Annotated in this window: 46 protein-coding genes (1 of these 46 cut by a window edge); 16 read left to right on the top strand and 30 right to left on the bottom strand. The window is 57.8% G+C overall.

Going from position 1 to position 57,671, the window contains the following annotated elements; genetic code table 11:
* Positions 1–174: 174 nt before the first annotated feature.
* Complete coding sequence (locus BLR44_RS23750; protein ID WP_089686875.1) at positions 175–1,275, top strand: zinc-binding metallopeptidase family protein; 1,101 nt, start codon at positions 175–177, stop codon at positions 1,273–1,275.
* Positions 1,276–1,366: 91 nt separating this feature from the next.
* Here the strand turns inward: BLR44_RS23750 and BLR44_RS23745 are convergent, their stop codons facing one another.
* The gene (locus tag BLR44_RS23745; protein WP_089686873.1) at positions 1,367–3,592 is read right to left on the bottom strand and encodes an FUSC family protein; all 2,226 of its coding nucleotides are present in this window, start codon (positions 3,590–3,592) and stop codon (positions 1,367–1,369) included.
* Positions 3,593–3,945: 353 nt separating this feature from the next.
* Here BLR44_RS23745 and BLR44_RS23740 point away from each other — a divergent pair, with 353 nt between their 5' ends.
* On the top strand, positions 3,946–4,650 hold the full coding sequence (locus tag BLR44_RS23740; protein WP_089686871.1) for a sulfotransferase family 2 domain-containing protein: 705 nt from the start codon (positions 3,946–3,948) through the stop codon (positions 4,648–4,650).
* Positions 4,651–4,710: 60 nt separating this feature from the next.
* Here BLR44_RS23740 and BLR44_RS23735 read toward each other — a convergent pair whose 3' ends face one another.
* Positions 4,711–7,023, bottom strand: a complete 2,313-nt coding sequence (locus BLR44_RS23735; protein ID WP_089686869.1) for a Tex family protein — start codon at positions 7,021–7,023, stop codon at positions 4,711–4,713.
* Positions 7,024–7,163: 140 nt separating this feature from the next.
* Between BLR44_RS23735 and BLR44_RS23730 the strand changes: the two genes are divergently transcribed.
* Positions 7,164–7,541 carry a group III truncated hemoglobin gene (locus tag BLR44_RS23730; RefSeq protein WP_089686867.1) on the top strand — a complete coding sequence of 126 codons (378 nt, stop codon included), beginning with the start codon at positions 7,164–7,166 and terminating at the stop codon, positions 7,539–7,541.
* A gap of 31 nt (positions 7,542–7,572) precedes the next feature.
* Here the strand turns inward: BLR44_RS23730 and BLR44_RS23725 are convergent, their stop codons facing one another.
* Positions 7,573–8,082, bottom strand: a complete 510-nt coding sequence (locus BLR44_RS23725) for a GNAT family N-acetyltransferase (protein ID WP_089686865.1) — start codon at positions 8,080–8,082, stop codon at positions 7,573–7,575.
* A gap of 190 nt (positions 8,083–8,272) precedes the next feature.
* Here BLR44_RS23725 and BLR44_RS23720 point away from each other — a divergent pair, with 190 nt between their 5' ends.
* Positions 8,273–8,695 carry a DoxX family protein gene (locus BLR44_RS23720; RefSeq protein WP_089686863.1) on the top strand — a complete coding sequence of 141 codons (423 nt, stop codon included), beginning with the start codon at positions 8,273–8,275 and terminating at the stop codon, positions 8,693–8,695.
* A gap of 68 nt (positions 8,696–8,763) precedes the next feature.
* On the opposite strand, the gene BLR44_RS23715 is transcribed toward BLR44_RS23720, so the two are convergent.
* The 4 genes from BLR44_RS23715 to pta all read right to left on the bottom strand — a co-directional run bounded on the left by BLR44_RS23715 (position 8,764) and on the right by pta (position 16,004).
* Positions 8,764–10,410: an alpha-L-rhamnosidase-related protein gene (locus tag BLR44_RS23715; RefSeq protein WP_089686861.1), complete on the bottom strand. Its 1,647-nt coding sequence runs from the start codon at positions 10,408–10,410 to the stop codon at positions 8,764–8,766.
* A 454-nt stretch (positions 10,411–10,864) separates the two neighbouring features.
* On the bottom strand, positions 10,865–12,367 hold the full coding sequence (locus tag BLR44_RS23710; RefSeq protein ID WP_089686859.1) for a DUF1593 domain-containing protein: 1,503 nt from the start codon (positions 12,365–12,367) through the stop codon (positions 10,865–10,867).
* A 129-nt stretch (positions 12,368–12,496) separates the two neighbouring features.
* Positions 12,497–13,696 carry an acetate/propionate family kinase gene (locus BLR44_RS23705; RefSeq protein ID WP_089686858.1) on the bottom strand — a complete coding sequence of 400 codons (1,200 nt, stop codon included), beginning with the start codon at positions 13,694–13,696 and terminating at the stop codon, positions 12,497–12,499.
* A gap of 217 nt (positions 13,697–13,913) precedes the next feature.
* Entirely contained in the window at positions 13,914–16,004 is a 2,091-nt protein-coding gene (gene pta / locus BLR44_RS23700; protein WP_089686856.1) for a phosphate acetyltransferase, read from the bottom strand.
* Positions 16,005–16,432: 428 nt separating this feature from the next.
* Between pta and BLR44_RS23695 the strand changes: the two genes are divergently transcribed.
* Positions 16,433–19,915: an esterase-like activity of phytase family protein gene (locus BLR44_RS23695; protein ID WP_089686854.1), complete on the top strand. Its 3,483-nt coding sequence runs from the start codon at positions 16,433–16,435 to the stop codon at positions 19,913–19,915.
* Between the two features lie 133 nt (positions 19,916–20,048).
* Here BLR44_RS23695 and BLR44_RS23690 read toward each other — a convergent pair whose 3' ends face one another.
* Both BLR44_RS23690 and BLR44_RS23685 read right to left on the bottom strand, forming a co-directional pair.
* Positions 20,049–21,092: an aldo/keto reductase gene (locus BLR44_RS23690; protein WP_089686852.1), complete on the bottom strand. Its 1,044-nt coding sequence runs from the start codon at positions 21,090–21,092 to the stop codon at positions 20,049–20,051.
* Positions 21,093–21,269: 177 nt separating this feature from the next.
* Positions 21,270–23,459 (bottom strand): rhamnogalacturonan lyase family protein, encoded by a 2,190-nt coding sequence (locus tag BLR44_RS23685; RefSeq protein ID WP_176956184.1) that lies wholly within the window; start codon positions 23,457–23,459, stop codon positions 21,270–21,272.
* Positions 23,460–23,927: 468 nt separating this feature from the next.
* Between BLR44_RS23685 and BLR44_RS23680 the strand changes: the two genes are divergently transcribed.
* Both BLR44_RS23680 and BLR44_RS23675 read left to right on the top strand, forming a co-directional pair.
* The gene (locus tag BLR44_RS23680; RefSeq protein ID WP_218127165.1) at positions 23,928–24,371 is read left to right on the top strand and encodes an HPP family protein; all 444 of its coding nucleotides are present in this window, start codon (positions 23,928–23,930) and stop codon (positions 24,369–24,371) included.
* Positions 24,372–24,452: 81 nt separating this feature from the next.
* The gene (locus BLR44_RS23675) at positions 24,453–24,857 is read left to right on the top strand and encodes a DUF1622 domain-containing protein (RefSeq protein WP_089686850.1); all 405 of its coding nucleotides are present in this window, start codon (positions 24,453–24,455) and stop codon (positions 24,855–24,857) included.
* 83 nt (positions 24,858–24,940) lie between these two features.
* On the opposite strand, the gene BLR44_RS23670 is transcribed toward BLR44_RS23675, so the two are convergent.
* The 4 genes from BLR44_RS23670 to BLR44_RS23660 all read right to left on the bottom strand — a co-directional run bounded on the left by BLR44_RS23670 (position 24,941) and on the right by BLR44_RS23660 (position 28,157).
* Positions 24,941–25,258, bottom strand: coding sequence for a hypothetical protein (locus BLR44_RS23670; RefSeq protein WP_143017434.1), 318 nt, complete (start codon positions 25,256–25,258; stop codon positions 24,941–24,943).
* A 307-nt stretch (positions 25,259–25,565) separates the two neighbouring features.
* Positions 25,566–26,402, bottom strand: coding sequence for an MBL fold metallo-hydrolase (locus tag BLR44_RS23665; RefSeq protein WP_089686846.1), 837 nt, complete (start codon positions 26,400–26,402; stop codon positions 25,566–25,568).
* A 74-nt stretch (positions 26,403–26,476) separates the two neighbouring features.
* Positions 26,477–26,620, bottom strand: coding sequence for a hypothetical protein (locus BLR44_RS28955; RefSeq protein ID WP_176956183.1), 144 nt, complete (start codon positions 26,618–26,620; stop codon positions 26,477–26,479).
* 778 nt (positions 26,621–27,398) lie between these two features.
* Entirely contained in the window at positions 27,399–28,157 is a 759-nt protein-coding gene (locus BLR44_RS23660; RefSeq protein ID WP_089686844.1) for an outer membrane beta-barrel protein, read from the bottom strand.
* A 187-nt stretch (positions 28,158–28,344) separates the two neighbouring features.
* Between BLR44_RS23660 and BLR44_RS23655 the strand changes: the two genes are divergently transcribed.
* The gene (locus BLR44_RS23655) at positions 28,345–31,806 is read left to right on the top strand and encodes a methylmalonyl-CoA mutase family protein (protein ID WP_089686842.1); all 3,462 of its coding nucleotides are present in this window, start codon (positions 28,345–28,347) and stop codon (positions 31,804–31,806) included.
* A gap of 17 nt (positions 31,807–31,823) precedes the next feature.
* Here BLR44_RS23655 and BLR44_RS23650 read toward each other — a convergent pair whose 3' ends face one another.
* From BLR44_RS23650 to BLR44_RS23620, 7 genes are all read right to left on the bottom strand, one after another.
* Positions 31,824–32,168: a DUF5615 family PIN-like protein gene (locus BLR44_RS23650; RefSeq protein ID WP_089686839.1), complete on the bottom strand. Its 345-nt coding sequence runs from the start codon at positions 32,166–32,168 to the stop codon at positions 31,824–31,826.
* Positions 32,165–32,386 (bottom strand): DUF433 domain-containing protein, encoded by a 222-nt coding sequence (locus tag BLR44_RS23645; RefSeq protein ID WP_089686837.1) that lies wholly within the window; start codon positions 32,384–32,386, stop codon positions 32,165–32,167. Before BLR44_RS23645 ends, BLR44_RS23650 begins: the two co-directional genes overlap by 4 nt.
* 108 nt (positions 32,387–32,494) lie before the next feature.
* On the bottom strand, positions 32,495–32,869 hold the full coding sequence (locus BLR44_RS23640) for a hypothetical protein (RefSeq protein ID WP_089686835.1): 375 nt from the start codon (positions 32,867–32,869) through the stop codon (positions 32,495–32,497).
* Entirely contained in the window at positions 32,863–33,276 is a 414-nt protein-coding gene (locus BLR44_RS23635; protein WP_089686833.1) for a HEPN domain-containing protein, read from the bottom strand. The genes BLR44_RS23640 and BLR44_RS23635 overlap by 7 nt, the downstream gene beginning before the upstream one ends.
* Before the next feature lie 56 nt (positions 33,277–33,332).
* Positions 33,333–34,049: a carbon-nitrogen hydrolase family protein gene (locus BLR44_RS23630; protein ID WP_089686830.1), complete on the bottom strand. Its 717-nt coding sequence runs from the start codon at positions 34,047–34,049 to the stop codon at positions 33,333–33,335.
* A 17-nt stretch (positions 34,050–34,066) separates the two neighbouring features.
* Entirely contained in the window at positions 34,067–34,591 is a 525-nt protein-coding gene (locus tag BLR44_RS23625; RefSeq protein WP_089686828.1) for a hypothetical protein, read from the bottom strand.
* Positions 34,592–34,904: 313 nt separating this feature from the next.
* A complete protein-coding gene (locus tag BLR44_RS23620; protein ID WP_089686826.1) occupies positions 34,905–35,939 on the bottom strand; it encodes an LLM class flavin-dependent oxidoreductase in 1,035 nt (344 codons plus the stop codon).
* A gap of 200 nt (positions 35,940–36,139) precedes the next feature.
* Between BLR44_RS23620 and BLR44_RS23615 the strand changes: the two genes are divergently transcribed.
* Both BLR44_RS23615 and BLR44_RS23610 read left to right on the top strand, forming a co-directional pair.
* Positions 36,140–36,601, top strand: a complete 462-nt coding sequence (locus BLR44_RS23615; protein WP_089686824.1) for a (2Fe-2S)-binding protein — start codon at positions 36,140–36,142, stop codon at positions 36,599–36,601.
* A 76-nt stretch (positions 36,602–36,677) separates the two neighbouring features.
* A complete protein-coding gene (locus BLR44_RS23610) occupies positions 36,678–38,864 on the top strand; it encodes a xanthine dehydrogenase family protein molybdopterin-binding subunit (protein ID WP_089686822.1) in 2,187 nt (728 codons plus the stop codon).
* A 76-nt stretch (positions 38,865–38,940) separates the two neighbouring features.
* On the opposite strand, the gene BLR44_RS23605 is transcribed toward BLR44_RS23610, so the two are convergent.
* Positions 38,941–39,327, bottom strand: coding sequence for an iron chaperone (locus tag BLR44_RS23605; protein WP_089686820.1), 387 nt, complete (start codon positions 39,325–39,327; stop codon positions 38,941–38,943).
* Between the two features lie 240 nt (positions 39,328–39,567).
* On the opposite strand from BLR44_RS23605, the gene BLR44_RS29290 reads away from it, so the two are divergent.
* The 5 genes from BLR44_RS29290 (at position 39,568) to BLR44_RS23585 (ending at position 45,509) form a co-directional block, all read left to right on the top strand.
* Positions 39,568–39,699, top strand: coding sequence for a hypothetical protein (locus BLR44_RS29290; RefSeq protein WP_262482307.1), 132 nt, complete (start codon positions 39,568–39,570; stop codon positions 39,697–39,699).
* A gap of 191 nt (positions 39,700–39,890) precedes the next feature.
* Positions 39,891–41,057: an alkaline phosphatase gene (locus BLR44_RS23600; protein ID WP_089686818.1), complete on the top strand. Its 1,167-nt coding sequence runs from the start codon at positions 39,891–39,893 to the stop codon at positions 41,055–41,057.
* 142 nt (positions 41,058–41,199) lie between these two features.
* The gene (locus BLR44_RS23595; RefSeq protein WP_089686816.1) at positions 41,200–42,552 is read left to right on the top strand and encodes a Gfo/Idh/MocA family protein; all 1,353 of its coding nucleotides are present in this window, start codon (positions 41,200–41,202) and stop codon (positions 42,550–42,552) included.
* 108 nt (positions 42,553–42,660) lie between these two features.
* Positions 42,661–44,142, top strand: coding sequence for a M28 family peptidase (locus tag BLR44_RS23590; RefSeq protein ID WP_089686814.1), 1,482 nt, complete (start codon positions 42,661–42,663; stop codon positions 44,140–44,142).
* Between the two features lie 74 nt (positions 44,143–44,216).
* Complete coding sequence (locus BLR44_RS23585) at positions 44,217–45,509, top strand: Gfo/Idh/MocA family protein (protein WP_089686812.1); 1,293 nt, start codon at positions 44,217–44,219, stop codon at positions 45,507–45,509.
* Here the strand turns inward: BLR44_RS23585 and BLR44_RS23580 are convergent.
* The 8 genes from BLR44_RS23580 to BLR44_RS23545 form a co-directional block, all read right to left on the bottom strand.
* The gene (locus BLR44_RS23580) at positions 45,506–46,135 is read right to left on the bottom strand and encodes a hypothetical protein (RefSeq protein ID WP_089686810.1); all 630 of its coding nucleotides are present in this window, start codon (positions 46,133–46,135) and stop codon (positions 45,506–45,508) included. The two genes, BLR44_RS23585 and BLR44_RS23580, sit on opposite strands and share 4 nt — an antisense overlap.
* Positions 46,136–46,214: 79 nt before the next feature.
* Positions 46,215–47,831 (bottom strand): sensor histidine kinase, encoded by a 1,617-nt coding sequence (locus BLR44_RS23575; RefSeq protein ID WP_089686808.1) that lies wholly within the window; start codon positions 47,829–47,831, stop codon positions 46,215–46,217.
* A 38-nt stretch (positions 47,832–47,869) separates the two neighbouring features.
* The gene (locus BLR44_RS23570) at positions 47,870–48,262 is read right to left on the bottom strand and encodes a response regulator (protein ID WP_089686806.1); all 393 of its coding nucleotides are present in this window, start codon (positions 48,260–48,262) and stop codon (positions 47,870–47,872) included.
* A 23-nt stretch (positions 48,263–48,285) separates the two neighbouring features.
* Positions 48,286–51,609, bottom strand: a complete 3,324-nt coding sequence (locus tag BLR44_RS23565) for a chemotaxis protein CheB (RefSeq protein WP_089686804.1) — start codon at positions 51,607–51,609, stop codon at positions 48,286–48,288.
* Positions 51,572–52,183: a response regulator gene (locus BLR44_RS23560; protein WP_089686802.1), complete on the bottom strand. Its 612-nt coding sequence runs from the start codon at positions 52,181–52,183 to the stop codon at positions 51,572–51,574. The genes BLR44_RS23565 and BLR44_RS23560 overlap by 38 nt, the downstream gene beginning before the upstream one ends.
* Positions 52,180–52,632, bottom strand: a complete 453-nt coding sequence (locus BLR44_RS23555; protein ID WP_089686800.1) for a response regulator — start codon at positions 52,630–52,632, stop codon at positions 52,180–52,182. The genes BLR44_RS23560 and BLR44_RS23555 overlap by 4 nt, the downstream gene beginning before the upstream one ends.
* Positions 52,629–53,654: a sensor histidine kinase gene (locus BLR44_RS23550; RefSeq protein ID WP_218127164.1), complete on the bottom strand. Its 1,026-nt coding sequence runs from the start codon at positions 53,652–53,654 to the stop codon at positions 52,629–52,631. Before BLR44_RS23550 ends, BLR44_RS23555 begins: the two co-directional genes overlap by 4 nt.
* A gap of 361 nt (positions 53,655–54,015) precedes the next feature.
* Positions 54,016–54,426 carry a response regulator gene (locus tag BLR44_RS23545; protein WP_089686796.1) on the bottom strand — a complete coding sequence of 137 codons (411 nt, stop codon included), beginning with the start codon at positions 54,424–54,426 and terminating at the stop codon, positions 54,016–54,018.
* Positions 54,427–55,222: 796 nt separating this feature from the next.
* On the opposite strand from BLR44_RS23545, the gene BLR44_RS23540 reads away from it, so the two are divergent.
* Positions 55,223–56,881 carry a DEAD/DEAH box helicase gene (locus BLR44_RS23540; protein WP_089686794.1) on the top strand — a complete coding sequence of 553 codons (1,659 nt, stop codon included), beginning with the start codon at positions 55,223–55,225 and terminating at the stop codon, positions 56,879–56,881.
* A gap of 124 nt (positions 56,882–57,005) precedes the next feature.
* Here the strand turns inward: BLR44_RS23540 and BLR44_RS23535 are convergent, their stop codons facing one another.
* Positions 57,006–57,671: the final stretch of a DNA topoisomerase IV subunit B gene (locus BLR44_RS23535; protein WP_089686792.1), read on the bottom strand. 1,224 nt of this gene lie beyond the right edge of the window; 666 of the gene's 1,890 nt are visible here — the last part of the coding sequence; its start codon lies beyond the right edge, outside the window; it ends in the stop codon at positions 57,006–57,008.

The following is a 57,671-nucleotide window of genomic DNA, read 5'->3' as shown; positions in this document are numbered from 1 at the left end:
CGTCCCTGCTTTTAGCTCCTGACACTCTGAACTTCATCGTTACCCACACCGGACAGGTCTGGAAAAGAAGGCAGGTAAAAATTTGAGAATCAAGCGATAACCTCGTGTACCGCCCTGCGTATGAATGCTTGATTCGGAGGAACGCACACAACTTTCCTCCTCCGAAGCAAGCGTATGCAACTCTTCAAATGCACCCACTGCGGGCAGCTTTTATATTTCGAGAATCACCACTGCGAGAAGTGTGGTTATCCCCTGGGCTTCGAACCCGAAAAACTCAAACTCGTACCGCTGGTGCCGGTTCACGATGCCGTATTCGAGATTTACGAAAACGGCCCGGAAACGTACCGCTACTGCGACAACCATCAGCATGGCGTCTGCAACTGGCTGGTGCCGACCGACAGCCCCTCGGCCTACTGCAAAGCCTGTGAACTGAACCGCACGGTTCCCGACCTGAGCAATCCGGATTACGTGGCCCGGTGGCAGACGCTGGAATTTGCCAAACACCGGCTCGTCTACGCCCTCCTTCGGATGAAACTGCCGCTGATCAGCAAATTTCAGGACCCGGACAAGGGACTGGCGTTCGATTTTCTGGCCAATCCAACCGAAGAGGGCGCGCCCCGCGTACTGACCGGACACGCCGACGGTCTGATTACCATCAACATCGAAGAGGCGGATGACCTTGAACGCGAGATGGCACGCAAGAACATGGACGAGGCCTACCGCACCGTGCTGGGGCACTTCCGCCACGAGGTGGGGCACTACTACTGGGACCGGCTGATTGCGGACGACGGACGGCAGGAAGCGTTCCGTGCGCTGTTCGGCGATGAACAAGCGGACTACGGCGAGGCGCTGGAGAAACACTACGAAACCGGCCCGCCCGACCACTGGCAGGAGGAGTACATCAGCGCGTATGCCACGACGCATCCCTGGGAAGACTGGGCCGAAACCTGGGCGCATTACCTCCACATTGTGGATACCCTCGAAACCGCCTACTCCTTTGGGATGTCGGTCAGTCCCATTGTGGCCGACGAAGCCGACGACAGTCTGGAAGCCGACATGGACCGCGATCCGTACCGCCTGAAGAAATTCGACGGGCTGATCAACCGCTGGTTGCCGCTCACGTTCGCCATGAACAGCCTCAACCGCAGCATGGGACACCACGACCTCTATCCGTTCGTGATTCCGCCCAAAGTCGTCGAGAAACTCGCCTTTGTCCACGATGTGTGCAAGGAAGTGAAACGTGAGGCTCGGGAAACCAGCAAAGTCGCCCCGTAAGTACGGTGGAGGCCCCGCTCATTTACTCTATTATTACAAGAATTACAGCATTGTAACGCCCTGCGCTCCGCGTCTTCAATCACTCATGCACTCAGGGTACGAGCACTTCGCTGCGGCGGGCCAGGCGCACGCCCCGGGTGCGGTTGATCTGCTCCTGCAAACGCACGATCAGCCCGTTCAGGTGTGCGATTTCTTCAAACAGAAAGGCTTCGTCGCTTGTATCGGCGCCCTGAGGTGACGGTGCGGGCAATGCGTGTTCGGGTTCTGCCGGGGTGAGGGGCACAGGCTGATCCAGCCGTTTGTAAACCAGCCCCAGTGTCTGTTCCAGCTGCCGCTGGGCCTCGCGCAATTGGCCATACAGGCCGGGCACCTGGAGCAACTGGGGATGGCGACTCAGGTAGACGCCGATGGAGGCAATGACCGACATCACGGCCGAATGCAGAAGAATCAGGCTGCCGTACGGCGCGAGGTCTTCCTGCTTGCGCCGAGGTTCGTTCTTCAACCGCTGGAAGGAGGAGACCACGTTGGCCAGATCGAGGTAAGCCCGCTTGCGCGACAGCCGGTACGAAGTCTGCTGCCAGGCCCCTTCCCCCACCAGGCGGGTGATTTTCCGGAGCAGACTCAGGTTCGATTCGAGCGAAACGCGCAGGTAATACGGAAAACTCTGGTATTCCCACGAGGGCCAGAGGTAGTGCATGGCGACCCAGCACAGCGCGGCACCGACCGACGTGTCGACCACCCGGAACAGCACCGCACCCGGAATTTCGCGGTGCAGAAAGCTGTACAGAAAGACGACGTAGATCGTCACGAACACCGACGCTACGGCATAGTACTCCGTCACGAAGCAGAACGCAATGAAAAAGGCCGTGCCGAAAATGGCGATGGACGCCGTCTGCGACGGATGCAGCAGGTACAGTCCGTAGGCAATCAGTGCGCCCAGGATCGTGCCGATCAGGCGGTGGGTGAACCGCTGCCGCGACACGGCGTAGCCCGGCTTCAAGATCACCAGGACCGTCAGCAGCACCCAGTAGGGATTCTGGAAGCCCAGCGCCATGCCGAACAGGTAGCCCGCCACCGCTGTAATGGAGGTCCGCAGTGCATAGCGGAAGTAACTGGAGCGGATGGTGAAGTTGTTGCGGATGGCTTCCCACGTCATTTCGGGCGTGTTGGCAAACCGGTAGTGCATCCGGTCGTCCATCTTCGTTTCGGTCTGCTGGGCGCGGTTTTCCAGGATACGACGCAACGATTGCAGTTTCTTGAACTGGATCTCCTGGTAGGTCAAAATGCGCCGCGCCCGCAGGTACGCCATTCGCCGCTCCGGGTCGTTGCCGATGGTCCGTTGAAACTGATCGAGCACCTGCCGGGCCTCTTCGGCCTGACGCTCCAGACGCGCTTCCTCAGAGGGAACGGTTTTCTTGCGGCTGTTGAAAAAACGGTAGTAGCCTTCCAGTTCAGCCACCATCATCCGGCTGAACCGCGGCACCACGTCCAGCTCCGGAAAGGTGGTGAGCCACCCGCGCCACCGCTCGTAGTCGATGGGCGTACCCAGCGCCGTTTCCTGAATTTCCAGCAACTCCACAAAAATCATCAGCATCTTCCGCTCCCAGGAGCCCTCCTGTTGCAACGGTCGGATCCACTGGAACAGAAAATCGCGCACGTCGGTGTGGGCGTAGGTCACGTCCGTCTGCCGGTCCGACAGCGCCAGCAGCCCTTCGCCCAGGTCCTCGCGTTCGTCGAACAGGCGCACCCGCTGCTCCAGGTAAGCCGTGGTGCGCTCCATGCAGGTCGCGATGGTTTTCCGCAACTGACGGCGCGCCGAGAGGGCGCTGAGGGTCAGCGCATAGGCAGCATACCAGATGCCGCCGGCCAGCAACAGCAACAGGTGGTGTATAATGGCTGCCGGGGTGGTGTAGGAACGATAGGTGCTGAGCGCGATGATGATCGCCAGGTTGCCCATAAAGGCCATTGAGGCGTAGCGAGTGCCGAACGGCGCTACGTAACCCAACAGAAAGATGAAGAGGAAGATCAGGGGAAACAGCAGCACATACTGGTGCGCGGCCAGCATCACCACCGCACTCAGCGTGGAAGACAGCAGGATGGTCAGCGCCAGGGTTTTGACCTTACGCCGAACGGGCTCGCGCTTGTCGGCACCCGATACCAGCAACGTACCGAGCATCAGCGTCAGTCCGGTGGCCTGATCGCCCTGCGCCAGAAAGAACAAAAGCGGAATGAACGCTCCCGAGATGTACCGGAAGGCCATGCTCACGCTCTCCCCTTTCAGGAAATCGACAACCGTCTGCCAGGTCAGTGCTTTCATACGAAGCCTATACTACGCACCATCGTCCGTCTCCGTTGCTTGTCACACCAATCTAGAAGGCGAAGCGATGCGAACCCAATCACGTATGTAAATAATCCAAAAAAAACCCATCTTACTTTCTGTCATCGAAAGCGAACAAAGTAGGACATTTTGAGCACCCGTTCCATTTGTTGCGCGTGATGATTGCATTTTGCACGCCGCTTAGTACTTTTCCGTTGCCAAGTACCCGGCACGCTGTACCTGCTTGCATACCTGCATCCGAATAATCCAAAAAATCACCTCGATCGAGTCGCATCACCGGCTCCGGCTGCCGTGCAGCATGCCCGCCTCCGTTCCTTGCTTAACCCAATCCGATGGCTCCTCAACTCCTCCGCAATTTATACCATACCGTCACCGACAAAGCGGCGTACCTGAAAGGCGTGTACGACATCCGCAAACACAAATTCTGGTTCATCGACATTCCGCGGACGTCTTCCAGTAGCATCAAGGTAGAACTGAGCCATCAATTTGGCCCTTCCTACGGAAAAACCAATCTGCTGGAAAAGAAATTTGCACAAAAAAGTGCGTTCAAAGACCACCGGACCGCCCAGGAAATGCAACAGGTGCTGGGACGCGCGTTGTGGGACGAGATTTTTAAATTCACCCTCGTGCGCAATCCGTGGGACCGGATGGTTTCGCTTTACGCGTACCGACGTAAAAAGGGCACGATTCCGCCGGACCTGAGTTTCCGAGATCTGGTGCTGCAATTCAATTCGCCCCGGTACATGCTGGCGCACGCACTACACGCCCGCCACTCGTATTACTACCCGCAGGTAGATTTTCTGCAAGATGCTCAGGGTAAGATGATGGTCGACTTCGTGGGGCGGTACGAAAACCGGGAGGAAGACCTGAAGGTGATTGCCGAGCGGCTGGGTTGCCCTGGCCTCGGCCGCCTGTTGCTGCAAAGTGCCAAGCCCACCAAGCACTACGCCACGTTTTACGACGAAGAGACGCGCGAGATTATCCGGCGGGTGTACGCGCAAGACATTGCCCTGTTCGGTTACGAGTTCGAAGCCTAAAAAAGCCCATTTCCGCCTGGGCAGAAATGGGCTGTGCGTTAGACGTCAGGAAGGCAACGACTACTCCTTGCCAAATTTAGAGCGGAGCATCGCCAGTTTTTCTTCCATCGACAAGTCGGACTTCTGCGAACGCTCCGGCCGGTTGCGGCCGCCGCCCTGTCCTTTTTTCTCGTTTTGCGGCTTCCCCGTAGGGCGGCCGCCTTTGTCGCGCTTTTCTTTGGGCGCCGCGTCTTTGGCTGCGGGCGCTTCTTCTTTCTTCATGGACAGGGAAATGCGCTTGCGAGCGACATCGACTTCGATCACCGTCACTTCTACCTGCTGCTGTACCTTCACCACTTCGTTCGGATCGCCCACGTAGCGGTCGGCCAGCTGGCTGATGTGCACGAGGCCGTCCTGGTGCACCCCGACGTCGACAAACGCACCGAAGGCGGTTACGTTGGTGACGATGCCCGGCAGGCGCATCCCGACGCGCAGGTCCTGGATGCTGTTGACACCTTCGGTAAACTGGAAGGCCTGGAACTGCTCGCGCGGATCGCGGCCCGGCTTGGCAAGTTCGTCCAGGATATCGCGGAGCGTAGGCAGCCCCACCGTCGCGGTCACGTACCGGTTCAGGTCGATTTTTTGCCGGAGCGAGGCATCGCGCATCAGTTGCGAAATGTCACAGCCCAGGTCGTTGGCCATCCATTCGACCAGCGGGTAGCTTTCGGGGTGGACGGCGCTGGCGTCGAGCGGCGATTCACCGCCCCGGATGCGCAGGAAGCCTGCGGCCTGTTCAAACGCCTTTTCGCCCAGCCGGGGGACTTTTTTCAGCGACTGCCGGTCCGGGAACGGGCCGTGTTCGTTGCGATAGGTAACGATGTTGTTCGCCAGCGAAGGCCCCAGCCCCGCCACGTAGGTCAGCAGTTGCTTGCTGGCCGTATTTACCTCAACCCCCACGCGGCTCACGCAACTTACCACCGTTTCGTCGAGGCTGTTTTTCAGCGCAGTCTGGTCCACGTCGTGCTGATACTGCCCCACCCCGATCGACTTGGCATCGATCTTTACGAGTTCGGCAAGGGGGTCCATCAACCGGCGACCGATCGACACCGCACCGCGGACGGTCACATCCTGGTCGGGAAATTCTTCACGCGCCACGGCCGACGCCGAGTAGATCGACGCGCCACTTTCGTTCACCACCACCACGAGCGGACGCCCCGGCAGGTCGAGGCCGCGCACAAACGTTTCGGTCTCGCGGCTGGCGGTACCGTTCCCGATGGCAATGGCTTCGATGTTGTACTCCGCCACTAATTGCTTGAGCGTGGCTTCCGAGCGGGCGGTCTGACGCTGCGGCTCGTGCGGGTAGATGACCGTATGGTGCAGCAGTTTGCCTTGTGCATCGAGGCAGACGACCTTACAGCCCGTCCGAAAACCAGGGTCGAGCGCCAGCACACGTTTTTGTCCCAGCGGCGCGGTCAGCAGCAGTTCGCGCAGGTTGTCGGCAAACACCCGAATGGCCGTTTCGTCGGCCTTCAGTTTGCTTTGCAGGCGCACTTCCGTTTCGAGCGAAGGCTTCATCAGGCGCTTGTACCCGTCTTTGATCGCCATCCGCATTTGGTCGGCGGCGGGCGTCGTGGCGTGAATGAAGTGCCGTTCGAGGCGGTTCAGGGCCTCCTCTTCTTCCGGCTCGATGTCGAGCAGCAGAATGCTTTCTTTCTCCCCCCGGCGCAGGGCCAGTACCCGGTGCGACGGCGCCTCGGCAAGGCGCTCTTCCCACTCGAAGTAATCTTTGTACTTCTGACCTTCTTCTTCTTTTCCCGGCACCACGCGGCTGCGAATCGTGCCCTCCTTCAGGAACAATTCCCGAATGGCGGCACGTGCGTCGGCCTCTTCGGCAATCTGTTCCGCCAGAATGTCGCGCGCCCCGGCCAACGCTTCGTCGACGTTGGTGACGCCTTTTTCCGGATCGATAAAGACCTGGGCAGCTTCGGTCAGGTCGAACTGATCCTGCAAATACAGCCGATATGCCAGCGGCTCCAATCCTTTTTCCTTGGCGATGGTGGCGCGGGTGCGGCGCTTCGGGCGGTACGGCAGGTACAAGTCTTCGAGCGACGACAGCGTTTCGGCCTGTTCTACCTTCTCGCGCAATTCGTCGGTTAGGTGGCCGTTGGTCTCCAGCGATTTCAAGATCGAGTCCCGCCGCTGGTCCAACTCACGCAGCTGCTGCACGCGGTCGCGCACGTTCGCGATGGCGACTTCGTCGAGACTACCGGTCGCTTCTTTGCGGTAGCGGGCCAGGAAAGGGACCGTGGCTCCTTCGTCCAGCAACCGAACGGTGGTTTCCACCTGGGAAGGAGTCAGCTGCAACTCGGCAGCAATTTTTTCAAAATGGTTCATCAGTGATTCTAACTCAGCACCTAATCAGCCTGCAAAGCTAAAAAAGCCCGTCCGAACCTCATTCGTTCGTACGCGACTTCTTCAGAAGTTTTTCTGCACTATTGGGTTCTGGTTTACTTTTGTGTTCACGCTTTCTGATTATGCCCGAACCTCGCCCCGACATTCAGACCCGCGCCGACATCGAACGGATGGTGCAGACGTTTTACGGAAAGGTAAACGAAGACGGCGTGCTGGCCCCGATTTTCAACGGTGTGGCGGCCGTCGACTGGGAGCATCATTTGCCCGTTATGTACCAGTTCTGGGCCTCGATGCTGCTGGGCGAGCGCAGCTATCAGGGCAATCCGTTTCGTAAACACGTGCCGCTGCCCATCAACGCGCTGCACTTTGCCCGCTGGTTGAACCTGTTCCACGCCACCATCGACGAGCTTTTTGCCGGCCCGGTCGCCGACGAAGCCAAGCAACGCGCCACGCACATCGGGCGGGTGTTTCAGTTCAAACTGGCGCAACTGCACCGGTAATGGCCAGGGCGCTCGCAGCGGCGCGCCGGCACTACCACGTCTGCCCCAGCAACAGCACTTCTTTGTCTTCGCCGGGTACGCGCATGTGTCGTTCGTAGCGGAAGCCCAGCTTTTGCAGCAGCCGTACGGAGGGTTGGTTTTGCTCGGACACGATGCCGACCAGCCGCCGGAAACCGAGGGTCTGCGTGGCGTACGTCAGTGTGGCCTGCGCGGCCTCAAAGCCATAGCCCTGCCCGACGTACGCCGGCAGAAACGCAAACCCGATGTCAACGTCGTCCAGGAAATCGCGTTTGACCAGGCCGCAGATGCCGATGGGCGTGTCGTCCGTTTTCAGGGCCGTGCGGTAGAAACCAAAGCCGCTGGTTTCGTAGCTGCGGAGCGCGCCTTTGAGGAGATACGTTTCGGCCTGATCGACCGTGCGCACGCCCCGGTCGCCGATGTATTGCAACCAGGCAGGCGTGTTGAGCAGGTGGAGCATGAAGGGCGCATCGGCCAGGGTGAGTTCGGTCAGCACCAGGCGGTCGGTCTCAAGTCGGGTCATGAAGTAACGGGGAAAACGTAGTAGCGGATAAAGGTAGGTTCCGGCACGGGGGGCGACAATACCCCTCTCCTTTTCCGGGCCATCACTTCGGCCGCCTGTGGTGGGACGAACTAAAAAGAGGCCTAGCCAAGCCCTTGAAAATGAGGAAATTAAACGCTACCTTTTCTCAACAACCAACGCACCACACCTCATGGATACCATCGTCAGACTCAACAAGTGGGCCAATGCCCACACCAACGTCGGCTTCGATTTTCTCCGCATCGCCCTGGGGGGCTTCCTTTTCTACAAGGGCATCGATTTCATGACGCAAACCGAACAGATTATCCGCGTGCTCGATCCGATCGACACGTTCGGCTGGACCATGATCATCGTCCACTACATCGCGATGGTACACCTGTTCGGTGGGCTGCTGATTGCCATCGGGCTGCTGACCCGCCTCAGCATTCTGATTCAACTGCCGATCCTGATCGCGGCCGTGCTGCTCAACTTCATCGGCGACATGAACGTGAGCAACCTGGTGCAGGCCTCAGCTGCCTTGTTGCTGTCCTGCTTCTTTCTGGTGTACGGCTCGGGCAAACACTCCGCCGACTACATGCTGAAGATGCGTCAGTAACCCTTCCGTCTTACCGCCCGAGTGGTCAACGCATTCCGGTGCGGCGGGGTAGCGTATGCCGTTCCCGACTACCGCTGAAAAATCTCCGGGTACTTGCGGATGAAGTAGACGGGTGTGCAGCTCCAGGCGTGGCAGTAGCTGTTGACCGGAAAGAAATTGTAAGGAGACAGGCGCTCGTTCGTCGGGTCGTAGACTTCCCAGAACGTATCCGCGCCCTTCTTCACCATGCCGCCCCAGTACTCGACAACGGCGGTGCGGGCTTCGTCCGTCAACCCGCAGGCAATCAGCGCTTCCACGTAATAGTGGTACAAATAGGGTGCGCCGGGCCGCACGGCGTTCGGCTGGGTCTGCAACGCACGCAGGGCGCGTTTCCCTTGTGCTTTGGTGGCTACCCCGCTCAAGATCATCCACGCCTGCGAGGCATACGATACCTGCCGGTCGGGTCCACTGACGAACAAACCCGTCCCTTTCTGGTACAGATGCTTCCGGGCGGCGTTGGTCATGGTTTTGATGAGCCCGGGCAGTTGCGTTACCTCCCCTTCCCGGCCGAGTTGCTGCGCCAGCGCGTACGTCCGTTTCATCGCCAAAATCATGATGCCCTGCAGGGACGCCTGCCGGTCGAGTTGGTCGTTCCAATCCACAAACAACCACCAGCGGTTGGCCGTCGCCGTCTGATGATCGAACAAACCCTCATCGTTCAGGTACGTGGTGATGTGGTCCATCTGCCGTTTGGCCACGGGCCAGAGGTCTTCGGCGGTGGCGCGGTCGCCGGTGGCTTGCAGGTAGTCGTAGAGCGATACGTTGTAGAGCAACGAATAGTCGAACAGGAAGGGCGCGCCGCGTTGCGCATGAGGCTCGGGCGTCTCGAAGGCGTTGGAATAGAGGAACCCATCTTCCCGGCACAGCCCCGCCAGCAGGTAAAAGCACCGTTTGGTGAGGTCGTGGTTCTGAAACGAATAGACGTTGGCGAGCGATTCCAGGTACAGATCGCCGATCCAGAGACGGCGGTCGCGCTTCGGTCCGTCTTCGTAGACCGTCTGCATGCACTCTTTCAGGGTCAGCAACCCGATGCTGTCGATCTGCGTGACGAGCGGATCGGTCCCCGCAGCCAGCGCCGGCGGCATCTCCCCGACCGACGTCACCGCCCGGAACTGCAGGTCGGCGATGCGGAAATCGAAGTAGGGCGAACTGCCCAGCAGCTCAATCTTCAGGTAGCGAAACGACATGCGCCGCTCCAGCGTGATCGTATCGGGAATGTGCATCACGGTGATGACTTCGTCCTGCAACCACGCCCGGCTCAGCGAACCGGGATAGGGATCGAACGGTGTCGCCAGTTCCGACGGCACCTCGCCGAACGTGAGGCGGAAGCGGGACGGCGCGTCGGACGTGCCGCGCAGGGCCGCCAGCGAAAAAGAGAAGTAACCCGTCAGGTGCTCACCGAAGTCCAGCACCACACCCGACTGCCCCTTAAATGAACGCTCGTAGACGCTGTCCATCGGCAGTGCCTCTACTGCCTTCCAGCCCTGAAATGCCGCCGCATCTTCCACCAGCCGGACGGTATGCAGCGGGCGGTGGATCGTCTCCTGCAAGTTCGGTTTGTACTGTTCGGCCTTTTGCAGCCAGCCGGGGCGCTCGGCCTCAAACATCACCTCCTGCGCCCGAAGCGCCAGCGGAAGCAAGACAAGCAGTAGCAATACGCGTAAAGGTTGTTTCATGGTGGGATGATCAGGTTGTAGGTTTGGAAGTTAAAAGTGTAGAGTTAGGAGTTTTGAGTTCAGAGTTCAGAGTTCAAAGAATCTTGAAAGAGATGGAGCACACTTGGTTGGGAACATCGCCTCTCACTGCGTTTTGGTTATCGGTTAAGTAAGTGATTGGTGTATCAGGACAACGTGTTCGCCCTGCCATATAGAAACGCCTACTCGTGTTTATTGCCCACTTCCGAGGGCTGTCTGTTTTCTTCTCCAGCCGACCGACGGCCGCTTGCGTTCGCCTTCAAGCCGTCGGACGTCACTCTGCCCTCCACTCCAAGCGCCTCGTACTCACTCATTCACCACCTCACACCTTACCCATTACCCGCTATGCCCTCTGCGCCCCGCGCTATTCACTCATGCTGTAATTCACTGATTCATTCATTTCCTCGCCCTCTGCGCTATGCCCTCTGCATCTAGGCTACTTCACCGTGACGATGACGCGTTGGTAGCGGGTGAGGGCCGGCGAGCCGCCGTCGGTGCCTTCCAGGATGAGGTGAATCGTCTGGCCGGGTTTCGCATCGGCGGGAACGGTAACGGCCGCCTGGGTCTGCTCAGGTTTTAGAAGGGTGACGTTTCCCGGATACGTGCCCGCCTCCTGGTACTGCCACCAGCGAAACTGGACCGGATCGCCGTCGGGGTCCTGGGCAGCGCCTTTCAAGGTGAGTTTCTGGCCGGGTTTGGCGGTGAGGTCCAGCGCATGCTTTACCGAGACGGTCGGCGCGTGATTGGCCTCCTCGTAGGACTGAACGCACCAGTCGGCACGAGCGGCGAAGTCATTCTGAATCACATCGATCCAGCGCGTCTGCGGATAGGTCGTCTCGGCCGAGTCGACGTAGGGGTTGTAATCTTTCACCTGGGGACCATCTTCCCAGCGGCGGGGGTTGGTCGGCGAGGGCACCATGCGTCCGCCCCATCCGCCGTACGACGGGTCTTCGCGACTCCGCAAGCCGACGTCCAGCAGAAAGAAATAGGCCGGTGAATCGCCTTCGGAGATGAAGTCATACTGCTGCAGTCCATACTGCTTTCCGGCGTCGGGCTGCCCGTGCGTATGCTCCGGGTCGCCTTTGATCTGCTGCCCGTCGCCCCAGAGGAAATACGACGCCAGCAGCGGACCGTGATCGAACTTGATGTGCTCGGCAAACCACGTTCCACGCAGGTAGGTCTTCAGCTCGGCGGGCACCACGCGCGGCCACAGGTACGCGAAGCTCCAGAACTGATCGGAATTGTAAAACACGCGGATTTCGGGCCAGTGCGGCGCGACGTATTTCTGGTAGGTGGCATCCTGGTCGAGCACCGTATAGAGCACCGCCTTGTCCGACACTTTCCGGTAAATTTGGCCCCACTGCGGCGTACCCTGGTATTCCTCCTCGATCGACTTCAGCGCCCGCGCCACCGTGTTCGTGCCGCCCCAAATCTGCAGGTAGAGCGGCCCCGGTTCATCGTCCAGCAGCAACTGCTTGATAAATTCCGAGCCAGGCGTCACCTTTTCCATCTCCCCTTCGAACTCGATGTTCCCCACCCGAACGATGCTTTTCAGGTAGTCGGGCGTGGGGTAGCCGTCGGCGTGTTGCTTCAGCGTGGGGTACACTTCGGCATACTGATCGATGTAGCGTTCCATCCAGTCGGTACCGGGCCAACGCAGTTCCGTCCGCTCGCCGTATCGCTTCGCCGTATTGGGCATCTCGGAGGTAAAGCGGGTGCCCTGACCGTCGCCGGCGTAGTGCCACTGCGAGCTGCTGTAGACCAGCGCTTCCAGGTCGAACTCGTTGGCGTAGAGCAACATGCGAATGAAGGTATCGACGTCGTCGACTTCGCCGTCGGTGGTGACCACTGTGCGGGGTTTGGGTGCGGCCGTCGCGGCAACAGCGGTCCAGCTGCACAACAGAAGCAGCCAGACCAGGCGGGGCAAGGAAGGGAGCATGCGTAGGTGTTTACTTAACGTGTCCGGTCGACACAATAAAAGCAAGATACGGATTTTTGGAAGAAAGCAAACGATCCCTACCCAAATGCCGCTTTTCCAGTCCACCGAGGTCAGCGGCGTACATTTCTCCTAGTCCTTTAACAACCCGAAGCATTGCCGGGCGATTTCCAGTTCTTCGTTGGTAGGAACGACCAGAATTTTGATGGGCGCGTCTGGCACGTTGATTTCGCGGAGGTGTCGGGCGCGGGCTTCGTTTTTGGCGGCATCCAGGCGAATGCCCAGAAAATCGAGGTCGGCGCAGGCCATTGCGCGGGTGCGGGCATCGTTCTCGCCCACCCCGGCCGTGAAAACGAGCGCATCCAGTCCGTTGAGCACCGCCCCATACGCCCCGATGTACTTGCGAATGCGGTAGGTGTACATCGCGTAGGCCAGTGCGGCCTCCGGGTTCCCGTCGTCCATCGCCCGGGCAATGTCGCGCATGTCGCTGTGTCCGGTCAGACCCAGCATGCCGCTCTGCTTGTTCAGAAGCGTGTTGAGTTGCTCAGGGTCGTAGCCCCGGTCGTTGATCAGGTAGAAAAGCACCGACGGATCGATGTCGCCACAGCGGGTGCCCATGACGAGGCCGTTCATCGGCGTGAAGCCCATGCTCGTCTCCAGCGACTTCCCTCCGCGCACCGCCGCCATGCTACAGCCGTTCCCCAGGTGCAGGGTGATGAGCCGGGCATCGGCCTTGCCCAGGTAGTCTGTCGCCCGTTCGGCGACGTACTTGTGGCTGGTGCCGTGGAAACCGTACACGCGGATGTGCTGCTGGCGGTAAAATTCGTTCGGAATGGCGTAACGAAACGCCCGCTCGGGCATGGTCTGGTGAAAGGCCGTGTCGAAGACGACTACCTGTTGCGCCCGCGGAAAGATTTGCTCGGCCACCCGAATGCCCAGCAGATTCGGTGGATTGTGCAACGGCGCGAGCGAAGCCAGGCGCTCAATCTCTTGTTTTACCTCTTCCGTCACCACCGTCGCTTCCGAAAAGCGCTCCCCCCCGTGGACCACCCGATGCCCCACCGCCTCAATCTCGCCGGGATCGTGAAGGACGCCATGCTGAGCGTCGGTCAGGAGTTGCATCACCGCTTCCAGGGCCGCCCCGTGGTCGGCAAACGCCGCCGTCGTTTTCGTCTCGTCTTCCGTTCCGTTTCGGTACACCTTGTGGGTGATCTCGCCCCGCTCCTGCCCGATTCGCTCGACGATCCCATTGCAGAGGGGCGACTCGCCCGGCATCTGAAACAGTTGGTACTTGATGGAGCTACTGCCGGAATTGATCACGAAAATGTTCATGTGGAGGTTAGAAGGTTACAGGTTCGAAGGTTGAAAGGTTATAGGGTCAAAGTCTCAGGTCATAGGTTCGAAAGTCCATCGGGGTTGTCAGCGTGCCCAGGACCTAACTCCGTAAAGAGGATCGATGTAGCGCGGGAAAGATTTTTGACAGAAAGACCTCTTCTTCCCACTTCAGACTTCACACGTTCCTCTGCCCCAAGCGCCCCGCGCCATTCACTCATTCTTGACTCTGGATGGCGGTGATGACCACCGTGTTGAAAATGTCGGCGACGGTGCAGCCTCGGCTCAGGTCGTTGACGGGTTTGTTGAGGCCCTGCAACACCGGGCCGATGGCAAGCGCCCCGGTTTCGCGCTGAACGGCCTTGTAGGTATTGTTGCCCGTGTTGAGGTCGGGGAAGATCAGGACGGACGCCTGCCCCGCCACAATGGAATTAGGCATTTTCTGCTGCCCCACGACCGGATCGACCGCCGCGTCGTACTGAATGGGGCCTTCCACTTTCAGGTCGGGACGGCGGGCTTTGACCAGTTCCGTCGCCTTGCGCACCTTCTCCACTTCTTCGCCCTGCCCGGAACTGCCCGACGAATAGGAAAGCATGGCGATGCGCGGCTCAATGCCGAAGTTGAGGCTGGTATCGGCCGAGGCGATGGCGATTTCGGCCAGTTGCTCGGCGTTGGGATTGGGGTTGACGGCGCAGTCGCCGAACACGGCCACGCGCTCGGGCAGGCACATGAAAAAGACGGACGAGACCACCGAAAAGCCCGGCTTGGTTTTGACAAACTGCAGCGCGGGGCGGATCGTGTGCTGCGTGGTGTGCACCGCACCCGACACCATGCCGTCGGCGTGGCCTTTGTAAACCATCATCGTCCCGAAATACGACACGTCGGTCATCATGTCGCGGGCCATGTCGTGGTTCACATTTTTCGTCTTCCGCAGCTCGTAGAACGTCTCGACGTAGTCCTCGAAGTAAGGCGATTCGGTCGGGTTGACGATGCGCAGCCGCTCCAGATCGACCTGAATACCCAGGCGGTTGTAGGCCGCGGCAACTTGCGTGGGATCGCCCAGAATGGTCAGGTCCACGATTTCCTGTTGGATGAGGCGCGCGGCGGCGGTCAGAATCCGGTCGTCGTTGCCTTCCGGCAGCACGATGTGGCGCTTCTGCTGCTTGGCCCGCTCCACCAGCTGATACTGGAACATGCGGGGCGTAAGCCCTTCGGAGTGGAACGTGATGATCCGCTCGTCGAGGGCGGGCAGGTCCATGTATTTTTCGAACGTGCTGATGGCCAGCTCGATTTTCTTCGTGTTGCCGGGCGTGATCCGCGACTGAATGTCGCCCACTTCGTTGGCCGTCTGGAAGGTGCCCTTGTCGACCGAAATGATCGGCACCACGGTCTGCAACCCTTCGATCAGCTTCAGAATGGATTCGTCGGGCGTAAAGCCGCCCGTCAGCACAATGCCCGACACTTTAGGATAATTGAGCGAAATGTTGGCCTGCAGTGCGCCAATGATGATGTCGGCGCGGTCGCCGGGCGTCACGATCAGCGTGTTGTCCCGGAGGCGCGGCAGAAAGTTGGGAATTTGCATGGCCCCGACCACTGAAAGATCAACCTGTTGCGACAGCAGATCTTCCCCGAACAATAGCTGCCCACCCACTGCCTGAAACACCTCCTGCATGGTCGGGTTTTTCAACTCCCGTACCTCAGGAATCACCGCAAAAATCGTCTGGCTTTTTTCGGGCGACGGCAGCATGGCCCGCACGTCGTCGACCAGCGCGGGATCGACCTTGTTGGCAACCGCGGCCAGCACCTGCACGTCTTCTTCCTGAAAGCTGTTGAGCGTCGTGATGACCGCGTTCACCACCTGCGAAGCCGATTTCCCGGCCCCCGACACCACCACAATGGCGGGGGCGTTCAGGTTTTTGGCGAAGGCCACGTTGGTCCCGAACTCGAACGCCACGCCGCTCCCCACAAAGTCGCTCCCCTCCACAATGATGAATTCGTACTCTTCTTCCAGGCGCTTGTACTTCCGGATGATCGTGTCGATCAGCTCGTCGGTATTTTTCTCTTCGGCCAGTTTCAGCGCTTCGTCGCGCGTGTAGGCATACGTCGCTTCGTACGAAATGGGCAGGTCGAAGTACCGCAACACGGTTTCGATGTGCACGTCCCGCTGAAGCGCCGGCGCGTGGTTGATGATGGGTTTGAAATAGCCGATTCGCTCGGCATTGCCCAACAGGCGATTGAGGACGCCCAGCACCACCATCGATTTACCGCTGAACGGCTCCGCAGTGGCAATGAATACAGATCTCGTCATAAGTGTCGGAACGAAAGACCGCCCTTCGGGTTTGAGGCACCCAAACGGCCAGCAGGGTTAGCATCTGCGAACAAAGCTAAGGACTGAACCCTAACCCCACGCTTTTTTCCGGAAGAATACGACGTTTTTCAGAAGATCGCCTCACCCTTACGCTACTAAAGGCCCCAACCCGAGGCGTATGCCATTCGGATACAGCGTGTTACAACACTACTAAAACTAAAAAGCTAAAACCGGGACAAGATCTCGCTAAAAATCAACTCGATCGAATTTAGGGCATTATGCTTCCTTTAAATCGCACGTCTCCACAGTAAAATTCGCGTAACTAAAAGGCCTCAAATCCATAACCTGTTTGGATTGCCCCGCGGGGGGTGATTTTAGAATTTTGGATCGCTTTTTTAGCGCAATCCCTTCACACAACGTACGCATCTATGCCTTCTTTTTCACTCGTTCCGCCACGCGCGCGGTCCCAATCCGCACGCTGGCTTACCCAAACGCTCCTGTGGGGCGGTACGGCCGCGGTGCTCCTCTCTACCGCCGCCCATGCCCAGGACGACCAGCTTCTCAAACGGGCGGTGCTCGATGCCGCCACCTTTTCGCCCGGCCCTACGTCGGGTACGCGCATCGGCGAAGGGTCGGTCAACGGACAGCCCGTTCCGTTCGTCGACCAGCAGCCGGTCCAGGGCATCTCGGCCATTCTGGCCAACGACAACGGCACGTTTTGGGTGATGTCGGACAACGGCTTCGGCAGCTTCGAAAACTCGGCCGACTACCTGTTACGCGTCTACCTCATCAAGCCCCGCTTCGAAAAAAAGGGCGGCGGCAAGGGCGACATCAAGGTACTGAAGTACATCACGCTGCACGATCCGGACCAACACATTCCTTTTGCCATCACGAATGCGTTTTCTGACGAGCGCCTCCTGACGGGCGCTGACTTCGACATCGAATCGATTCAGCGCGACCGGGACGGCACGCTCTGGTTTGGCGACGAATTCGGGCCGTTCCTGCTCCACACCGACGCGCAGGGGAAGGTGCTGGAAGCACCGATTGCCCTGCCCGACTTCGCAAACGAAGGCCAGGACGTACGCGCACCGCAAAACCCTTACCTGGAAGAGGCCAGCGCCGGACGCATTATGAACGCCATGTACGCCCACGCCAAACGCTTCGGTAACGAACGCGTTCCCGTCATGTCGCCCTGGTACGTGATGATCGACGACCAGGACCCTACGACGTTCGATCCCAGCCGCGAAACTCCGCCCGCCGGCTTGCCCGCGGCGTCCAGCGATATTTTTAACGTTTCGTCACTGCAAAGTGCAGGCTATCCGGTGGTGGCCTGGACCGTGAACGACTCCGCCAGCATGCAGAAGCTGATGCAACAGGGCGTAAACGGCATCATTTCCGATAACCCCGCCCTGCTGTGGGAGATGGTGAGCCAGTACGACGGCAACGGCGATGGGCAACCCGACTTTCTGGACGAAGAGGGTCTGCTGGATGTCCACCTGTTCGACGCCCAGGGCCACCGGGGCGGACGCAACCTGCGGCCGGAAAATACGCTACCCGCCATGGAAGCGGCGCTCGACTACCTGATGACGACCCTGGAAACCGACTGTGGCATTACGGCCGACGGCGTGCCCATACTCGACCACGATCCGCACATCGAATCGGCCAAAGCGCGCAAAGCCGACGGCACCCCCTACACCTACGAAGACGAGGTGCTGGTGAAAGACCTGACGCTGGCCGAAATTCAGACGACGTTCATCGCCGACCAGCTGCTGGCCGGTCGACCGGATCAGACGAACGACCTGACCCTCTCGCCGGTTTCGGTAGCGTTCGCCAGCGCCAAAGGCCTCATGAGTCCGTACGTGATGCCCTCGCTCGCGCAACTGTTCGAGTTTGTGGACTATTACGTCTACTATTACCACTACGGCCCCGGCAGCAGCAGCCCGAACGCCGCGTTGCGCTGGAAAAATGCCGCCCGGGTGCGATTCAACATCGAAACGAAAACCAACCCGCGCACCGACACCGACAACCGGGGGGATGTGTTTGCCGAACGGACCATCGCCACTGAACCGTTTGCAAAAGCCGTCGCCGACGTGATTATGGCGCACGGCCTGGAAGAACGCGCCGACATCCAGAGCTTCGACTTCAACACGCTGCTGGTGGTGCATGCCTACGCCCCGGCGATCCGTACGGTCTGCCTGTTCGGCGACTTCCCGAAAGTGGGCGACAGCGGCGACGGCACCAACTTGCAGGACCAGGACGGCACCAATACGCCGTGGCTGGGCGGCCTCTACTGGCCCTACCGCCAGACCAAGCGCGACCATCCGGTGCGGGCGCAGGGCAGCGGTGGCTTTGAAGGCATGGCGTACGACCCGTGGGCCAAACGCCTGCTGCCGCTCCTGGAAAAACCACTGATTGGAGATGATCCGCGTCAACTGCTGATCCACGAATTCGACCTGCCCAGCAAGTCGTATACCGGCGTGCAGTACCGTTACCCGCTGCACCCGCGCGGTGCCGCCATTGGCGACTTTATTCTCTTCAATCCGAAGCGTGGCCTGATCATCGAGCGCGACGGTTCGCAGGGTAACCTGGAGGGATTCAAGCAGGTCTACGAAATCGAATTATTTGACGACGGTGCCCTGGTCGGCAAGAAAGACGCCGTCGACCTGCTCGACCTCCGCGACCCGCACCAGATTTCCGGCCCCGGCCTGCCTGGCGACGTGGGGCTGGGCGAGCGCTTTGCCTTCCCGTTCGTGACCATCGAAAGTGTGGTGGTGTTCAACGACAAACGCATCGGCATCCTGAACGACAACAACTATCCGTTCTCCATCGGGCGGCACGTGGGCGCGGGTCTGCCCGACGATAACGAGTTCATCGTCCTGAAGCTGGGCGAAAAATTAGGCAAAGGCCACATCACGGCGGAGCCGGTCTTTATGCTGGTCGATGCCGATACCGACGCTGACCTGATGGAACTGAAAGACGGCGCCACGCTGAACCTGTCGACCCTGCCTCCGCACCTGACGGTCCGCGTTGAGTTTCCGGGCCTGTCCTTCGGCAGCGTGGTATTTAGCCTGAACGCGACGCCGGTACAGACCGAGAACCAGGCACCTTATGCCCTGGCCGGTGACAATAATGGCGATTTTGCACCCTTTGCGTTTCCCTACGGCACGCAGGTACTGACGGCCCTTCCCTACTCCCAGCCGAACGGCCTGGGCGTGGCGGAGTTGCCCGCGACGGTTCATTTCTCGGTCGTTCCGAGCCAAGTCAGCGGCTTTACGCTGATCGATGCCGCCACCGACCAACCGCTGCGCACGCTGCACGATGGCGATGTGCTGGACAAAGCCGATTTTACGACCCAGGTGTTCAACGTTCGTGTCGATACCAAAGCCGATTCGGTGGGGAGCGTGGGCATCCGCATCTACCGCGACGGGACGCTGGTAGCCAGCCGCACCGAGAACCAATGTCCCTACGCCGTCTGGTCCGATGCCGCCGGCGATTACCACCCGTGGTCGGCCGAGCCCGGTACGTACACCCTGTGGGCAGCGCCTTATGCAGCCGCCGACCGGCAGGGCACACCGGGCGAAGCCATGCAGATCAGCTACACCGTCGTCGACACCCTACCGACAGCCAGCACACCCCGGGCCCAATCGGCGGCCCACACCGCGGCGCCTGTCGACTTTCAACTACTCCCCAATCCGACCTCGGGCCGTGTGCAGGTAGACTATACAAGCGCCTCCGCATCGGCCGTGCTGGAGTTTCTTCTGTACGATGCTACGGGTCGTCTTCTGAGCCGCCATGCGGCGGTGGGTGCGCTGCATCAGCAACTTGATTTGCACGATCGTCCGGCAGGCGTGTACTACGCCGTGCTGATCCACCCGGCAGGGCGGATTACCCGCAAGGTCGTGCTCCAGTAACTTTTTGCCCTCCTATTGCTGACAGAAGGGGATGCAGGTGGAATGCATCCCCTTTTTCTTGTATCCATGCTGTCCGAACCTAAAAAGGCTACCGAAACGTCTCCGGTAGCCTTTCTTTTTGCGTGCGGCAGCGCTACTTCACGTGTAGCTCTTTCTGTTGCGCTTCGCGGTCGCGGGCTTGTCGCTTGAGCATCCAACCCGGATATTCCGGCGGCAACTGGCTCACATCGTCCAGTTGTTGCAGTTCCTCGTCCGTGAAGGTCACGTCGATGGCCGCCAGGTTGTCGTTCAGTTGTTCCAGGCGCTTTGCGCCGATGATGACCGTGGTGACGGCCGGTTGCTGCAACAGCCACGCCAGGGCCAGCCGCGCCACCGAAACGCCTTTCGACTCGGCCATCGGGTGCAATACATCCAGAATGTTGAAAGCCCGCTCCCGGTCAACGGGCGGAAAATCGAAATTGGCCCGCCGGGCGTCGGCTGGTCCTTCGCCGTTGCGTTTGTATTTGCCGCTGAGCAGCCCACCGGCCAGCGGACTCCACACCATCAACCCCATGCGCTGGTCTTCCAGCATCGGGATGATTTCGCGTTCCAGGTCGCGCCCGGCAATGGTGTAGTAGGCTTGCAGGGATTTAAACTTTGCCCAGCCCTTCTGCTCCGAACAGGCCCGCGCCTTTACGATCTGCCACGCGGCCAGGTTGCTGCACCCGATGTAGCGCACCTTGCCGTGTTCTACCAGAATATTCAACGCGTCGAGGGTTTCTTCCAGCGGTACAAACGGATCGAAGCCGTGAATCTGGTACAAGTCGATGTAGTCGGTTTGCAGTCGTTTGAGGCTCGCTTCCACCTGCTGATGAATGTGATGACGAGACAGCCCCGTCTGGTTAGGCCCCTGCCCCATCTGCCCACGGACTTTGGTGGCGACGATCAGCTCGTGCCGGTTCAGTCCCAGGTCTTTCAGCGCCTTGCCGGTCATCTCCTCCGAGAGTCCCTCCGAGTAGACGTTGGCCGTGTCGATGAAGTTGATACCCGCCTCCACGGCGGCTTTCACCAGCTCGTTCACGCCCTCCTGTTGCACCTTCCCCACGGCTTCGAAGTACCCTTTCCCGCCGAACGTCATGGTGCCCAGGCACAGTTCGGAGACCAGTAAGCCCGTGTCTCCCAAAATGTTGTATTTCATGAAAATGTCGTTTGAAGTTGAAAAGTATAGTGGTAACGAGCCCCGTTCCGAACAGGTTGTTGCGTTGCGCCAATCTGCACCCAAAAGCGAAGGCTCCACGGCGGCACTACTCGGTGGAGCAGTGGCGCGGTGGAGCCGCTCGGGATTCGGGCCGTGGCTACCTGAGTTTCGGCAGGGTTATTCTCTCAATAATTTGAACGTGCGGATGCCTTGGGTCGAAGTGATGCGCAACAGGTACAAGCCGGGCGATAGATGCGACCCAACCGTGCAATTTCCCTGCGAGGCGCCGGAGAGCAAGGTACGTCCCGTAGCGTCCAGCAACTGGTACTGAAAGGGGGACTCGTACTGCACGTAGAACGCGCCGACCGAAGGATTGGGGTAGATTTTGACCGGCAGCGGGACGAACGAACGGGCCCCGGTGGGTGACCCTTTTACCACCGTGATGTCGGGCCGGGGCGGTGGGGCCATGCCGCCACCGAGGTAGAAGCCCGGATGCGGCGGCTGGTTGTAGGCGCTGTTTTGCCAGGCCACGGCGACGCGGTACTGCGGGTCGTGCATCAGCGTGTAAATGCGTTGATCGGTCGGAATGGTCGTGGTGAAAATCCGCAGGTGTGCGTTGTCGGTCGTGCGGTACATCACCTCTTCGCGCCAGTCGCCCATCAGGTCGGCACTCAGCGCCGGGTTGGACTTGGTGCCGTTGTTACTTTCCACGCCGTAGGTATACACGGTGAACAGGCGCTGCGTCGTGTTGGTGGTGGTATCCCACTTGTCGATGACCGTGCGGTCGAGCAGTTCGCGTTGCAGGTCGCCATCCCACCAGATGCCGAAGTTCATAGACGGTTTGGTGTCGGTAATCCACGTACCGTCGCTGGCGTAGAGCCCCCCGCGCGAAGCCCAGCATTCGTAGCCTTTGTAGCGCGGATCGATGTCGGAAGCCATGCCCCGCCCAACGTCGGCGCGGGCCTCGGTCACGGTCCACAGCGGCGTCCCGGTCAGCGCGTCGATGAACGCCGCACCGATGTTCCCGTTGTAAGCGGGCGACTCGTGGGGCATCCAGAGTTCGAGGCCCGGCCGGTCGGGGTCCATGTCGCTTACATGCAGCGCGTCGCCGTGGCCCAGCCCGTTGGCCCAGAGGCCGGTGCCGTCGTCGTCGATGGCACTGGAGCCGTTGAAGATCTCCTGGCGGCCGTCGCCATCCACGTCCGCCACCGACATCTGGTGGTTGCCCTGCCCGGCGTAGGCTTCGTTGCCCTCGTCGAAACTATCGAACACCCAGCGCAGTGTCAGGTCGCCGTGGCTGAAATCCCAGGCCGCGCGCACCAGCCGCGTGTAGTAGCCACGCCCCATGATCAGACTGGGATGCTGCCCGTCCAGGTAGGCCACCGCGCCGATAAACCGGTCGATCCGGTTGCCGTAGTCATCGCCCCAGATCTCCTTGATTTCAGCGGGGGTCGGATTCTCGATGGTCGGGTGGCGACTCGGCACGTACGGTTCGGTATCCAGGATAGCCCCTGTCTCCCCGTTGAAAACGGTCAGAAACTCCGGACCTTCCAGAATCCAGCCCCACGCGTTGCGGTGGTAGGCGTTCGGGTCGCCGATCACGTTGCCCTGGGCGTCGCGTGTGCCATCGGCGGTTTTGCAGGCCACTTCGGCTTTGCCGTCGCTGTCCAGGTCATACACCATAAACTGGGTGTAGTGCGCCCCGGCGCGGATGTTCGGCCCCAGGTCGATGCGCCATAGGTGCGTGCCGTCCAGCTCGTAGGCGTCGAGCAACACGTTGCCCGTATGCCCACCCTGCGAGTTGTCCTTGGCGTTGGTGGGGTCCCATTTCAGCACGATTTCGTAGTCGCCGTCGCCGTCCAGATCGCCCACGCTCGCGTCGTTGGCGGTGTAGCTGTACGAGACGATGCTGTCGGGCCGTACGTGGATCGTATCGTCGGGCGGCACCTGCAACGGAATGTCGAGGTAGGGCTGCTCCCAGACGGGGGTCGGCGCGGACGCTTCCTGCTCAACACCCGCCACCACGGCACGGACGGTGTACGTCACGCCGTCGGCGTAGTGCAGCGGGGCGGATTCGCCCGTGGCGACGACCACGCCCTCCAGATCCACAAAATTGGTCGATTGCGTGATGGGTTCGGGGTTGAGTTTGGTGCCGTTGCGGTAGACGTTGAAGGCCACATCGGCCGAATCGGTGCCCAGCAGGCGCCAGCCTACGTAGACGGCGTCGCCGTTGCGGACCGCCACGACACCCCGGTTCAGGTACTCCATCTGGACCTGTGCCCGCGCAGAAAGGGCGCACAGCAGTGCAGCGCATCCCAGCACATACACCCGTAGGCATTTGCGAAAAAAGTAGGTTGTTCTGTTCATAAAACGGAAATTATGGAGGTGAAATAAATGCGTAGTCAGACGGGGCTCACTCAAGTGGCCCTTCACTCAAAAGTGGCGAACGCATGCGCCTAAAAATGTCAGGACATCAACCCGATCCTCTTCCCTCAAAAAATCCAGCCTTCCTCGCTCAAATGGTTGTTCGAATCCACCGTAGCGCTGGTCAATCGCGCGGTCTACGGCTCAACGCCACCCGGGCACCGAAGGCGAAGCCCAAAGCGTTTCGATTGATTTGTCGATATAATCTACTCTTACGACAACCCCACGCTCAACTTCCCCCAAACCCCACTCAAAAAAACCAACATATTCTCTGAACGTATCTCCCGGCGTGCCGCGTCTGATTCCGTGGGTCGGTAAGGGCCGAAGCGTTTCCATCGCTCTGTGATTGCTCCTTGAAAGAACGCATTTCCCGAACCGTAACCGTGCCAGCGACGTAAACCGGGGTGCATTATGGCCACTCCCATTAATTCCCGTTCGCTCGGTCGGACACAGTTCAGCATTCGCGATGAGTTACAACTAGCGCTACTGCCGACGGTGGTCGTACTGGTGGTGCTGGTCATGCTCGAAATGTTCAGCAGTCAGCGCCTTCTGTTTTCGTCGCTGCCATCCAGCGCCTTTCTAATCTACCTGGCACCCGACCACCGCACCAACCGCATGCGCACGCTGCTGCTGGCGCAGGTGGCCGCCGCGAGCGTCGGATTTCTGGCCGAACGGCTGATCGGGCCTAACTACTGGGCTGCCAGCCTGGCGATGCTCCTGACCATCGTGCTGATGGTGAGCGTGGACGCCATGCATCCGCCGGCCGTTTCTACCGCGCTGAGCTTTGCGTTCCGGGGCAGGAAACCCGTGCGCTGCTGCTGTTTGGCCTGGCCGTCGGTCTGGTGGTGGTCCTGATCGCATTGCAGCGGTTTGTGTTGTGGCAGTACACACGCTTTACCCGCCGAACCCCTTGATCGCCACGTCGTTACTCTGATTATGGAAGAAACCTACTCGATTGAATCGCTCATTGTAGAAGCCGTCCAGTGGCTCAAACTGGGCATTGAAACCACCGGCGCGCTGATCGTTGCCTTGGGCGTGGTGCTGGCCATCGTGCAGTTCGGGCGCGCCATCGCTTCGAAACAGACGCACAACTTTACCGCAATCCGGCTGGTGCTGGCGCGTTACCTTGCCCTGGCGCTGGAGTTCCAGCTGGGAGCCGACATTCTGTCGACAGCGGTTGCCCCGAGCTGGGAACAGATCGGCAAGCTGGGCGCCATTGCGGTGATCCGAACGGGCTTGAACTACTTTTTATCGCTGGAAATGCGGCAGGAACGCGCCACCGCATCGCACGAACACGCCATCCAACAGAAGGCTGCCCCGTCCGCTGACCCTGAGGTTTAATTGCCGTCACATTAGACGGAATGGCCATAAAAAAACCCCACGCGGTGGCGTGAGGCAGTAGGTTTAAAGCGATAACGTTTCCGTTACGGAATGCGGCTCGGAGACGCGGGTGTCGGGGTCGACAAAATCTGGAAAGGACCACGCCGACGTTCGGCCGGTTGTTCCGGTTCCATCACGACGACATCGCGTCCGTTATCGACCGAGTCTTCAACAGTGGCGGTACGGTTGCTAAATTCACCGTACTCGTCGGCTGGCGTCGTCATCTGCTGGGTGGTGTCTTCCTCTACCATATCGAACGACCAGTCGTCTTCGACAAACGAGGAATCGGACGTACTCTGGGCCTGGACAAATGTGACGCTAGCGCCTATAAGAAGTAAAGTAAAGGCAATTCGGGTTAACATAGTTGTAAAAATTTATATACCTATAAAAAAACCTCCCGGTACACCAAGAGGCTGCACCTTGTGGAGGTATAGGGTTCTTTACGTAGCGCTGCGTAAAGGGTTAGCCCACCCGGCGAAAACCTCAGAAAACTCTTCCACCAACCAACTGAAAATCAATTAATTAACCTTAATCTATCGCTGTAACACTACGTCAAGTATTGCTTCGGATCAGCGTCGTAGCGGCCCCTGGCGCAGCCCTCTTCGCGCATAAAAAATCCGGTCTCCTGCCAGAAACCGGAAAATGGCGAAAGTTGGCCTGTGGGTGCTGCTATTGTACGGGATACCAGTCGCGGAGGCGTACGTCGATGTTGGGGTCCTGTTTGGTGACCAGCGACTTAAACTTCTCCACGTCGCTCAGTTTCCCTTCCCCACCACGAAAGTGAAACGGATACACGATTTTAGGTTTGAACGCCAGCACCGCGCTGGCAGCATGCGCCACGTCCATGGTGTAGGGCAAATTCATGCAGACAAACGCCACGTCGATGTTTTTCAGTTGCCGCATCTCGGGAATGTCTTCGGTATCGCCCGAAATGTAGACGCGCTTGCCCCCCAGCGTGAGCACGTAGCCGTTGCCCCGCCCTCGCGTATGCCGGGAGTCGGGCGATTCGGGCAGGTTGTACATCGGAATGGCCTCGACGCGGATGCCCTGCCAGGTGAGGGCCTCGCCGTTGGCCAGCTCGTGCGTTTGCTTGAAGTTGATGTCGCCCAACTGGTCGAGCACGGCTTTCGGGGCAATCAGCTCCGCGTGCGACAGATCCAGTTCCTTCAGGGTTTCGGGATGGAGGTGATCGCCGTGGATGTCGGTAATCAGCACCAGGTCGGGAGCCGGCACCTTGTTGAAAAGCTCGGCTCCACCGTACGGATCGGAATATATGGTCTGGCCGTTCCACTGAATCACCAGACTGCTGTGCAGAATCGGGTGAATGGACATGGCCCCTTTGTCGGTCGGAATCCGATCCGGCTGGGCGGCATTGGGTTGTTGCACAACCGTTTGGACGGTATCGATGCGCAACGGTTGCGGAGGTTGCTCCGACTGCGCGTAGCCGACCGACGTGGCCGCGAAAAGGGTGAAGACAGAAAGTATGGAAGGTAACTTCAGTTTCATGATGAACAGATGTTTCCCCTCTTAACGAAAAATCGTCGCCAGTTGTTTATCCGCCACAACATGTGACCTGTTTCCTACGGTTGCGCCCCGAAACGGTAGGCCACCCCCACTTCCAGCGCAAAGCCACGCAGACGAGGGCCACCGGCGGCAACACGGGGCGGGGTAAAATCAGGATGGTATGGGGTAAAAGTAGAAAGCGACAGTTCATGGGCAAGCATTTGAGTGAAATCCTTCTCGCCCAGCCATCAACTGGAACGAAGTACCCAGCGTGAAAAAGTTGGGATTCGGTCTTTCCTGTAGAAATGCCTCTCCAACGTCATAAGAGTCAGGTGTGTGCTTAAGTAAGGTATGGGCATAGGTTAGATCAAGCGTCCATCTCGAAGCTACATGGTAGCGCACTCCGATGACTCCTTGAAGCCGTTTGATGTAAAAAATGGATGACCTAGGGCTTGAATATGGTAAAGAGCTTGTCCTCACCGTATCGTCCGGTTCCGTGAAAGTCGCTTCACTTTTCAAAGCATTGTCTACATATCCTCCGAAGGCCGGGCCGGCAAAGAAGGTAATGCGCTCGCCTTTTTCCTGATACTGAATCAAAAGAGGAACCGTCACAAACACGCTCTTTACATCCGTGGTGCCCTCTCGTTGACTACCATCAGAAGCTACATCGGTGTAACCCAGTGCGTAGCGTAAGCGATCGAAGAAGCCCCCCGTCCTGAGGCTAAGACGCAGAGGAAGTTGCGTTTCCAGTTGCAGACCTACGCCATAGCCCGGCTTACCGCGGTAATACGTGTCATTTTCATGGTTGACCGAGGGAGAATTTTCCCTGGCAGGTATTGTATATCTGCCTCCACATGCCGGGGCGTCGGTACATGATCGTTGCCTTGCACGGTGGCGTAGACCCGCAACGATTGAGCCGAGGCTGAGATAGATAGGCAGCAGAGGGAGGCGAGTAAAAAGTGACGGTTCATATGAAAAGAGGATAGAGATCGATTTTTCTCACAAAGCCGCGATCCGAAAAGAAGTACCCAGCGTGAGGAAGTTAGGATTGGGTGAGGTTTGCCAAAATATGTCTGTTACCTCCTTTACAGGCTTGTTGGAATCGTATGTGACTAACGTATGTGCATAAGAAAAATCAATCGTCCAACGCTTGGCTATGTGATACCGTACGCCCACTATGCCCTGTAGACGCTTGACGTACAAAGCCGAAGACCTGGACCTGCCGACAAAGTTGGAACTAGTCACGGTACCGTCGGCTTCGGTTGTGGTGGCTTCGCTCTCAGAGGAGTAGGCCATAAATCCACACCATGCCGGTCCGGCGAAGAAAGCAAAACGATTTCTTTCTTCCTGGTACTGTACGAGCAAAGGAATCGTCAGCAACGTACGTTTGTAGCTGCTTTTTCCTTCTCCCTTGCTTCCATCGCTATCGTACGACGAAAATTTAACTTGATACCGTAGCTGATCTATCTGGATACCGGTGCGCACAGAAACGCGTTGACCCCGACTCCACTCCACCTGTCCCCCGAAACCACACCCCGGTTTACCAGCTTGATAACGACTACGATAGTAGATACCCGGCGTCCAATCGATATCGATTCCTGGTGTTTCCTCTCCTTCGAAAATGGAAAAGGCCTCTCGTATCTGTCGAGGGAAAACAAACTGATAGTTGCCCTGCACGGTGGCATAAAACCGTAGCGATTGGGCTGAGGCAGAGACAGACAGGAAGCAGAGGGAGGCGAGTAAAAAATAACGGTTCATAGGCAAGGAAATCAGGAGAAAGGGATACGGATGAACAACGCAAAAGCCTCTATGAACTATACTTCTGATCCGGAACTTACGACGTTTTTTTTGTAATACAACTTCCCGTTCCTGACCATGACCATGACCCTAGCCCGATCCGTCCCGTTTTTGGTAGTTTTGTTACACACCAAACCACCCTACCCCCATGTCTGCCGTTGACGTCCCCCCCTACCGACTTAACAACCACGTTCGCATTGTGACGGCGGGCAGCCTGTTCGACGGGCACGACGCCGCCATCAACCTGATGCGCCGCCTGTTGCAGGCCTCCGGGGCGGAAGTGATTCACCTGGGCCACAACCGCTCCGTCGCTGAGATTGTTGACTGTGCCATTCAGGAAGATGCGCAGGCCATCGCCATCACCTCGTACCAGGGCGGACACGTGGAGTTTTTCAAGTACCTGTACGACCTGCTACGCGAGCGCGGCGCGGGTCACATCAAGATTTTCGGCGGGGGCGGCGGCACCATTTTGCCCCAGGAAATTGAGGAACTGCACGCCTACGGCATCGACCGCCTCTACTCGCCCGACGACGGACGGCAGATGGGCTTGCAGGGCATGATCAACGACCTGCTGGAACGGGCGGATTTCCCGACCAAGACGCCGACGCAGGTCAACGGCGAGGTAGCGCAACTGACGCAGCGCGATCCCAAAGCCATTGCGCAGCTCATCACGGTGGCAGAAAACTACGGCGAGGCATTTCAGGACCTCCGTGCGTCGCTGGAAGCGCAACGCTCCGCTCAAAAAATCATTCCGGTGCTGGGCATCACGGGCACGGGCGGCGCTGGCAAGTCGTCGCTCGTCGACGAACTGGTGCGCCGCTTTCTGCTGGACTTCGACGGCTCGGCGGGGCGCGACCAGACGCTGGCCATCATCTCGGTCGATCCGTCCCGACGCCGGACGGGCGGGGCGTTGCTGGGCGACCGCATCCGGATGAACAGCATTCATCATCCGCGCATCTACATGCGTTCGCTCGCAACCCGGCAGAGCAACCTGGCGCTGAGCCGTCATGTGCAGGACGCCATTGACATCTGCAAAGCGGCCGACTACGACTTCATCATCGTGGAGACGTCGGGCATCGGGCAGTCGGATACGGAAATCATCGACCACTGCGACGTGTCGCTCTACGTGATGACCTCGGACTATGGGGCGGCCTCGCAACTGGAAAAGATCGACATGATCGACTACGCCGACCTGATCGCCATCAACAAGTTCGACAAACGGGGCTCGCTCGATGCGCTGCGCGACGTGCGGAAGCAAGTCCGGCGCAACCGCCTTCAGTGGGATACGCCCGACGAGGAACTTCCCGTTTTCGGGACCATCGCCTCGCAATTCAATGATCCGGGCACCAACGCCCTCTACCGGAAGGTGATGGAACTCGTGGTGGAGAAAACCGGCGCAAAACAGTTAAAGTCACAGTTTCCCGAAGAGGTGGCGCATGCCGAACCGCTCTACATCATCCCGCCGGAACGGACCCGCTACCTCGCCGAAATTGCCGACGCGAGCCGGGACTACAACGCCTTTGTGGAAAAACAATCCCGGCTGGCGCGGCAGCTTTACCAGGTACGCGGCACGCTGGACCTGCTGCGCGCCAACGAGACGCATACCCACGGCGACGACCCGCACGCCGGAAGCGTGGAAGGCACCACCCAGGCCACAACGGTGAACCCGGCGGCGCTGGAAGCCTTGGCGCAACGGCTGGAAGAAAAACTGGACGGGGACTGTCGGCAGTGGCTGCGCGACTGGCCCGACCTCCGGGAACGCTACCGCGCGGAGAAATACCGGTTTCAGGTGCGGAATCGGGTGATCGAACAGGACCTCTACACCACGTCGCTTTCGGGTACGCAAGTGCCGAAAGTGGCGCTGCCCCGCTATGAAGACTGGGGCGACCTGACGCGCTGGCAACTCACCGAGAACCTGCCGGGCTTTTTTCCCTACACGGCCGGGGTGTTCCCCCTCAAACGCGAAGGCGAGGACCCGACGCGGATGTTCGCGGGCGAAGGCGGTCCCGAACGGACCAACCGACGTTTCCATTACCTTTCGCAGGGAATGCCCGCCAAGCGGCTTTCCACGGCCTTCGATTCGGTGACGCTCTACGGCGAAGACCCCGACCACCGGCCCGACATCTGGGGTAAGATCGGCAACTCGGGCGTCTCCATCGCCAACCTCGACGACGCCAAACGGCTCTACTCGGGTTTTAACCTCGCCGACCCCAGCACCTCGGTCTCCATGACGATCAACGGTCCGGCCCCCATGCTGCTGGCCTTTTTCCTCCACGCCGCCATTGACCAGCAATGCGAATTGCACATCCGGGAACAGGGGCTTCAGGATGAGGTGGAAGCGAAAATCAACCGGATCTACGAAGAAAAAGGCCTCGCCCGCCCTACCTATCGGGGACAACTTCCCCCCGACCACGACGGGCTCGGGTTGCTGCTCCTGGGCGTGACCGGCGACCAGGTGCTGGACGCAGCCACCTACGCTGAAATCAAAGCCCGCACGCTCCAGGCGGTGCGCGGCACGGTGCAGGCCGACATCCTGAAAGAAGACCAGGCACAGAACACCTGCATCTTCTCGACCGAGTTTGCCCTCCGCATGATGGGCGACATCCAGCAGTACTTCATCGACCACCGCGTTCGCAACTTCTACTCCGTCTCCATCTCCGGCTACCACATCGCCGAGGCGGGGGCCAACCCCATTTCGCAGCTCGCTTTCACGCTCGCCAACGGCTTCACCTTCGTGGAGTACTACCTGAGCCGAGGCATGGCCATCGACGACTTCGCGCCCAACCTCTCGTTCTTCTTCTCCAATGGGATGGACCCCGAATACGCCGTGCTGGGCCGCGTCGCACGCCGCCTCTGGGCCAAGGCGATGCGCCACCTCTACAAGGGCAACGAGCGCAGCCAGAAACTGAAGTACCACATTCAGACGTCGGGGCGGTCGCTCCACGCGCAGGAGATCGCCTTCAACGACATCCGTACCACCTTACAAGCACTGCTGGCGATCTACGACAACTGTAACTCGCTCCACACCAACGCCTACGACGAAGCGATCACCACCCCGACGGAAGAATCGGTACGCCGGGCGGTGGCCATTCAGCTAATCATCAACAAGGAACTGGGGCTGGCCAGAAACGAGAATCCCCTCCAGGGGGCGTTCATCATCGAAGAACTGACCGATCTGGTGGAAGAGGCGGTACTACAGGAGTTCCGCCGTTTGTCGGAACGCGGCGGCGTGCTGGGCGCGATGGAGCGGATGTACCAGCGCAGCAAAATTCAGGAGGAGTCGATGCACTACGAGATGCAGAAGCACACGGGCGCCCTGCCGCTGGTGGGCGTCAACACCTTCCTCGATCCGCAGGGCTCGCCCACGATCCTGCCGCAGGAGGTGATCCGCTCAACACCGGAAGAGAAAGAAGCGGCCATCGCCGGACGGGATGCCTTTCAGGCGCGCCACCGAGCCGAAGCGCCCGCCGCCCTACAACAGTTGCAGCAAACCGCTATCGACAACGGCAACGTCTTCGAAGCCCTCATGGAAGCGGGCAAAGTCTGCACCCTCGGGCAACTTTCGACGGCACTCTACAAAGTAGGCGGGCAGTACCGGCGGAACATGTGAGGTGGGAATGATGACGTCTATTCCCCTCGATCAATAATCTCGAGGACGCCTGCATCAGCAGTAGCCATAAATTCCTGAATAACAGGGGCATGTTTACGCAACAGTGCCGAGATAGCTTTAGTGGTCAGATTTCCGGTTCTCAACCAGATGATGCTCGGTGGGCTTCCTTTGATGACTTGCAGGTCAACAAAGTCGGCATCGAAAGTCACAATGGCGAAATCATGTTCTTTCGCATACTGAAATATAGCGAGGTCTGAGGCGTCTTCTAATCCTACGTGACGCACCTGTTTCGCCTCAGGAAAATCGGTAGCAAGCTGCTTAACGATTTTGTAGGAGATATTTTGGTCGAAGAGAAGTCTCAAGATGCAATTTTCAGGCGATGCTCCTTGTCGGCCGCAAATGCCAGGCAAGCGTTGATCATTTCTTCTGTCACTTCCTCAAAATCATCCATGATTTCCTGCTTGCTCATGCCGTTCGCTAACCAATTCAGGATGTCATAAACAGAAATCCGGGTGCCCACCAGGCACGGCTTCCCAAATCGCTTATCAGGCCTGATTTCGATGTAGTTCTGGTAGTTCATTGTATAAAGATAATGAGAAGCAAGGAAGTTTATACGTTCGACGAACTCAAAACCACGTCACAAACTGGTTGTGTAGTACCGGCGGAATATGTGAGGATAGAATGCAAATTATGGGTTCACTCTATACAAATAAGCATCTTCAATCAAAACACCATTAATAACATTCCCTTTGAACCTAATATCTGCGATTTCTGTACCATTCTGCATGATCAATCCTAATATTTCATTTAATTGATGATGAGGACTCATTAAAGTTATTTGGTCTAGAGAGATACTTGAATCGCCCATACTGCTTAGAATTTTCTGTATTTTCTCATAAACTTTTCTAGGTCCTCTCTGATCAACCTGTGGTGTTACGATTACTAGCCTCCATTCTTGTGTTTCTGGAAATAGAAACCAAAAAGCACTTTTAATAAGTAGATCAGAATCATCTAATTTTCTTATTAAAATTTTACCTCCTTCAATATTTATTTCACTTACCATCTCTCTCTAATCCATTTCATAATACCATTTGATCGATTAGTTATTGCCGAATATAAATCTCTAGCATCTAATACTGAATTACGCTTATAACGCGTAATTTCGGACCAATCCTTTACAATAGCCCAATTAAGCTGAAACTGTGGTTCTAAATCTAGTTTTTTCTTCAAGTCAATTTCAAGGCCTGCTATTTTAACAAGTTTAAGTAACTCATGTGTATGACTTTCAATTGCCACTTTTTTATCTGGAAAATCATACCTTTTAGTGTTTTTCGCTATACAAGCTTTCAATGCACACTCAACGCTATATCCACTCAAATAGTAAGCACCATCATAAAATTTATTATCAAGCAGTACCTTAGCCTCTTTAATTCTTATTCTTGATAACTCTTTCAACTCTTCTCTACTCATCAGATAAATTCACCTTAATACGACATCATCCCATAAAAATATTACATAATTTTCACTTATGACACCTCCCCCGTCTCCGTATCGAACAGCAACAGTCCTTCCTGGGTCCCATCCAATTGCCCCAACACCTCCCCTTTAGCGTTCCAGACGGAGGAGTTTCCGGCACAGATTCCACCGTCCGCTTCGCCGACGCTGTTGACCATCAGCGTCGTGAGGCCGTGCTGCCGGGCGATGTCCGCCATCTGCGTCAGGGCCTTGTCGATGCCGCCGACAAACTTGGCGACGCTGGCCAGGTAGAAGGGAGCGCCGCTTTGGACCGCGACTTCGGTATGGGCGGGGACGGAAATTTCGTAGCAGATGGCCAGGGCGATAGAGGTGTTGCCCAGCGTCAGGCTCGGGAAGCCGGGGCCGGGCACGAAAAACGGTTCTTCGTCGGCGTGGAGGTACTGCTTGGCATAGCGGCGAAGTGCCTGATGCGGCTGGAAGAGGAGCAGCGAAATCTGGATGCCCGCTTCGTGTCGGGTGGGCAGGCCGATGCCAATCGTCATGTGGTGGGCATCGGCGAAGTGCTGGAACATGTCGAGACGGGGATCGTCCGGCGGGGTGGCGACCGCTTCGGCAATCGTGGGTTCGTAGTTGGTGAGGGAGAGTTCCGGGAAGACGATCAGGTCCGCGCTCTGTGCAGCGGCGCGCTCGATAACGTCCTGGTGACGGGCGAGGTTGATGTCCAAGTCACCTTTTTGAGAGCGGAGTTGTGCCAGCGCTATTTTCATACCCAGATGTCAAAGTATTAGGTTGATTCATTTTGAGCAGCTCTCCTTTGCATCTCTAGAAGATGCGTAATTTCAAGTAATTGCTCTTCTGTGCATACCATTTTGGGAATAATAATATACTTCTGAGAAATGGCATCTGTAAGAGAGAAATAAAGTTCATTATCAAGTGATATCTGTACTTGGTCTAAGATGAGTACTTCATGAATACGATTAAGATGATAATTTAGCTTTGTATCATCAATCACAATCGATCCGGTTAAGCCACAACTCCATTGCTGAACACGCTTAGCAATGTGTATAGCTTTTAATACCCTCCAAACCAACCTCAATAGTATCATACAAAGCCCCCCCAGTAAGATGGCATAATAGCCACGCTGGAATCTATAAAATATCACAACAAAGGCGCCTATGAAATAACTTACTATTACTGGACTAAGCCTCCTTATCTCTTTCACTACTGTAGAAAGTATAAAGTCTTTCCCCAGAAAGTCCTTCATATTTTCATGAACCTCTTCAGGAGATATCTCAAACTCAATCTTCATTTCGCATTTTGTTATGCTTCCTTCTTCCCTGCCGCACGTTGAGTCGCGGAGCCAACGTAACTGGTAGTCAATCCTGCACGTTTTCAACGTACGTAAGCTGAAAGCTTACAAAATTTCCCCACAAGCTAAAAGCTTGCGGTAGAGTTAGGATGCCGCAGTGAACCGATTTTATCATGGCTTAGATTATGATAGTCATCTCGACCAACGTGAGAGATCTTGTTCCAGAAGCAGATAGATCTCTCACCGCGCCGCGGCGGCTTCGTTCGAGATGACAGCAAGAAGGTTTTGATAACAAAGTAGTGTCAGGCTCCCCCTATACGGTTGCTCCCTTCACCAGCGGGGCGACCCGGGTGCCGATCAGCTCGATGGCGTCCATCAGTTGCCGGTGGGTCAGGTCGGCGTTGTCCATCTGGAACGTGACGCGGTCGATGCCCCCCAGCGCTGCGCTGTGGCGGAGGATTTTCTCGGCCACCTCTTCGGGATTGCCCAGCATCATGAAGCCCAGCTTGGAACGGGAGCCGTCGAAGCGGGCGCGCGTCATCGGGGGCCAGCCCCGCTCCTTCCCGATGCGGTTCATGTTGGCCTCGTGGCCGGGGTAGTAGTTGTCGATGGCCTCCTGCGTGGTGCGGGCCACGTACCCGAACGAGTGCAGCCCCACCTTGAGTTGGTCGGGCGCGTGTCCGGCCTTCGCCCCCGCTTCGCGGTAGAGGTCGACCAGCGGGCGGAAGCGATGGGTTTCGCCGCCGATCACGGCGACCATCAGCGGCAGACCGAGCATTCCGGCCCGCACAAACGAGCCGGGCGTTCCGCCGACGCCCAGCCAGATGGGAAAGGGCTTTTGCACGGGACGCGGGTAGATGGGCAGGTTCTGCAACGGGGGCCGAAACTTGCCCGACCACGTCACCACCTCGTGGTCGCGGATCGTGAGCAACAGGTCCAGCTTCTCGGCGAAGAGGGCGTCGTAATCGTTCAGGTCGTAACCGAACAAGGGAAAGGCTTCGATAGAGGAGCCGCGCCCCACCACCATTTCGGCGCGCCCCTTCGAGATGAGGTCGAGGGAGGCGAAACTCTGAAAGACGCGTACCGGATCGGCGGCGCTCAGCACGGTCACGGCGCTGGTGAGGCGGATGCGCTCGGTGCGGGCCGCGGCGGCCGCCAGAATCGTAGTCGGGGCCGAGTCGAGGTACTCTTTGCGGTGGTGTTCGCCGATGCCGAACACGTCGAGTCCGGCCTGGTCGGCCTGCACCATGCGGTCGAGCAATTCGGCCATGGCCTGTTGGCTACTGAGGGGCGCGCCGGTTTCGTCGACCGACATGGCATACGCGAAGCTATCAATTCCTATTTCCATACGAACGGGGTCAGCGGGCCTTCTGCCGTGAAGGCTACGGGGCAAGATACAGGTCCGGGTGCAACTTTGGGAACCGGGCGTGCCGGTCGGGGGTAATTCCCTTGTACTCAATTGCTTTGTTGCGCCGGTTGGGATGTGTACCGGTCCGGGAATTTTGGTAAGTTAGGGGGGACTTCCAAACTGTATAAACACTTTTCGATATGGCTACTTTCACACTTCACGTGAACGGTCGCTCACATCAGGTCGATGTGGAGCCAGACACGCCCGTTCTCTGGGTCCTGCGCGATCACCTGGACCTGGTAGGCACTAAATTCGGCTGCGGAATCGCCCAGTGCGGTGCCTGCACCATCCACCTGAATGGCGCCGCGGTGCGCTCGTGCTCGATGCCCGTCAGCGGCGTGGGCGAGGCAAAAATCACGACGATTGAAGGGCTGTCGGAAAAAGGCGATCATCCCGTACAGACGGCCTGGCTGGAACACGATGTGCCCCAATGCGGCTATTGCCAGGCGGGGCAAATCATGAACGCGGCGGCGCTGTTGTCGCAAAACGCGAGCCCTTCCGACGACGAAATCGAAACGGCAATGCGGGGCAACCTGTGCCGGTGCGGCACTTACCTGCGGATCAAAGCGGCGATCAAGTCGGCGGCAGAAAAAGTAGGTTAAGGGTTGGGCCATTCCCCTCCTTCCCGATCAGACCGATGACGCTCCTGTCAATCCATTCCTCCTAGCTAACACTGCCATGACTGTAATCAAAACAACATATAATAGAAGATCTTTTCTGAAGGTATCCTCCGCCGTCGGAGGGGGCCTGTTGATCGGCTTCAACTGGCTGGCGGGCTGCAAGCCGGCGGCCAACGACGCCATTCAGGTGCCGGACACGTGGTTCGACATCAACGCCTTCATCAAAATCGGTAACACGGGGCTGGTCACCATCATGTCGCCCAACCCGGAAATCGGGCAGAACGTGAAAACGGCCATGCCCATGATCGTCGCCGAAGAACTGGACGTGAACTGGAAAAACGTGGTCGTGGAGCAAGCGCCCCTCGATACCGAAAAATTCTCCCGCCAGATTGCCGGGGGAAGCCAGTCCATCCGGGCCAGCTGGCAAGGCCTCCGCATGGCCGGAGCCGCGGCACGGCGCGTGCTGATGGAAGCGGCCGCCAAGACGTGGGAAGTGCCGTTGTCCGAACTGTCGACCGAAGGGGGCTTCATCTCCCACCGCTCCGGGAAGCGCGTCAGCTACGGCGAAATTGCCACGACCGCCGCAGGCATGGACGTTCCCGAAGAGATCGAACTGAAAGACCCGAAAGATTTCAAAATCATCGGAAAAGCGACCCGCAACGTGGACGGCACCAAAATCGTGACGGGCAAACCGCTGTTCGGCCTCGATTACAAACGTGACGGCATGCTGACCGCCATGATCGTCCACCCGCCGGCCTTCGGCATGAGCATTCAGGACGTTGCGACCGACAAGGCCAAGTCCATGCCGGGCATCAAAGACGTTTTCCGCGTCAAAACAGCCCCCGCCGAACCGCAGTGGTCCGACACCAACGCATTCCCGGAACTGATTGCCGTCGTCGGCGAAAGCACCTGGCAGGTGATGAAAGCCAAACGCGCCCTGGAAATCAGCTGGAAACAAGATACGCCCGGCGAAAGCTCGGCCGATCATAACGCCGCGCTGGAACAGGCGCTGGCCAGCGCCCCCGAGAAACCCGACCGCCAGGACGGCGACCCGGTACGGGCTTTTAAAAACGCGGCGAAGGTGATCGAGAAGACCTACAGTGCGCCCTTTCTGCCGCACAACACGATGGAGCCGATGAACTTCTTCGCGCACGTGACGCCCGACAAGGCTGAACTGATCGGCCCGATTCAGACGCCAGAAAGTTTGCGCAAAAGCGCTTCCGATCTGCTGGGCCTGCCCGAAGAGAAGATTCACGTCGACATGACGCGCATGGGCGGCGGGTTTGGCCGTCGTCTGTACGGCAACTTCGGGCTGGAAGCGGCCGCTATTTCGCAGAAGATGCAGGCCCCGATCAAACTGATCTACACGCGCGAAGACGACATGACGCAGGGCACCTACCGCCCGGCCTACAAAATCCGTTACCGTGCTGCCCTCGATGCCAACGGCGACCTGATCGGCTTCCACGTTCGCGGCGTGGGCATGAACGAAGGCCCGCTGTTTGCCAACCGTTTCCCGGCCGGGGCGGTGCCGAACTACCTCGCCGAAAACAAAGCGGTCGACACCAACGTCTCGACCGGTGCCTGGCGTGCGCCGCGCTCCAACTTCGTGGCGGGAGCCGAGCAATCGTTCCTCGACGAAGTGGCCGAAGCGGCCGGCAAAGATCCCGTCGAATTCCGGCTGGCCCTGTTTGAGAAGGCCCTCAAAAATCCGGTCGGCGAGAACAACGACTACGATGCGGAGCGGTACGCGGGCGTGCTGAAGCTGGTGAAAGAGAAATCCGGCTGGGGCAAGACTCAGGATGGCGTCTCGCGGGGCATTTCGGCGTATTTCTGCCACAACTCGTACGTGGCGCAGGTGGTCGACGTGGTGATGCAGGACAACAAACCCAAGGTGAAGAAAGTATGGTGCGCGGTCGACTGCGGCATCGTGGTGAACCCGGAAGGGGCCCTCAACCAGGTGCAGGGCGGCATTGTGGACGGCATCGGCCACGCCATGTACGGGGCGGTGACGTTCAAAGACGGCGCCCCCGAGCAGAGCAACTTCAATACCTACCGGCTGATTCGGAATAACGAAGCCCCCGAGGAAGTAGAGACTTTCTTTGTGGAGAATGGGATCGACCCCACCGGACTGGGCGAGCCGGCCCTGCCGCCGATTGTCGGCGCACTGGCCAACGCGCTGTACCGTGCCACGGGCAAGCGCCTCTACAGCCAGCCCTTCGCCCAACAGGAAATCGTGATGGGGTAACCACACCCTCCCGTCTTAAAATCAGAAAGGCAAACGCTGGGAAGTGTTTGCCTTTTTTCATGCGCTCCCGACTTTCCTAAACGGTGCCCTTCTTCGCTTTTTGCGCCGCCTTTGCTTGGTTTTCCTGCACCCGAAACGCGACCATGCGCCGGATCAGGTCCAGGGGCAGCGGTTGGTCGTGGGGAAACTGGACTGTGCCTTTGGCGCGTTTGTAGCCGACCAGTTCTTCCTGAAAAGCGTCAATGGCCGAAGGCACCGGATAAAAACCGATGTGGTGCTTGAACGCGGCAAAGTGGACCAGATTTCCGTGCCACACGAACGTCGGCATCTGGTACTTGATGATTTCCTGCGCTTCGGGCGCGACCTGCTGCACCACGGTGCGGATGGCCGTCAGCCGTTGCCGGAGTTCGTCTGAGAAGCCGGAAATGTACGCATCCACGGAAGTAGCGGCAGAAGTTTGCATGGCGCGAGGCAGTTTAGGGAGTACAGCAAAAGATAAGGAGAAATCGGCAACCCCGTTCCTATGATTTACCCATCGGGAATCTCGGTAGGCTCAAGCCTGCTTTTTCTCAGCTGAGTTTGGCTTGTTTTGTACCTCCCAAAATTCCCTTCGATTTTTCACTCGTTTTTCGGAAGGCAGCAGATGACCTTGAGCCGGAGCGTTCGATTTAGGGTCAGACACAACGCTTAAACGCTTCCGGCCATGATCCTCCGTCGCCTCTACCCCGTCCTGATCTTCTGCCAGCTGTTTCCGGCTACGGTTCGCGACGTGGCCCACTACTCGCAACGCGCGGTTAGCATCCCGGTTCCTTCCGCGCTGTCCCTCCCCCGCTAACCGTCGTTCCCGGAAGGTACCCGAGACGCGCGAACGCTCTTGTTCACGACGCGCTCGGGGCCTTCTTTTTCCCCTGTGTTACCAATCGGAGGCCGCTTTTCTCAGGAATTTAACAGAAAGTTCATGCAGGGCATTGCATTTCGGCCCACCTTTGTGCGTCAAATACTCCCGTGGCTTACGCTTCTTTTCCTATGCATCGTTCTTTACACGCTTGTTTCCGGCCGCTGTCGGTCCTGAGTCTGCTGGGTCTGTCGGCTTGGCTGTCGTCCTGTACCAACCCTTCGGCCGCGCCAGGTAACCAGATGGCTTCGGCCGATACCGCCGCCAGCCGCCCGAACATCATCCTGTTGATCGGCGATGGCATGGGCCTTTCGCAGGTCTCCAGCGCCTTCTACTTCGGTGAGGGCGAACCTAACTTTGCGCGCTTTCCCATCATCGGCCTGAGCCGCACGTCCTCGTCCAGCCATAAAATCACCGATTCGGCGGCAGGGGCCACGGCCTTTTCGGCCGGACAGAAAACCTACAACGGCGCCATCGGCGTCGACGACAACGAACAACCGCTTCCGAACATCCTGGAAATTCTGGAACAGGCGTGCCCCGACTGCCCCACCGGGCTGGTCGCCACGTCGTCCATCACCCACGCGACGCCCGCCTCCTTTTTTGCGCACGAGGCCAAACGCAGCAGCGAAGAAGCCATTGCGGCGCAGATGACGCACTCGCCCGTTGATTTCTTTGCGGGCGGCGGAAAAGATTTCTTCTTTCACCGGAGCGACGGCCTGAGTTACTACGACACGCTGACGCAGGCGGGCTTTGTGCTGGACACGACAGCCCTGACGCCGCAATCGTGGAAGGCCGGTCAGAAATACGGCTACCTGCTGGCGGGGACGGGCATGCCCACCATGCTGGAAGACCGGGGCGATTTTCTGCCCAACGCCACCCAACTGGCGCTCGACTACCTGACACAGGCGGGGCAGCCGTTTTTCCTGATGGTGGAAGGTTCGCAGATCGACTGGGGCGGTCACGAAAACAACGGCGAATACCTCGTGCAGGAAGTGCTCGACTTCGACAAGACGCTGGGCGTCGCGCTCGATTTCGCCGAGAAACAGGGCAATACGCTGGTAGTGGTCACGGCCGATCACGAAACGGGCGGTTTCACGCTCCATTCGACCGACGTGCCGACCGCCAACGGCACGCGCAGCGACTACGATTCGATCAGCTTCGGTTTTTCGACCGGAGGCCATTCGGGCACGTTGATTCCGGTGTTTGCCTACGGTCCGGGGGCCGAGCAGTTTGCGGGAGTGTATCAGAACACCGCCATCTTCGACAAGATGCGCCAGACGATGCAACTGCCCCAGTAAGGCCGCGCTTCGTTTCCACCCACAGCCGCGATTTCGCCCGCCGCGCTGTTGGTTTGTTTGCCAATTAATTCGCACTTTGGTGTGCCGGGGCCTGCCCAGCCGGGAATGCCCCCATTTTTCACCGATCCATTCCATTGCTCCCATGAAACAAGACAACCTGCCCAAACGCCACCTCAACCGCCGTGAATTTGTAAAAGGCGCGGGTCTGGCCGCCGGGGCCTTTATGATTGTGCCCCGCCACGTGCTCGGCAAGGGGTTTGTAGCGCCCAGTGACAAGCTGAACATTGCCGGTGTCGGCATCGGCGGCATGGGGAAAGCCAACCTCAAAAATCTGGAAAGTGAGAACATCGTGGCGCTCTGCGACGTGGACCACGCCTACGCCGCGCCGGTGTTCGAAACCTATCCCAACGCCAAGCGGTACAAAGACTACCGCCAGATGCTCGACAAACAGAAAGACATCGACGCCCTGGTGATTGCCACCCCCGACCACACCCACGCCGTCGTGGCGATGGCGGGCCTGCAAATGGGCAAGCACCTGTACGTGCAGAAGCCCTTGACGTTCACCGTATACGAAGCCCGAGTGCTGGCCGATGCCGCCCGCAAAGCCAAGGTCGTCACCCAGATGGGCAACCAGGGACACTCGACCGACGACGCCCGTAAGATCAACGAATGGATTCAGGCCGGGGCCATCGGCGAAGTAAGCGAAGTCCACGCCTGGACCAACCGGCCGATCTGGCCGCAGGGCATGCCCCGCCCCGAAAAATCGCAGCCCGTTCCGGATACGCTGGCGTGGGACCTGTTCCTCGGGCCGGCGCCGTTTGTGCCGTATAACGAAGCCTACACGCCGTTCAAATGGCGCGGCTGGACCGACTATGGCGTCGGCGCCATCGGCGACATGGGCGCGCACCTGATCGACCATCCCAACTGGGCGCTCGAACTGGGGCCGCCGTCGAGCGTGATGGCCACGTCCACGCCCTTCAACAAAGAAAGTTATCCGCTGGCGACCATCGTCCATTACGAGTTTCCGGCCAAGGCCGGCCGCCCCGCCGTCACCATGCACTGGTACGACGGGGGTCTGATGCCGCCCCGCCCCGACGAACTGCCCGAGGGCGAAGAGATGAACAAAACCGGCGGGGTGATCTTTGTGGGCTCGAAAGGCAAGCTGATGCACGAGACCTACGGACGCAACCCGCGCCTGCTGCCGCAGGGGTTGATGGACGCCTTCCAGCCTCCCAAGCCGACGATTCCGCGCGTCACCGTCAGCCACGAAATGGACTGGGCCAACGCCTGCAAAGAAGGCAAAGGGCGCAAACCCAGTTCCAACTTCGATTACGCCGGGCCCCTCACCGAAACGATGCTGCTGGGCGTCGTAGGGTTGTACGAACCGAACAAGAAGCTGATCTGGGACAACACCAACATGCAGTTTACCAACGCACCCGAACTGAACCAGTACCTGCGCCGCGACTACCGCGACGGCTGGTCGCTCGGGCTGTAAACTGCCGTACCCCGTCTTACACGAAGAGGAGCCGCTGGTTCCTCTTTTTTTTGTAATATTCTCCCCAACGGGGCGTTTTGCCTTCGTTTCTCACCCAACCCAACCGTTATGCTTCGCGCCCGTTCCCTATTGCTGCTCCTGTCGGGAGCATTTCTTTACCAGCCTCTGTGGGCCCAGAAAGCGGCCAGTACCGTCGATGCCTTCGTGCAGCCTGCGCAGGTCAAAAGCCACATCGAATTTCTGGCCGCCGACGAACTGCGCGGACGCGCTACCGGCACGCCCGAAAACGCCATTGCGGCGCGCTATCTGGCCGAACAGTACCAGGCGATGGGCCTCCTGACGCCCCCCGGGCTGGACGATTACCTGCAACCCGTCGCGCTGCTGAAGCGCGTACCGCCTACCTCGGCGACGTTGACCTTGGGCCGTGAAGCGTTTCAGTTGAATCAGGACCTGATTTTTACGAGCGCACGGGCGGGGCAATATGCCGGTCCGGTGCTGTTCGTGGGGTACGGCATGCCAGAGGACCTGGCCGGGAAAGACGTCAAAGGCAAGATTCTGGTGGCCCAGGCGGGCACGGCCGATCCCAAACAACCGTTCTACCACATCACGGCCCAGAAAAAAGAGGCCGCTTCGCAGGCCGGGGCGCGGGCCCTCATTGAAGTGTACACTCCGCAGGCCATTCCGTGGGCGGGCCTGCTCAGTTACTTCGGACACACGGCGTTTACTCCCGTTCCGGAAAACGCAGCCCAGCCGTTGCCGGCGGCGTGGCTTCTGGACGACGACGGCTCGCTTCTCGATCGCTTGCGCGCGGCCACCGACCTGACTGGGTCGCTGACTCTGGCCGGCGCGTACGAAGGCGAAGTGACCGTGCCCAACGTGGTGGGGTGGATCAAAGGTTCTGACCCGGCGCTGCGCGACCAGTACCTTGTGCTGTCGGCCCACTTCGACCACATTGGGGTACAAGCGGCTTCTGACGGAGGCGATTCGATCTACAACGGCGCCCGCGACAATGCGCTGGGCGTCACGGCAATGCTCTCGACCGCCGCCTATTTTGCGAAACATCCGCCCAAACGTTCGGTGGTGTTTCTGGCCTGCAATGCCGAAGAGGTAGGGTTGCTCGGCAGTGCGTGGTACGCTGCACATCCGCTGTTCCCGCTGAAACAGACCGTGTTCGACCTCAATTCCGACGGCGCGGGCTACAACGATACCTCGAAGGTGACCATTATCGGGTTCAACCGAACGTCGGTTACCGACCTCCTTACCCAAAGTGCGGCAGCCTATGGCCTGGAAGCCATCGACGATCCGGTTCCGGCACAGAACCTGTACGACCGCTCCGACAACGTCAGCTTTGCGGCGCAGGGCGTGCCGTCGGTCAACTACGCTCCGGGCACTACCGCCTTCGACGAAGCGCTGATGAAGTACTACCACCAGGCGGCCGACGAACCCGCATCGCTCGATTATGACTACGTCGTGAAGTTTACCAAAGCCTTTGTGCTGACGGCCGAACAAATCGCCAACCAGACCAAGAAACCTTCCTGGACCAAAGGCGACAAGTACGAAGCCGCCGGGAAAGCCCTGTACGGAAAATAAGACGGTCGCATCAGGCGTTGTCCTTCCTTTTTTTCCATCCGCAAAACCACCGTTTCCGATTACGTTTCTCCCTTATGAATCGTCGCCATTTTCTCACCACCACCGCGGCCGCCAGTCTGGCGTATTCGGCCCTTCCCCTTTACCCTGCGCTATCGCGCGCATCCCCCTACCGTACGGCACTGATCGGCTCCGGCTGGTGGGGCATGAACATCCTGCGGACTGCCATGGCGGCGGGTGCCTCCAAGGTGGTGGCGATGTGCGACGTGGACCAGCACCAGTTGCAACCCGCGGCCGACGAAGTCCGCAAACTGAGCAACGACCGCCCCAAGCTGTACCGCGACTACCGTGAACTCCTGGCCAAAGAGAAACTTGAGATCGTAATCGTCGCGACGCCCGACCACTGGCACCCGCTCATCGCCATTGCGGCAGCCGACGCGGGAGCACACGTTTACGTCGAGAAACCCATCAGCCATACGCTGCGGGAAGGCCGGGCGATGGTGAACGCCGCCCGCCGCAACGGCATCCAGATGCAGGTCGGGACGCACCGGCGCGCCTCGCCGCACAACCAGTCGGCGATGGAATTTCTGCGTTCGGGGAAAGTCGGTAAGATCGGGATGGTACGGGCGTTTGTCCACTACGGTGGAGGCCCCGGGGAGGTAACACCCGACGAAGAGCCACCGGCCGGCCTCGATTGGGATTTCTGGTGCGGACCGGCGCCACTGCGGGCGTTCAATCCACGCATCCACCCGAAAGGGTTCCGCATGTTCCTCGATTACGCGAACGGTCAACTCGGCGACTGGGGCATCCACTGGCTCGACCAGATTTTGTGGTGGACGGAAGAGAAATACCCGAAACGCATCTCGTCGGTCGGAGGAAGGTTCATCAAAGAAGACACGACCACCGCGCCCGACACGCAATCGGTACAGTACGAATTCGAGGATTTTGTAGTGGAGTGGGAACACCGGCTCTACGCGGCCAATCAGGCAGAAAAGCATAACATCGGGTGTTATTTCTACGGTACGGAGGGCACGCTTCACCTGGGGTGGATCGACGGGTGGACGTTCTACCCGGCCGACAAAAACCGGCAGATCGTTCACCAGGAACCGAAGCTGCACGAACCCGACCAGCAGAACATTCCTGAACTGTGGGCCGACTTTCTGGCATCGATCACCCGCAAACGACCGCCGATGTGCGACATTGAAATCGGGCATCGTTCCACGAGCATGAGCTTGTTGGGCATGCTGTCGTACAAATTGGGGCGCGGCATCGCCTGGGACGGCGAAAAAGAAGAGATCCCGAACGATGTGGAGGCTAACCACTTGCTCAGTCGCCCGTACCGGGGTCCGTGGGAATACCCGACGGTCTAGCGTGACGCAGACAGGATTTCTTCGCGCCGCAGTTGCCAGGCCAGGGCTATCCAGCCGAGCCCAACCGGCAGAAAATGGAAATCGTAGAGCACGTACATCGGGAGCCAGGGTTCCAGCATCGGGAAGGCCATCGCCAGCGGAACGGTCGACAGGGCGAACAGCATCAGACCCACGCAAACGGGGCGGCCGATGCGCCGGTTTGCCCAACCTGTTCCCCCAACCAGCAAGGCACTGACAAACAGAAGCAGGATGCCCGGCCCGAGGGGCAGACTTTGCATCACGTGCACGTGCAGATCGAGCACCATGACCATGCTCCCGGCCAGGCCGCAGGCCATTCCGACCGAAGCCAGTAGCGCGGCCGGATAGCGTACCCACGTGCCGACCTGCTCGGCCAGGCGCACCAACGTGGCTCCAATTGCGGTATAGATCGAGAAGAACACTGCGCCGTCCAGGCGGCCCATCCACGTGTCGGGCAGGTCTGGCGGCATTTGCCCGGTGGCGCAGCCCATCCCTACAAAGATCAGGACGTGCCCGATGAACAGCAAACCGCCCAGCAGTGCTAACTGCCACGTGGCAAGGCGTTTTTTGGGACGAACGGCAGTGGCGGTAGAAGCGGGGAGTGCCATGGTGCAAAGGGGAAGTACACAAAAGTAGCCCCGTCGGCATGAGGCAGGCTTGTACAATCCCGACATCCGCGCGGAGGCGCTAGGCTTCTGCGGCACCCAGGGTTACGTAAAACGTAGCCCCCTCTCCCACTTTGCCCTCGGCCCAGATTTTCCCGTGGTGTTTCTCCACGATCTTCTGTGCGATGGCCAGCCCCACGCCGGTGCCCTTGAATTCCTTGTCGGAATGGAGGCGGTGAAACACTCCGAACAGTTCGTTGTAGTGGCGCATGTCGAACCCGGCCCCGTTGTCACGGACAAAGTAAACCACCTGCTTGTCCTGCACACGGTGGCCCACGTGCACTTCGGGCTGCGGTTTTTTGGAAGAGTACTTGAGGGCGTTCGACAGGAGGTTCTGCCACAAAAAGCTCAACAGAATCGGATCGCCTTTGACGGCCGGCACCGCCTCTACCTGCACCTTCGCCTGATGCGGCTGGGCCGCCGACAAGTCTTTCAGAACCGTGTCGATCAGTTCGTTCAAATCTACGCGGGTCACCTTCATCTCCGAGCGCCCCACGCGTGCGTACCAGAGTAAGTCATCGATCAGGGCGTTCATTTTGTCGGAGTTGCGCTGGATGATGCCCAGTAAATCGCCGCCCTCAGAGCCCAGCTCCTGTGCATGGTCTTCGCGCAGTAATTTGACGTAGCCGTTGATGGCACGCAGCGGCGTACGCAGGTCGTGGCTCACCGAATAGGTAAATGCCTCCAGCTCGCGGTTGGTGCGCTCCAGGTCGCCGGTACGCTGGCGCAACGCGGTGTTGGCGTGCATCAACGACATCTCGGCCACGACGCGCCCTTCGTCGGATTTATTCAGCGAGCGGATGATGCCCAGGCTCACAATGACCAGGAGTACGATCACACACAAGGTATATACCGCGATGCCGAAATCACTTCCGTAGGCGTTTTGCCACTGGCCCAGCAGCAACGTGCCCCCCAGAAAAACCGGCACCAGCACCACCACCGGTATCAGCTTGCGCGCCACGATGCCACCGGCCCAGGGGCTGGTAATTTCGGCCACCATGCCCCGCGTCGGATGGGTAAACAGAATGCTCAGCGACAGGAGGATGAAGCTAAATGCCGTGTGTAGGGCCATGGGCAGATTCACCAGCAGGTCGAAAAAGATATCGACGACATATACGTAACCGATGAGGGCCAACAGGGCCGTAAACAGCGTGAGCAACGCGGCACCTTCGGCCACATGGAAACGCCAGCGATGCACCGAGGTGTAAAAAAAGAGCGCCGTTCCGGACAACAGAAAACAGAACGCCGTGTTGACGGCCATGCGGTTTGAGATGCCCAAATCGCGGTCTTCGGTCAGTTTTTCGGCAAACAGCACGGTATCGATCCCGTACTCCATCTTCAACGTGTAGTCAATCAGTCGCAACAGGGCGATGACCACCACCGCCACGGCAAAGAGTTGACTGGGCAACCGGCTCTTTTTCCAGAAGACGTTGTCCAGCGACCAGCTGAGGGCGCAGAACAAGAACAATGTGGCCGTCAGAGGATTCATGGCCACCACACCCGGAATCACCCGCTTCAGCACTTCCAGATCGAACGTCCAGCCGATCAGCACCAACACGGCCACCACCGCCACGCCCGCTACGCCGTAGTAACTACTGGTTTTTAAAAGCCGGGCACTGCCCGTGAGCGTAGTGTTCATGCGCGTGGTGGTGGTGATGGGTGCGTAACAGCGTGACGCTACTGCGATTCCAGCAGCGTCAACAGATGGTTGATCTTCTCTTCGTTCAGCGACTTTTCCATGTAAGCGATCACATCCGGGTACTGAGCGGCCAGTGCCTTGTCTTCGTCCCGAATGGAGGTGGTATACATGGAAATTTTGGAGTACCCCGTGAAACCGTTTCGCGTCCAATATTCGAGAAACTCGAAGCCGTTCATCAACGGCATGTTGATGTCGAGCAGAATCAGGTCCGGAAAAGGCTCCTGCGCGCTTTCCAGCCGATCTACAGCTTCCTTGCCATTCAGAACGGTACTCACCCGATCGGCGGCGGCCGCGCTATTGAGGGTAATTTGGGTGAGCATGTTGCTCACTTCATCGTCATCGATGATCAGAATATGCCTTAATTTATGCATGCAAACCTCCTGGTTCAACACCTTTACTCGCTGGCGGCGGCTGCCGACGCCGATTTGACAGAATTTCCTTTTTTCAGATAAATGCGAAACGTCGTGCCCTTTTGCAACTGGCTGTCGACCTCAATACGCCCCCCGTACTTCTCGACGATCGATTTGATGATGTGCAGCCCAATGCCCTTGCCCGGCGTATCGAGGTGGAATCGCTGAAACAAGCCAAACAGTTTGTTCCCGTACGATTGCAGATCAATCCCCCGGCCGTTGTCGACAACAGACAGGCAAACCGTATCGCCCTCGATCGCGGTCCGAATGAGAATGTGCAACGTCCGGTTGGGCTGGCGGTACTTGATGGCGTTGGTGATCGTATTCTGCAAAATGCTGCGCAGGTGCACCTCCGGGAAGTACAAAGTTTCGCACGCACTGAAGTCGGTCTCGATCTGCGCCTGGCTCTGCGTCACCTGGTCCTGAATCAGGTCGATCACGTCGTTCAGCACCTTCTGCACCACAAGTTTTTCCGGGGGCAGGTCCAGGTTCTTTTTCAGGGTAATGACCTCGTTGAGCGTGCGGATGGTGGTATTCATGCGCATCACCGAACTTTCCAGTTTCTTGAACAGATCGGCCGAGTTTTCCTGAATACCGTCCTGGGCTTTGATCAGGTTAATCAATCCCATCAGGTTACTGATGGGGGCTTTCAGGTCGTGTGACGCGACGTAAGCAAACTGCTCCAGGTCGTGGTTGCTGCGTTCCAGTTCCTGCGCCTTGTGCAACAGATCGCGTTCGGTTTTCTTCTGCCGGGTCAGTTCGATGAACGTAAATACCACGCCGCGCACCTCCTTCTTGGACGTTTTGTAGGGCATGGCCCGCATCTGGTACACGTCGCCCTGCGTCGTGGTGACTTCCTGCTCGACCGAATGGAAATTATCGATGACCTGTTCGGCTACCTGAATCAGGTTCAGTTGCTGAAACAAGTGGGTAAAGTCGCCGACATACCGCCCTTCGTCGCTGGGAGTCACTTTGATCAGCGGCCGGATTTCGTCCGTAAACCGCCTGATGTTGTAGTTCAGGTCCAGGAACAGGGTCGGGATGTGGGTACTCTGAATAAAGTTGTTGAGGTCATCGTTCAGATCCGTCATCTCAAGGAGCTTCTCCTGGTACTCGTTGTTGACGGTATACAGCTCTTCGTTGACCGATTGCAGCTCTTCGTTGCTGCTCTGCAACTCCTCGTTGGCGGCCATCAGTTCCTCGTTGGTCGCCTGCAACTCTTCGTTCGAGGTTTCGAGCTCTTCGTTGGCGGCCTGCAAAAACTCCTTGGTTTCCTTTAGGTCTTCTTCCAACCGCAGGATGTGCGCCGTCTGTTCCAGGTTGAACTGCGTGTTGTTCACCACCTCGTCGGAACGCTCCATCAGGGGCGCTTCAATAAAGCTCAGAATGCTGTAGCGTGTGCGCGACAGCGGTTCGGTGTACGATTTCCCGACCACGCTCACCAGGGTTTTCTGCCCCGCTTCCACCTCGTATTCCAACAGTGGCGACGTGATTTTGCCCTTGTTGATGCGGGTTTTGGAAATCACGTTACTTACCGCCACGTACAACTGTTCGTCGACCATCTTGAGGATGTTGAGCGACAGTTGCTTTTTGGGCAATTTGATAAAGCGCTCGGCCTCGCCGGCCAGGTGAACTACGTTGTTCTGCTCGTCGATGATGGCCGTGGGCGACACCATGTCTTCGAGCAGCATGTCCTTGAAATTGTCGAGAATGCGGGGTTCGGCAAACGAGGTCAGCGCGTGCGAAGGCTTGGCCACCGCGGGGTGTATACGCCGGTGCTCGAACGGCCGCAGCTTGGGCAGGTTGATCGTTTGGGCCGACGACGTGTTTTGATAGAGCTTGTGCTTGCCGCTCACTTCGTCGAATACCCGGTTGTAGTTGCCCAGGTTTTCGCTGGGTCCCAGAAACAGGAAGCCCTTTTCGACCAGAGCAAAGTGAATGAACGACAGGATTTTCTCCTGCGCGTCGGGTTCGATGTAGATCAGCATGTTGCGGCAGCTGATCAGGTGAATGGAATTGAACGGCGGATCTTTCGTCAGGTCATGTTTGGCGAAGATGATCCGCTCGCGTAATTCTTTGTTCACCTGAAAGTGGTGCTCCTGTTTCTGAAAATAGCGCACCAGCAACGCCGCCGGAATTTCGCTTTCGATCGATTCAGGATACTCGCCTTTGCTGGCTACGTCGAGGGCGCGTTGGTCCACATCGGTCGCAAAGATTTTCAACGGCACCTTTTTGCCGTACTTGCGAATGGCCTCCAGCAGCAGCATCGTGACCGAATAGGCTTCCTGCCCGGTAGAGCACCCTGCAATCCAGAAACGCAATTCCCGCGCGCCCTCGTGGTCGCGTACCAACGGCTCGATTACCTTCTCGTTGAGCACTTCGTAGGCATTCGCGTCCCGGAAAAAGCTCGTGACGTTGATCAGCATGTCGGCCGACAGCAGATCGATTTCGTACGGATCGTTGCGCAGGTACTGGATGTAACTCTCCCGCGAGCGGATGTTCTGCAGGTTCATGCGCCGCTCGACACGCCGCACAATGGTCGTTTTTTTGTACTGGTGAAAATCCATCCCCGTTCGCTGCAGAATCAGACTCAGGATCGTGTGGATCTCGTCTTCTTCGCTGTGCGGGGCAAGGTCCGGCAACTCTACGGCCGACTTGCGGATGTAGTTGATGATGGTGTCGGCCATCCGCGACGGGTGGAGAATAAAATCGACCAGCCCGGTGGCGATGGCACTGCGGGGCATCCCGTCGAAGGCGGCCGAGACCGGATCTTGCGCGATGACCATGCCACCGTGCTGTTTCAACGCTTCAAACCCCAGCGTTGCATCGCTGCCCGTTCCCGACAACACCACCCCGATGGCCCGCCCGCCCTGGTCTTCGGCCAAGGATTTCATGAAGAGGTTGATCGGCAGGTTCAACGACTTGGTATCGTTCCGCCTTTCCAGTTGAAACACCCCGTCTTTGATGGTAATGTTGTGGTCGGCCGGAATGGCATAGATGACGTTGGCTTGCAGCTGATCTCCGTCGCTGATCTTATGAATGGGCAGTACGGTGTGTTTGGACAACAGTTCCGGCATCATGGATTTGTAGTCGGGAGACAGGTGCTGAATCAGCACAAAGCAAAGCCCCGAGTCGGCCGGTACTTTTTCGAAGAAAGCGTTGATCGCCTCCAGTCCGCCTGCCGAGGCGCCGATGGCAACGGTATAAAGCTCATCCTGCCGGGGGGCGTTGTCTACCTCCGCAGGCAAAGGCGTGTCCTGAATAGTGTTTTTATGATTGGCCTGTTGGGTCATTCGGTTGGTCGTCATCCGACAAGTACTTTTTCAACGAACGCAGATCCTGCTCCGCTTCGTTGCGGTCGCCGGTATCCTGTTCAGGTGGGACTTTGTCTAAAAAGCGCTCTAGTCGGTCCAGGGCGTCTAAATTAGCACGAATGCGATCGTGCGCACGTTCGCTGGTTTTTTTGATGCGCTTGTGCAGCCAGTTTCCCTCTTTCGAGAAAACCTGATTGATTAGCAGCGGGAGTTTGCGCAGGTTCGATTTAAGCACAAATCCGGAAGCACCGTCCAGAATGGTTTCCGCGGCGATCTCCTCTCCTACGGCTCCGCTCACAAATATAAACGGTATTTCGGGTGCTTCTGCCTGCGCAATACGAAGGGCGTAAAATCCCGAGAAAGCGGGCAAAAGGTAGTCGGACAAAATCAGATCGGGCTGGAAATCCTGCAAGGCGAACCGAAACTCTTTTTCGTCTTCTACCAGGACCAGGTTCAGAATGTAGCCGGCCTTTTCCAGCTCTCGCTGAATGAGTTCGGCATCGTCTTCGCTGTCTTCCAACAACAGGATTTTGAGGGTTCGGTACGACTCGGTGACGCTTATCTTCATAGGTTGCTGGTATCGTTCGCTACGTTAACGCCCAGCCAGTAAATGCCCAACTGCCCGATCACGTCCGAAAACTTGGTATAATCTACGGGTTTTACGATGTAGCTATTGGCTCCGCTCTGGTAGGCGCGCTCCACGTCGACCGTCTGGTTGGAAGACGTCAGCACGATTACCGGCACGTGTTTGCGACGGGCGTCGGCTTTGATGCGCTCCAGAATTTCCAGCCCGCCTACTTTGGGTAGTTTCAGGTCCAGCAAGATTACCTTGGGCAAGGGCGGCGGACTGGAGGCATACTTGCCTTCGCCCAGCAGGTAATCCAGGGCTTCCTGCCCGTCGTCAATCCACTTGACTCCTTGTTTCAGGCCGTGCTTTCGAAACGAACGCAGGGCCAGGTCGGCATCTTCATCACTGTCTTCGATGAATAAAACAGTAGCTCCTTGAGTTTGTGTCATGATGGTGATGTTTGTGTTGGCAACGTAAAGAAGAAGGTGGCGCCTTCTTCCAGGGTGCTTTCGCCCCAGATCCGTCCCCCGTGTTTTGCCAGAATAGACGCCGCCACGGTGAGGCCTATGCCCATTCCTTCAAAGTCCCGCTCTTTGTGCAAACGTTTGAAAGGCTGAAAGAGTTGGTCTGCATAGCGGTCGTCGTACCCCACTCCGTTATCCTGCACGAAGTAACGAACTTCCGCCCCGGTTGCCTCCCCCCCGATGTGTACCGCGGTGGTTTCGCGGGGAGAGCTGAACTTCAGGGCGTTGGAAAGGAGTTGCGTCGCCACTCCTTTCATCAGTTCCCGATCGCCAAAGGCCGGCGGCAGCGTATCGATCTGTGCGTCGATCTGTCGCTGTTCCGGCTCCTTCTGCCGCAGTTCGTCCAGTACGTTGGTGAAGAGTTGCGTCATGTCGAGCGTTTCGCAGGTCAGGGCTTTTCGGTCCAGTCGTGACATTTCCAGAATGACGTCGAGGCGCTGGCCGAGCCGGTGCGCATTCTTCATCAGAATTTTCAGCACCCGTACGCCTTCTTCGTCCAGTTGTTCCTGAAACTCTTCCTCCAGAATCTGACTGTAGCTCATGATGGCGCGCAACGGAGCTTTCAGGTCGTGCGACACGGCGTAGCGCAGCGATTCCAACTGCTTTTCTACTTGCTCAATTTCGCGCAACAGGTGGTCTGACGACGGTCCCTCTGGCGTGGGGCTCTGCAGGGTACACAGGTAGCCCTGGTGGGCACGCTGGTCATCAAACAGAGGGCTGACCGTTAATTGCAACGGGGCTGCGTCCTGCCTGCGTGCCGTGTAGGTCGCTTCTCCCTGCACCAGCGTTTCCGACAACAGCCGCGCAGGCGTTCCCTGCTGGCGATCCTGTTCCTCGAAAAGTGCCGCGAAAGGGTGCCCGACCATCAGGCCGGAGGCTCCCGTCTGAAAGACGTCCGGCGATGTAGCCGCCAGTAGAGTTCCCTGCCGATCGAGCAGCAAACTCATGGAAGATACCGCTCCCTCAATTTTTAGCGAGTGGGTCGTCTGTCGGGAGGTTTGCTTAGCCATTGTTGGTCTGGTCCTTAGGTTCAACAGGCTGCCACAACACGTCGTTTCCGTTGTGTTTCTTACCCATACTGCCCTCGGCGCGTTGAGGCGAGATTTTTAGACAACGCCATGGCAAAAAAACATGCGCATGAGTGGCCGTGGGTGGGCCATGTTTGGTCCCCACGAATGTAATCATTATTCAAGTGTTAACGATAAAAAGAATGCAACAACCGACGGAGGGGTGTAAAGACTACATAAGAAAAAGGTGCAGCCATGGCTGACCGCACGCCTTCTCCTCATACCGAGGTGCTCAACTCAGTTAGCTGCGATACGTTTCTTTCAACTGCAACACCCGCAGGATGTTATCGATTTTATCTTTGGACAGCGGCTTTTCGATGTACGCGATTACGTCCTCGTACTGAAAGGCCTGTTCTTTATCTTCATGACGGATCGAGGTAGTATACATGCTGATTTTTGCGGAACCCGTCAGGTTATTTTGCTGCCAGTATTCTAAAAATTCCATCCCGTTCATCAGGGGCATGTTGATGTCCAACAAAATCAGTTGTGGAAAATTGCCGCGCTGGGTTTTCAGGTAGTCAATGGCAGCAACGCCATTCAGCACCGTGTGCACCTCTTGAGTGACGTGATGAGCATTCAGGGTTAAGGTAGTAATCATGTTACTCACTTCATCGTCGTCGACAATCAGGATCGATTTTAATGGCTTCTCCATAGGTGTATAAGGTTGCTTGAAAACTATTCAGAATCGCATCGTGCGAAGGGTTGAGGCGCCCACGCCATAAAGCTCGTGGCGTCTCGGTGGAGTGGTTTTGCGTTACGTTTAAACCATACGTTGAGGATTTCTCTCTATGTTAGAAATGTACCCGATAAAAATGTTTTTACGTCTGCTAAAAGAGATGGTTTACCCCACCAGAATGTAAGAAAATAGGCCAATCTGTTAACTTATGTGCTTCACCATCATAGCAAAGGAGCTTTTTTCGGTGCATGCAGACAACGTCCTGCGGCCACTCGCTTGCGTTCGTTTGAGAGCATCAGGCGCTTTTGACCAGCGACAGCGCTTATTTTTCATGCACTATCTCTGTCGGTTAACGCGGTGCAACTCCCTTAAGTCATGTCCACGACTTACCGGTTTTTATAGCCCAATGGCAAAACCTAATCGCTTAACCGGTCATAATCAACGATGTAATATTCTCCCGAAGAAACAGATACCACGGCGTAGCGTACCGAAGGTGAGCCGGCGAAAGCGACGTATTGCGGTGACTCAGGCATCAGAATCTGCCTAAACTTTCGTTCTGCAAGTCGATAAGCGTTTACGCTACAAAATCAAGTTGTTTATTACAACTTGATTGCATATATTTGCGGCCGAATTCAGAGAACCCTCTTTAAGAAGGTGGACCCGTCCACCCGATTGGCCTTCCGGTTCGTTTTCGTAGCGAACAGAATTTTCCTCTCGCGCTCAGGCGCTTCGTAGTGTGGGTTCAGCGGATTCTTTTGGTTGAACCCAATACATGCAAGAAACTTTGTTGTTCTCGGAGCTGCCGCTCTCTCCGGAGGTGTTGCAGGCAGTGACCGACATGGGCTTTGAACAGCCTACGCCTATCCAGGCCCAATCCATTCCTGTGTTGCTCGAAGGTCGCGATTTCACCGGCCAGGCCCAGACGGGTACCGGTAAAACCGCTTCGTTTGGCATTCCGGCCATCGAACGCGTTGATACCAACGACCGCTCGGTGCAGGTTATCATCCTGTGCCCGACCCGCGAACTGGCCCAGCAGGTGACAGAAGAAATGCGCAAGCTTTCCAAACACAAGGCCGGACTGAACCTTACGACGCTTTACGGAGGTGCTTCGTACGATCCGCAGATTCGGGATCTGAAACGTGGTGTACAAATTGTCGTCGGTACGCCCGGTCGGGTGATCGACCACCTGAACCGCGGCACGCTGAAGCTTGACAACGTGCGTTACCTCGTGCTGGATGAAGCCGACGAGATGCTTAACATGGGCTTCCGTGACGACATGGAAGAGATCATCCAGCATACGTCCGAAGCACGGCAGACGGTCTTCTTCTCGGCAACAATGCCTCCCGAAATTCTGGACCTGACCCGCCGTTACCAGCACGACCCCGTGATGGTCCGCATCACACGCAAAGAACTGACGACCGACACGATCGAGCAGAAGTTTTTTGAAGTGCGCGGTGGTGCCAAACTGGAAGCGTTTTCGCGCTTGACGCATTATTATAACATTCAGCTTTCGCTCGTATTCTGTAATACCAAGGCGCAGGTAGACGAACTGGTAACGCAATTGCAGGCGAAAGGCTTTGACGCCGAGGCACTGCACGGCGACCTGAAACAGGCGCAACGCAACCACGTGATGGGGCGCTTCCGCAAAGGGATCGTCAACATCCTGGTGGCTACCGACGTAGCGGCCCGCGGCATTGATGTAGACGATATTGAGGCGGTGTTCAACTACGATGTGCCGCTCGACGAAGAGGCGTACGTCCACCGCATCGGACGGACCGGGCGCGCGGGTAAAACCGGGCTGGCCATTACGTTTGTGACCGGACGCGACTTTGGCCGTTTGAAGGGCATTATGCGTTACACCAAAGCCAACATTGAGCGGGGCGAATTGCCTTCGATCGAGGAACTGGTGGCGGTTAAAAAGCAACGTTTTGCCGAAACGCTGAAACAGACGATCGACGCCAACCCGCCTACCGATGAGTTCGACGACCTGATCGACGACCTGGCAGAGGCCGGCTACCCCGCGCGCGATGTAATTGCGGCCCTGATCAACATGAACATGGGCAACATTGCGGATAGCTTCGAGAACGTTCGCTTCGAAGATGCGCCGCGCGAACGCGGTGCTTCTTCGCGCCAGCAACGCAACGAGCGCACAAGTGGCCGTCGGAATCGTCCGGCGCGGGCTCAATCTGACGACGCGCACATGACACGCCTGTTCTTCAACGTAGGGCGCCGCGCAAACGTACGTCCGCAGGACATCGTGGGCGCAATCGCCGGTGAGACGCATCTGCGTGGGAATCAGATCGGTGCCATCGACATTTACGATTCGTTTACCTTCGTAGACGTGCCGAACGACCACGCCTCGTCGGTGATCGAGACCATGTCGCGCAGCCAGATTCGGGGTATGCGGATAAATGTTGAAGTGGCCCGATAATAAAAGCTTAATCGACCCGTTTCCTTTATAGTTTAAGGTTTAAGTGGTTTAGTAAGAAAAAGCCCGTCTGGAATTCCAGACGGGCTTTTTCTTTATCTAATTTCAATACTTTAGTAACAACGCACTAGACCGCTTCGGGTAACGGTTCCTCTCGTACCAGATCCTGCTCTACCCGCAGGTTTTCGATGATGAACTGCTGACGATCCGACGAGTTTTTTCCCATGTAGTAGGCCAGCAACTTGGTGATGTGGGTCTCCTTGTTGAGAATGACCGGTTCCAGGCGCATGTCCTCTCCGATGAACATCTTAAACTCATCCGGAGAAATTTCGCCAAGTCCCTTAAAGCGTGTGATTTCCGGGCGGTTGCCCAGCTTGTGAATGGCCGCCAGCTTTTCTTCTTCCGAATAGCAGTAATGCGTCTCTTTCTTGTTCCGTACGCGGAACAAAGGTGTCTCCAGAATGTACAAATGTCCGTTCCGGACCAAATCCGGAAAAAACTGCAGGAAGAACGTCATCAGCAACAGACGAATGTGCATACCATCGACGTCGGCATCCGTCGCAATCACAATCCGGTTGTAACGCAGCCCTTCCAGGCCATCTTCAATGTTGAGCGCATGCTGCAACAAGTTAAACTCTTCGTTTTCGTACACAACCTTTTTGGTCAGACCAAAGCAATTCAACGGCTTTCCACGAAGTGAAAAGACGGCTTGCGACTGCACATCGCGCGATTTCGTGATTGAACCCGATGCCGAGTCTCCCTCGGTGATGAACAGCGTGGCGTTGTGCCGCAG

Source organism: Catalinimonas alkaloidigena (genome assembly GCF_900100765.1).
Classification (GTDB): Bacteria; Bacteroidota; Bacteroidia; order Cytophagales; family Flexibacteraceae; genus Mooreia; species Mooreia alkaloidigena.
This window is presented reverse-complemented; position numbering and strand designations above follow the sequence as displayed.

Coding starts and splice junctions, on each gene's coding strand:
- BLR44_RS23680 (WP_218127165.1), top strand. CDS start 23,928: ATGGCCACTCCCATTAATTCCCGTTCGCTCGGTCGGACACAGTTCAGC.
- BLR44_RS23750 (WP_089686875.1), top strand. CDS start 175: ATGCAACTCTTCAAATGCACCCACTGCGGGCAGCTTTTATATTTCGAG.
- BLR44_RS23705 (WP_089686858.1), bottom strand. CDS start 13,696: ATGAACATTTTCGTGATCAATTCCGGCAGTAGCTCCATCAAGTACCAA.
- BLR44_RS23735 (WP_089686869.1), bottom strand. CDS start 7,023: ATGAACCATTTTGAAAAAATTGCTGCCGAGTTGCAGCTGACTCCTTCC.
- BLR44_RS23730 (WP_089686867.1), top strand. CDS start 7,164: ATGCCCGAACCTCGCCCCGACATTCAGACCCGCGCCGACATCGAACGG.
- BLR44_RS23745 (WP_089686873.1), bottom strand. CDS start 3,592: ATGAAAGCACTGACCTGGCAGACGGTTGTCGATTTCCTGAAAGGGGAG.
- pta (WP_089686856.1), bottom strand. CDS start 16,004: ATGACGAGATCTGTATTCATTGCCACTGCGGAGCCGTTCAGCGGTAAA.
- BLR44_RS23565 (WP_089686804.1), bottom strand. CDS start 51,609: ATGACGACCAACCGAATGACCCAACAGGCCAATCATAAAAACACTATT.
- BLR44_RS23625 (WP_089686828.1), bottom strand. CDS start 34,591: ATGAAGATTGAGTTTGAGATATCTCCTGAAGAGGTTCATGAAAATATG.
- BLR44_RS23670 (WP_143017434.1), bottom strand. CDS start 25,258: ATGTTAACCCGAATTGCCTTTACTTTACTTCTTATAGGCGCTAGCGTC.
- BLR44_RS23545 (WP_089686796.1), bottom strand. CDS start 54,426: ATGGAGAAGCCATTAAAATCGATCCTGATTGTCGACGACGATGAAGTG.
- BLR44_RS23695 (WP_089686854.1), top strand. CDS start 16,433: ATGCCTTCTTTTTCACTCGTTCCGCCACGCGCGCGGTCCCAATCCGCA.
- BLR44_RS23555 (WP_089686800.1), bottom strand. CDS start 52,632: ATGACACAAACTCAAGGAGCTACTGTTTTATTCATCGAAGACAGTGAT.
- BLR44_RS23610 (WP_089686822.1), top strand. CDS start 36,678: ATGACTGTAATCAAAACAACATATAATAGAAGATCTTTTCTGAAGGTA.
- BLR44_RS23710 (WP_089686859.1), bottom strand. CDS start 12,367: ATGCTCCCTTCCTTGCCCCGCCTGGTCTGGCTGCTTCTGTTGTGCAGC.
- BLR44_RS23570 (WP_089686806.1), bottom strand. CDS start 48,262: ATGCATAAATTAAGGCATATTCTGATCATCGATGACGATGAAGTGAGC.
- BLR44_RS23580 (WP_089686810.1), bottom strand. CDS start 46,135: ATGGCACTCCCCGCTTCTACCGCCACTGCCGTTCGTCCCAAAAAACGC.
- BLR44_RS23620 (WP_089686826.1), bottom strand. CDS start 35,939: ATGGAAATAGGAATTGATAGCTTCGCGTATGCCATGTCGGTCGACGAA.
- BLR44_RS23740 (WP_089686871.1), top strand. CDS start 3,946: ATGGCTCCTCAACTCCTCCGCAATTTATACCATACCGTCACCGACAAA.
- BLR44_RS23720 (WP_089686863.1), top strand. CDS start 8,273: ATGGATACCATCGTCAGACTCAACAAGTGGGCCAATGCCCACACCAAC.
- BLR44_RS23725 (WP_089686865.1), bottom strand. CDS start 8,082: ATGACCCGACTTGAGACCGACCGCCTGGTGCTGACCGAACTCACCCTG.
- BLR44_RS23595 (WP_089686816.1), top strand. CDS start 41,200: ATGAAACAAGACAACCTGCCCAAACGCCACCTCAACCGCCGTGAATTT.
- BLR44_RS23640 (WP_089686835.1), bottom strand. CDS start 32,869: ATGGTAAGTGAAATAAATATTGAAGGAGGTAAAATTTTAATAAGAAAA.
- BLR44_RS23715 (WP_089686861.1), bottom strand. CDS start 10,410: ATGAAACAACCTTTACGCGTATTGCTACTGCTTGTCTTGCTTCCGCTG.
- BLR44_RS23550 (WP_218127164.1), bottom strand. CDS start 53,654: ATGAGTTTGCTGCTCGATCGGCAGGGAACTCTACTGGCGGCTACATCG.
- BLR44_RS29290 (WP_262482307.1), top strand. CDS start 39,568: ATGATCCTCCGTCGCCTCTACCCCGTCCTGATCTTCTGCCAGCTGTTT.
- BLR44_RS23655 (WP_089686842.1), top strand. CDS start 28,345: ATGTCTGCCGTTGACGTCCCCCCCTACCGACTTAACAACCACGTTCGC.
- BLR44_RS23675 (WP_089686850.1), top strand. CDS start 24,453: ATGGAAGAAACCTACTCGATTGAATCGCTCATTGTAGAAGCCGTCCAG.
- BLR44_RS23630 (WP_089686830.1), bottom strand. CDS start 34,049: ATGAAAATAGCGCTGGCACAACTCCGCTCTCAAAAAGGTGACTTGGAC.
- BLR44_RS23645 (WP_089686837.1), bottom strand. CDS start 32,386: ATGAACTACCAGAACTACATCGAAATCAGGCCTGATAAGCGATTTGGG.
- BLR44_RS23575 (WP_089686808.1), bottom strand. CDS start 47,831: ATGAACACTACGCTCACGGGCAGTGCCCGGCTTTTAAAAACCAGTAGT.
- BLR44_RS23590 (WP_089686814.1), top strand. CDS start 42,661: ATGCTTCGCGCCCGTTCCCTATTGCTGCTCCTGTCGGGAGCATTTCTT.
- BLR44_RS23585 (WP_089686812.1), top strand. CDS start 44,217: ATGAATCGTCGCCATTTTCTCACCACCACCGCGGCCGCCAGTCTGGCG.
- BLR44_RS23685 (WP_176956184.1), bottom strand. CDS start 23,459: ATGAACAGAACAACCTACTTTTTTCGCAAATGCCTACGGGTGTATGTG.
- BLR44_RS23605 (WP_089686820.1), bottom strand. CDS start 39,327: ATGCAAACTTCTGCCGCTACTTCCGTGGATGCGTACATTTCCGGCTTC.
- BLR44_RS28955 (WP_176956183.1), bottom strand. CDS start 26,620: ATGCTTGCCCATGAACTGTCGCTTTCTACTTTTACCCCATACCATCCT.
- BLR44_RS23665 (WP_089686846.1), bottom strand. CDS start 26,402: ATGAAACTGAAGTTACCTTCCATACTTTCTGTCTTCACCCTTTTCGCG.
- BLR44_RS23690 (WP_089686852.1), bottom strand. CDS start 21,092: ATGAAATACAACATTTTGGGAGACACGGGCTTACTGGTCTCCGAACTG.
- BLR44_RS23600 (WP_089686818.1), top strand. CDS start 39,891: ATGCATCGTTCTTTACACGCTTGTTTCCGGCCGCTGTCGGTCCTGAGT.
- BLR44_RS23635 (WP_089686833.1), bottom strand. CDS start 33,276: ATGAGTAGAGAAGAGTTGAAAGAGTTATCAAGAATAAGAATTAAAGAG.
- BLR44_RS23560 (WP_089686802.1), bottom strand. CDS start 52,183: ATGAAGATAAGCGTCACCGAGTCGTACCGAACCCTCAAAATCCTGTTG.
- BLR44_RS23540 (WP_089686794.1), top strand. CDS start 55,223: ATGCAAGAAACTTTGTTGTTCTCGGAGCTGCCGCTCTCTCCGGAGGTG.
- BLR44_RS23615 (WP_089686824.1), top strand. CDS start 36,140: ATGGCTACTTTCACACTTCACGTGAACGGTCGCTCACATCAGGTCGAT.
- BLR44_RS23660 (WP_089686844.1), bottom strand. CDS start 28,157: ATGAACCGTTATTTTTTACTCGCCTCCCTCTGCTTCCTGTCTGTCTCT.